This window comes from Arthrobacter sp. 05T423, from assembly GCF_056396245.1.
The window spans coordinates 1-40,874 of record NZ_JBFTLC010000041.1 but is presented as its reverse complement, the minus strand read 5'-3'; the positions used below and the strand labels follow the sequence as shown (position 1 = coordinate 40,874).

The following is a 40,874-nucleotide window of genomic DNA, read 5'->3' as shown; positions in this document are numbered from 1 at the left end:
AGGAATCCGATGATGATGTCGAAGTCCTCGCCGGACCGTACGCGCTTGGGCGCGATGGGTGCCGGCTTCCTGCCCTGTGGTGCTGCTCCTTCCGTCACTTGACTGCACCTGCCGTCAGGCCGGCCACAATCTTGCGCTGGAACACCAGCACCAGGATGACCAGTGGAATGGTGACGATGGTGCCGGCAGCCATGATGGCCGTGTAYGGAACCTGGTTKGGCTGGGCTCCGGCGAAGTTGGCGATGGCCACCGTCACCGGCTGGGTCGCATCGCTGGASAGCTGGCTGGCGATCAGGAATTCATTCCACGAGGAGATGAACGCCAGGATCGCCGTGGTGAAGATCGCCGGCGCGGCCAGGGGCATGATGACCTTGCGGAAGGCCTGCCCCTGCGTGCAGCCGTCCACCCGGGCCGACTCCTCMAGCTCCCATGGCATCTCCCGGAAGAAGGAGGTCATGGTGTAGACCGTCAGCGGCAGGACGAATGAAATGTTCGGGATGATCAGCGCCTGGTAGGTACCCATCCAGCCGATGTTGGTGAACAGCTGGAACARCGGGGTGATCAGGGCAACGCCCGGGAACATGGATGCTCCCAGGATGAAGCCGAGCACCAGGTACTTGAACCGGAAGTTCAGCCGTGCAAGCGCGTACGCCGCGAAAACACCAATGATCAGCGACACGACCGTGACGACGCCGCCGATGAAGACACTGTTCAGCAGGGCCTGGCCGAACCGGTTGCCGAASGAGGTGTCGAACGCGGTGTTGAAATTGTCCAGCGTGATATGGCTGGGCAGGAGCGAGGTGTCGTAGGTGAAGCCCACGTCGCGGAACGCCGTCACCACCATCCARTACGCSGGTGCCAGGCACCAGATCAGGACGACGGCGGCGCTGATGTAGGTCCGGCCCTGCGCCCACTTCTCCTTGTTCTGGGCCTTGCGGCGGCCTCGGTCCTGCTCCGCGCGCAGGGTYGTGGCGGTGGATGTCGCGGCGGTCATTTCTTCCCCTTACCGGTGGCGCCGCTCTGTTCAACAACATTTGCGCCGAGGAACCGGACAAAGATGAACGCGACAAGAAAGATGATGATGAASGTGATYGTCGACAACGCCGCGGCGACATTGAACCCTTGCCTGATCTGGTTGATCACCAGGATGGACAGSGTGGTGGTGTTGTTCGCGCCGCCCGTCAGGATGTACGGGAGGTCGAACATGCGCAGCGCGTCCAGGGTGCGGAACAGGATGGCCACCATCAGGGCSGGCTTCACCAGCGGCAGCGTAATCAGCCGGAAGCGCTGCCAGGCGGTGGCGCCRTCGACCTTGGCGGCCTCRTAAACCTCGGCCGGGATCATCTGGAGSCCGGCGAGGATCAGCAAAGCCATGAACGGGGTGGTCTTCCAGACGTCTGCAATGACCACTGCCCACTTCGCCGGCCATTCGCTGCCGGTCCACAGGATGGAGGTGTTGAATAGCTTGTTGGCGATGCCTTCGAAGGCGAAGATGAAGAACCAGAGCTTCGCGGTGACGGCGGTGGGGATGGCCCACGGCACCAGCACGGCAGCACGGACCAGGCTCCGGCCCCTGAARGTGCGGGCCATGATCATCGCCATCCAGAAACCCAGGACGGTCTCGAAGGCKACGGTAACCACCGTGAAGAAGAACGTCGTGGCCGTGGCCGACCAGAACTGCGCMCCAAGCGTGCCGGGCGGGCAGGCCACCGTGCCGCCMGACGGGGCGGCACACTGCTGGGCGATCCAGTTGACGTAATTCTGAACSCCGGCCGGYCCGCCCGCGGTAAAGAGGCCGGTCGCGGGATCCAGGCCRGCATCCTTCTGGAAGGACATCACGACAGCGCTGATGATCGGGTACACGATCACCACAGCAAGGGCGATGATGGTCGGGGCAAGGAGCCACGCGGCCCACCTGCCCTGACTGAGAATCTTGTTGTCCTCACCCACGCCTTTGGGGCCGTGGTGGACCGGGGTGCCGCCCGACGCCGGTGCCTTGACCGGCGTCGAGCCTACTTCGGTAGCCATGGCAGAACTACGATCCTGCACCGGCGGATTCGATGGACTTCTGCATGTCAGACAGTGCAGTGTCCACCGGCTTCTCGCCCTTGATGGCGGAGTACGCGTTTTCCTGGATCGCCTTGGTGACCGCCGGGTAGAACGGGCTGACCGGACGCGGCACGGCGTGCTCGATGGACGTCTTCAGCACGGGCAGGTACGGGAGCTTCTTCACCAGGGCAGCGTCAGTGTAGAGGCTGCCCAGCACGGGAGCCAGTGAACCCTGGGTGGCGTAGAACTTCTCAGTCTCTTCGGATGTCATGAACTTCAGGAAGTCCAGGGCAGTCGCCTTGTTCTTGGAGTAGACGCTGACAGCAAGGTTGTGCCCGCCCAGCGAGGATGCGCCGGGGCCGTTCACGCCCGGAATCGGTGCAATGCCGAGCTTGTCCTTCACAGCCGASGAKCCTTCAGTGGTGGCMAGGTTGTAGACGTAGGGCCAGTTGCGCAGGAAGAGAAGCTTTCCGCTCTGGAAGGCCTGSCGGCTCTGYTCCTCCTGGAAGGTGATGGCTTCCTTCGGGATGTTCCCGTCGGCGTAGGCCTTGGCCAGGTTCGCCAGGCCGGCCTTGGCCTGGTCGGTAGTCAGGCTCGGCTTGCCGTCCTTGTCGAGGACGGAGCCGCCGGCAGAGTTGATGGCCTCGGACGCGTTGACGGTCAGGCCCTCRTACTTGCTGAACTGGCCGGCGTAGCAGCCGATGTTGTTCTGCTTGGCAATGGAGCACATGCCCATCATCTCGTCCCACGTCTTSGGCGGCGTGGGGACAAGGTCCTTGCGGTAGTACAGCAGGGCGCCGTCGGAAGTCTGCGGTGCCGCGTACAGGGTGTCTTTGTAGGTTGCGCTCTTGACCGTCGGCGGCAGCATGGCGCCGGTATCCAGGGCCATCTTGTCCTTCAGCGGCTGGAGCCACCCCTTGGCCGCGAACTCCGCAGTCCACACAACGTCAACGTCAACGACGTCGTAGCTGGCGTCCTTGGCCTGGAAGTGCTGCACGATGTCATCGTGCTGCTGGTCCGCCTGGTCCGTCTGCTCCTTGAAGGTCACCTTCTCGTTCGGGTGGGCGGCGTTCCACTTCGCGATCAAGGGGCGGACGACGTTGCTGTTGTCCTTGCCCTGGACATAGGTAATGGGACCGCGGCCGTCCAGGTTGTTGGCGGCGTCGCCTCCCCCGGCACCGCCGCCCGTGGTGCTGCCCCCGCCGCCGCCGCAGGCAGACAGGGTTAGGGCGAGCACACCGGCAGCGGCAACCGGGAGTAAGAACTTAGGGGTTTTCATTGGCTGGAGACTCCTCGCTGAGTGACATGAAAATCATTCGTGCGGTTGATGTGGTGACTGTCACACTAGTAACGTTGCCCGAAGATATGCAAGCGTTTACACCTAATTGTTACCCGAGAGGCAACTATGACCCACAGCCCGATCAGCCTGCCGGCTTCCGAGACAGCAGCGTGGTGGGCCCACGCGGTTGTCTACCAGATTTATCCACGTTCTTTTTCTGATGGGAACGGTGACGGCATGGGTGACCTGCCCGGCGTCACGGCACGCCTGCCCTACCTGCAGCAGCTCGGCGTCGACGCCGTCTGGCTCTCGCCGTTCTACCGGTCCCCGCAGGCCGACGGCGGCTATGACGTCGCCGATTACCGGCAGGTGGACCCGGCGTTCGGTGCACTGGCCGACTTCGACGCCATGCTTGACGAGGCCCACAGCCGCGGGCTGAAGGTGATCGTCGACCTGGTTCCCAATCACACGTCCGATGAGCATGTGTGGTTCCAGGAGGCCCTCGCAGCAGAACCGGGCTCGGCCGCCAGGGAGCGCTACATGTTCCGGCCGGGGAAGGACGAGGTTGCCGGCTCAGGCGACGGAAACGCTGCGCCGAACAACTGGAAATCCATTTTCGGCGGACCGGCCTGGACGCGGACCACCAATACGGACGGCTCCCCCGGGGGCTGGTACCTGCACCTCTTCGACACGAAGCAGCCGGATCTCAACTGGGAAAACCCCGAGGTCTGGGAGGAGATGCGTTCTGTGCTCCGCTTCTGGCTGGACCGCGGCGTGGACGGCTTCCGGGTGGACGTGGCCCACGGCATGGTCAAGGAGGCCGGCCTTCCGGACTGGGATGGCATGGCTGCCATGGTGGAAGGATCCGCAGAAGTAGGCCGCGTCACGGATCCACCGGGCGCCCGCCTGGAGGCGGTTGAGCCGCATACGGCACACGCGTCCCCGGCTGACGCAGTCGCCGGGGAGCTTTCTTCGGCTGACGCCGACGCCGTGGACGCAGCCGCCGGCGGGGAACACGAGCCCGTATCGCCGCTGTATCCGCCGTCGCCGTTCTTTGACCAGGACGGCGTTCATGACATCTACCGCGACTGGAACCGGGTCCTGGCGGAGTACGACGGCGACCGTATGCTGGTGGCCGAAGCATGGGTTGAACCGGCGGAGCGACTGGCGCGGTACATCCGCCCGGACGAGATGCAGCAGGCCTTCAACTTCGATTTCCTGCTCGCCGGCTGGGATGCCCAGCGGATGGCCGTGGCCATCGAGGACTCCCTCAAGGCGGCCGCGTCCGTGGGGGCGCCGTCCACGTGGGTGCTGAGCAACCACGACACAGTGCGCCATCCGAGCCGCTTCGGCCTGCAGGACCCCACTACCTTCCCGAAGGGCATTGCCGCGGAGGACGAGCAGCCCGATGCCGCGCTGGGACTGGCCCGCGCCAGGGCAGCCACGCTGGTGTCCCTGGCGCTCCCCGGCTCCGCGTACATTTACCAGGGCGAGGAGCTTGGCCTCCCCGAGCACACCGCCCTGCCCGCCGAGGCTCGGCAGGACCCGACGTTTTTCCGGACCAACGGCGTCGAGCGCGGCCGCGACGGCTGCCGGGTGCCGCTGCCTTGGAAATCCGAAGCGCCCGGGTACGGCTTCGCCGAGGCATCCACGGCGACTGCACCTGCGGCGCCCTGGCTGCCGCAACCCGAGGCCTTCGGGGATCTTGCCGCGGATCGGCAGGACGGCGTCAAAGGCTCGACGCTGGAGCTGTACCGCTCTGCGCTCGCGGCGCGCCGGAGCCACGGATTGGGCTCTGGAACATTCTGCTGGGCGGACAACCACGACCCCGAACTGGGTGTCCTGGCCTTCCAGAACCGTGACGTGCTGGTGGTCGCCAACACCGGGACGGAGTCCACGCCGGTCCCCGACGGTTACCGGCTGGCATTATCTAGCGCAGAAGAATCAGGGACCGATGAAGCCGTCATTACGCCCAACAGCGCGGCCTATCTGGTGGCCGGATAGGCGGCCCGGCAGTCCTGGTAGCGGGCTCCGGGCTAAGGGAATTCTCGGCAAACGGAGTTAGCGGACCCGCTCAGCGCGGCTGAAGCGGGTCCGCGCGCCCGCCGCTATGTGCACCAGGACCGGCGTCCGCTGGCCAACCACGGCGCTCAGGGCGTCAACGAGGTCTGCCGCTTCGGCCGCGACAGCCTGCGGCGGCACACCCGGCCGTGGGTGCAGCCGGAGCTTCAATGCCGGCTGGCCCTTGACGTCGTAGATCGAGACTGTAGCTCCGGCGAGGTCAGGACGGTCGGCCAGGGCGTTCTTCAGCGCCTGCTCGGCCACTCCCCCGCCGATTCGGACGTCGCCGGGAACGCCGCCCGGGTCCTCCGCTGCCAGCAGGAGGTCGGTGCGGCCTTTGCCCTGCTGGGCGATCCACGCAACCATGAGGCCGATCAGCAGCACCACTGCAAGGGCCAGGACAATCCACAGCCAGCTCCCCTGCCGGCCGGGGAACTGGGTCCCCTCGAAGACCGCGGTGGCGTTGTCCGACACGCTCCTCGACCAGGAGTGCCACCACGCGGCGACGGCGGGGACCGCCGCCAGGAGTACCAGCAGCACGCCAATCACCAGTAGCTTGAACCCAAGGATGCCGAGCAGGATCCGGTTGAGAAGCCTGGGTGTGCTGTTCATGCGCCCACCACCCCGGAGGTCGACAAATTGACGGTCACCTGGGGCATGGGAGACGGCCCCATCGCCTGAAGCTCGTCCTCCACCGCCTGCAGGATGGCGTTTTCGCTGATCGGCACACCGGACGTGGGGCGCACGTTAACCACCACCTGGCGCTGGGAAACCACCACCATGACCTGTTCCTGCGTGATGTTGGCCGCCAGGCGCGCGCTCCGGGCGAGTGCCGCCGCGATGACCTCATCATCAACCACCACGGCGACCCTCCGGTCAGCAAGCAGATGCCTGGCCCGGCGACCGGGCAGGACCGCGCTCAGGAAAAAGAAGAGGCCTACCCCCGCGGTGACGGCGCCGGCAGCACCCAGCAGCAGCGGCGGCACACCCGAGGGGAGCGCCACGATCCGTTCGGCAGCCGTCTGCGGATCGATGAGCCACGGCGGCTGGCCAATGGCACGGACCACGGATTCCAGGAGGGCGTACAGACAGAAGATTATGACCAGGGATCCGGCGATGACTGCTATCACGGCCCGGGAGGAGTGGGTCTCGCGGTGCAGGACGCGCCGCATGTCGATGGCGGCGGCGTGCGCTGCCCCGGCGCCGCCCTGCGCCGGGTCCCCGCCGGCCTCATACTGCTGTTCGACGACGGAACTCACCGCACCCTGCCCTCTTCCGTGACGTGGGCACCGCTGATCCGGATGTCCACCCTGCTCAAACTCGCACCGCTGAGTTCGGTGACCTTGGTCAGAATGTCGGTCTTGGCATGCACGGTCCGGTCCCAGATGGAACCGCCCAGGGCCTGGACGCGTCTCGGATCGCGGAGGACAGCGGTCAGGCTCGGAATCCTGATGGGGGCGACGAGCGACAAAGCCAGCAGGCCGTCGTCGTCCGACCAGTCAGCGCGCACGTCATGGGCGTGAATGCCCAAGGCTTCAGCGGCGGCAGCCTTGGCCAGGCTGGTCAGCGCCTGCGTGCTGATCCTGTTGTGGCCGCTGTACTGCCGGCCGGGCCTCGCTGCTTCGACTGCCTGGTTCATGTCGGCTGCCGGGTTCATGAGGATGCCCGGTTCATGAGGATGAGCGCCGGCCGCTGATGGCATCAATGACGCTGCGCAGGTCCAGTTTCCCTTCTGCGGCGCGGCCCAGGAGCGCACCGATGCCCATGAAAAGCAGGGAGATCAGGAAGCCCCAAAGTCCGAACTGTAGTGACATGAACGCCACGAAGGCGCCGACTGCGATTCCGACGACGGTGGGGCTCACAGGACGGCCTCCCTCTCAGCGACGGTGGGCGCGCCCGTCGGCTTCACCGGCGGTGCAATGTAGACGTCGTTAATCTCCACGTTCACCTCGATGACCTGCAGGCCCACCAGTTTCTCGACCGCCGAATAGACACTGGCCCGGACCTGGTTGGCCAGGGCATGCAACGGAGCGCCGTAGATCGCCACCAAGGTTATGTCGACTGCCACCTGGGTTTCGCCCACTTCGGCATGCACCCCTGCCGCGTGATCGGAGCTGCCCACGGCGTCCCTGATGGCTCCGAGCGCCCGGGAGGAGCCGGTTCCCAGGGAGTACACGCCGGGCACAGTCCGGGCAGCGATCCCTGCTACTTTGGCCACGGCGGTCTCGGAGATCACGGTCCGGCCGCCGGCCACGGCCGGCGTCAGGGCGGGGTCCGCTCGAACGGCGGCGGTTTGTGGATTCTGGTATTCCATCAGCACTCCCCTTCTGTTGAACACAACCCTATCCCCTAGGCAGGACAACGTCAGGGGCCGGTGCACCGCGTTCCTCCTCGGTGCCCGCCACCCCGTCGGGTTAGTGGCAGTTCGCGGACAGCCAGCTGGTCACGGGAGCCATGGCGGCCTCGAACTTGCCGTTGGAGTAGACGCCCTGGTCGGAGAGCCCCGCCAGGGCCACCTCGTTCAGCCGCGCGAAGTCCGCCTTCAGCGCTTTCGGCACCCGCTGGGCCGTCTCGGCAAGTTCCGCCTTCTTCTGCTCCAGCTCCGCCGTCTTGCCCTGGGCTGCGGAGAGCGGCAGCAGGGACGCCCCCGTGGCCTGCGTGGAAATGGCGGCACACGCCTCGGCTGCCGAGGCGTACCGGCCGTACGGACCGGACACCGCGCTGGCGGACGCGGTCGGCGCGGCGCTGCGGGCCGCCGTCGGGGACGTTTCAGACGCCGACGGCGCGCTGCCGGAGGCAGGCGCGGAGCAGCCGGTAAGTGCCACTACGGCAAGGAGGGCGACGGCGTACAGCGGACGGGCAAGATGTTTCACGATTTCCATTCCTGGAGTGGTTTTGCCGCCCTGGGCGGCCTGGCTGGGCAGCCGCAGACCGGCCGCCCTTCCCCCGGCGTGCGAGTCTAGCCCGGCCCGCGTGCCTCTTTCCAAGTTGACAGCCCGCGCCCACTTTTGCTGTCCCGTCCGCCAATGGCTCCTTATATATACAGCCAGAAGGCGCCCGGACCAGGTTCCGGGCGCCTTCTGGCTCAGTGATTCAGTCCGGCTTACTTGTAGAGGCCGTTGCCGCCAACGTGGACGTTGGTGGGGAGGTAACCGAACGGGCCGAGGCCGTTCTGGCCGAAGCTGCGGTCAACCTTGGACACGCCGTCCCGGAAGTTGATCTTCACGGTGGGCGACAGGGAGCCGCCGCGGACGCCGTTCACGTTGTCGATGAAGGACTGGACCAGGCCGCCGGGCTGCACGTAGTGCGAGTAGGCCTGGAACTGACGGCCGTTCTGGTTCGGCGTCGGGGCTTCCGGGGACTCGGACGGCAGGTTCAGGTCCGTCGGGGAGCCGAGGGCCAGGCCGCTGTTGTTCATCGGCTGGTAGTCGGAGCGGACGCCGTCGCCAACGAAGCCGTAGACGCCGTCGGGTCCGCGCATGCCTGCGGCGTAGGTGAACTGGTGGCTGATGGTGAACAGGTAGTACTTGTTCTTGCCGTTTTCATTCTGGATGAAGATCTGCGGACGCTCGGTCTGGTCGTTGACGCAGTTGGCGGACAGGAGCGGCGGCAGGAAGTGCCACTTGGTCAGGTCCTTGTTGTCTGCCACTGCCAGGCCCACGTTGGCGGTCTGGTAGTAGGCACCCGTGCTGTTGACCGCGTCGACGTTCTCGGCATTGGGGTCACCCTTGGCGTAGCCCAGGTCCTCGTTCTTGCAGCGGTAGTCGCCGCGTTTGCCGCCGGTGTTGCCTTCGAACACCATGAAGGTCTTGCCGGGGTGAGCCGGGTCAGCGAAGGTGTACGGGTCGCGGAACGCGAAACCGGGGTTCTGTGCCTTGTTCTGGTACAGCTTTCCGTCCGGTTCGAGCAGTTTGGTGTGCTGGAAGCCGTCGAAGGTCACGCCGTTCTTGTCGGCGTGGATCTTGCCGAGCGCCTTGGCGATGACGGCGTCGGGGGCAATGCCGCCGCCGCCGGCGTTGCGCTCCTTGATGTCGTAGAACGTGGTGGCCGTGTAGAACACGTTCACCTGGTCGCCCTTCATGAGGCGGGTGGAGCCGGACCACTCAGTGTTGCCGATCGAGGAACCGTCCACGAACAGGTGTCCGCCGTAGTTCCACTTGTCCTTGGCCGGGTTAGCGTTGGTCTTGCGGAAGAAGTATCCGATGCGGGCGTTCCAGTGGCGCTGGTCGAAGCCGTAGCCGGCGTGCCGGTCAGCGACCAGCGAGAAGATCACGTCGTAGCCCTTGTAGCTGATCTGGTTCGCATTTTCGTCGGTCAGCGACCAGGTGTCCCACACCCACACGTCATCGTTCATGGCCGGGAAGTCCTGGGGGATCTCCGGCATGGTGACGTCGGGGCTCATGGAGTTCTGGCCCGGCTTAACCTTGGAATCGCTCTGCGCCATGATCTGCTTGGCATCCGCACGGGTCCACTTGGAGGTGAAGTCAGCCGCGGGATCGTGCGCCGCCTGGGTGTGTGTCGTCGGGAGGGGGAAGCCCGGAGTGGGCGCCGGCATCTGGGTGCTCGACGGCGGATCCGACGGCTCGTTGGCCTGCGCCGAGGGCACGGCGAGGAATGCCGTGGCGGCGACAGTTGCCACCAGAGCTGCGGCGGCGGGGCGCCACCGCAGCATCCGGGGGGTGTTGGGGTGCTTGTGCATGTTTTGCTCTTCTCGCGGAGTTACGTTCGTGGAAGACGGGCAGCTGCCCTTGTCCCCGCACTCCGGAGACCCCGCTGACACGGCATGCGTCATCGAGGACGCCGTTGTGTCGGGGGAGAAAACGGGGTTTGGGTAGGACCCCGCCGTGGGCCGCGAAATGTCATACATTTCGCGGCCCACACTCAACGCTAGACAACGTTGTCAGCCGAGTTCAACACGGTTTTCGGACTCCACGCTGCGGCGCCCCATGGTGGTGCAAGCGCTTACATCTCGTCTGCGCGCGCGTGCCGTAATTCAGGAAGGTAAGCAAATGCGTCTTCACAATCGAGTCATCAATGGCGCTGATCACACCCTTGGCCCGTGACTCGACCGACCAAACTGAGGCACTTTGACCCGCGGCACGCCCCCCGCCGTCGGGATTTACGACGCCGAAGGCCCCCAAAGTGCCCCACGACGGTTCACCCTCTGGCCGCCTGGGGCTCCGGTGTCTTGGTTCCGGGGCCGGGGCTCGGGGGCGACCTGGGGGGTGCGCGGCCAAAACGTGGCACTTTGACCCGGCACGCCACCATCGCCGGGATTTTACGACGCCGAAGCCGCCAAAGTGCCCCACGATGGAGCCATCTGCGCGGCGACGGGGGGAAGCGGGACAGCGGAGCCAAAACAGGGAAGCAGGGGGCAGCGAAAATCCGGAGACGAAAAAACCCCGCTGTTCCTAGTGGAACAGCGGGGTTTTAGCTGGTGGCTCCGACCGGCGTCGATCCGGTGACCTTTCGATTTTCAGTCGAACGCTCTACCAACTGAGCTACAGAGCCTAGGTGACATGTCACCATGACAGCCGGAATTTCTCCCGGCAATCAAAGCGACCCTGACGGGACTTGAACCCGCGACCTCCGCCGTGACAGGGCGGCGCGCTAACCAACTGCGCTACAGGGCCTTGCTATTTTCTTGCCTTTGCAGTATCGCTACCGCGTTTTTTCAAGGACTCCAGCCTACCAGACTTTTTCGCCTGCTTTGACCACTTCCTTGCGTACCCCCAACGGGATTCGAACCCGTGCCGCCGCCGTGAAAGGGCGGTGTCCTAGGCCGCTAGACGATGGGGGCCTGGACTCAATCTGGCTGAACAAGGGCAAAAATAAAGGGCCGAAGCCTTTCGTTCTTATCCTTTGGCGTTCCTCCGAACTGGACCTGTAAAACTATAGAGCCTATCCCCGGATTATCCAAAATCGACTCTGCAGGCCCCCGAACGGCGGGCAAATCAGGCGCCGCCACAATGGCAGATTATTGGCTAGACATGGCCGATTTCCGCCAGCCACGGGACGGGTATCGGAACTAGATTGGCACCATGGCATCCACCGCGGGCACCAGCCCCATCCAGCCCCATTCCTCCGACGGACCCGAGTCCGATGGCCCTCCCTCTGGAGGAACAGTGCGAGAAGTCCCCGCTACCAAGAAACCCGCCACTTCCGTGCACAGGCTCGGCGTCGCCGCCGTCGTTGTGACGGTGGTGCTCTGGGCCTCCGCTTTCGTGGGCATCCGCGCTGTCGGCCCAAGCTTCTCCCCCGGCGCACTGACGCTGGGGCGGCTGGCAATTGCCGCCGTCGTGCTTGGCGCAGTGGTGCTTCCCAAACTGCGGGCGCTGCCGCGGGGCCGCGAGTGGTGGCCGATTCTCGCCTACGGCGTTATGTGGTTCGGCGGCTACAACGTGGCACTCAACGCCGCAGAGCACTCGCTTGACGCCGGAACCAGCGCCCTGCTCATCAACGTGAACCCGATCCTGGTGGCCGTGATGGCAGGCATCATCCTCAAGGAGGGCTTTCCGCGCTGGCTGATTATCGGCAGCCTGGTGGCGTTCAGCGGAGTGGCGGTCATCGCGCTGGGCTCCGGGACGCGTTCGACGGCGGACGTGGCAGGCGTGCTGCTTTGCCTCCTCGCTGCTGCACTCGCCGCGGTCAGCGTCATCATCCAGAAGCCAGTGCTGCGGAAGTTTCCGGCCGCGCAGGCCACATGGTTCGGAATCATGGTGGGCCTGGTCTGCTGCCTGCCCTTCGCCGGCCAGTTGGGGCAGGAACTGCAGGCGGCCCCGCTGCCCGCCACCCTTGGCCTGGTCTACCTGGGCATCTTCCCCACTGCCATCGCTTTCACCACGTGGGCGTACGCCCTTTCGCTGATCGATGCCGGCAAACTCGCTGCCACCACGTACCTGGTGCCGGGCACGACGGTGCTCATCTCATGGCTGGTGCTCAGCGAAATACCCACGGTCTGGGGGCTCGTGGGCGGCGCCATCTGCCTCCTCGGCGTCGGCCTGACCCGCCGGAGATCCCGCTAAAGTTTGGATATGCCCGCAAACCTTCCGCCCGGCCTCCCCATCGTGCCGGAGGGTGCCGGCGACCCCTCCGGTTTCGACATGTCCGACGCCGACTTCGAAGCCGCCGTCAGGGACGCGCTGGACCAGCTTCCCGCCGAGGTGGCGCGGGCCATGGACAACGTGGCCGTGTTCATCGACGACGACTACGTCCCGCAGCCCGGTGAGGACCCGGACACGGTACTGCTGGGACTGTACGAGGGCGTTCCGCTGACCGAGCGCGACTCGTGGTGGGACGCGGGATCGCTTCCCGACCGCATCACCATCTACCGCCAGCCCATCCTGGACATCTGCTCCTCGCGCGAGGACGTGGTGGAGGAAGTCGCGGTGACAGTGATCCACGAGATCGCCCATCACTTCGGAATTGACGACCAGCGGCTTCACGAACTGGGTTGGGACTAGCCTTGTAGGCATGGGACACGACCACGGCCACGGCCTCACAGCGACGGGACGGCACCGCGGCAGGCTGATTGCGGTTCTGGCCATCACCCTGTCAGTGATGCTCATCCAGGTGATCGGCTCCCTGCTCTCCGGCTCCCTTGCACTGCTGGCCGATGCGGGCCACATGCTCTCGGACGCCGCCGGGGTCTTCATCGCACTGATGGCCTCCTGGATCGCAGCGTTGCCGGCCAGCGATCTGCGGACCTACGGCTACCAGCGGGCGGAAGTCCTGGCCGCCCTCGCCAACGCCCTGATCCTGGTGGTCGTCTCGGCGGTCATCTTCACCGAGGCCATCCGCCGCATCGGCTCCGCGCCCGACGTGCACACCGACATCATGCTGTACGCCGCGATCCTGGGTGCAGCCGCGAACCTCGTCTCACTGCTGATCCTGCGCAAGGCCCAGCAGGAAAGCCTCAACGTCCGTGGCGCCTACCTGGAAGTGCTGGGCGACCTCCTCGGCTCGTTCGCCGTCATCGCCGCTGCCCTGGTCATCATGTTCACCGGCTACCTGGCGGCGGACACCATCGCGTCCGTGCTCATCGCGCTGATGATCCTGCCGCGGGCCTGGCACCTGCTCCGCGAGGTGGTCGATGTCCTGCTGGAGGCCTCCCCCAAAGGCGTGGAGGTCAGCATGATCCGCGAGCACATCCTGTCCGTGGCCGGCGTGGTTGCCGTCCACGACATCCACATCTGGACGATCACCTCAGGCGTGCCGGTGTTTTCCGCCCATGTGGTGGTGGAGGACCAGATGCTGAGCGCAAAGGGTGCGGACCAGGTCCTGGACAAACTCACCACCTGCCTGGGATCGCATTTCGACACCGAGCACTGCACCTTCCAGCTGGAGCCGGCCAGCCATTACGAGCACGAATCGCCTCAGCACGCCTGACGGCGCCTCCTGGTGTGGCACTCGGTCCCGTTGCCCGTTCCTTGTTTCGTTCCCCCGGCGGGTCCACGGTCCTGCGACACGCCCGCTGCATCTGCACCCGAATGACACTGGTGTTGTTTATGTTATTCATGTGACCAGTGTTGCCAAAGTGGCAATCTGGCCCCTAACCTCAGAGGGCTGGGCATCTTCAGAGGAGCACTTCCGTGCTGCCTCCCAACTCGTTCGCCCCGCCCTGACATGCGAGGTTATGAATGAGTTTGACCGGTCCCGGCCGCACAGCGGCAGTCCTGTGCACCGCCGTCGTCCTCTGTGGAACCCTCGCAGCCCCCGCGAACGCCGACCGGCCCCTTGCGGCAATGGCCCCCGCGACAAGCCTTCTCGCAGCGGCCCTGACGGTTCCGGCGTCGCCGGAAATCCCTTCCCCCGGGGACATCGCTGCCGCCAAGTCGAGTGAAAGCGCGACGGCGGCAAAGGTGGCCGACATTGAGGGCATCCTCGCCGACGCCGCCGACGCCCAGGAGGCCACGTTCGCGCGGACGCTCGAAGCCAACAACGCCTACAGCAACGCCCTGGTGGAGCTGCACACGAGGTCGGACGCGGCTGCGGTGGCCACGGCCAGGGCAGCTGCCGCGGACAAGGAACAGTCGAAGAGCCGCAAGGCCGTGGGGCAGTTGGCCGGGGACCTGTACCGGAACGGCGGCCTGAATCCGGAGCTGAGCGGCCTCGTTGCGGGTACGGGCGACGTCCTCGGCAAGGCCGCAACGCTGCAGGCCCTCACCGCTGGCCGCAGCAGGGCCTTCGCCGCCGCAGAAACCACCGCCGCGGCTGCGGAGTCACTCACTGCTGCTGCCGCCGACGCCCGCCGGGCGGCAGATGACGCCGCGAAAACGGCCGAGACGCTCAAGGCGCAGGCCGACCAGGCCAATGCGGCCCAGGTGAAGGCGGTGGCGGACGCCAAGGCGCAGCGCACCGTCCTCGTGGGGCAGCTTGCCTCGCTGCGGAACACGACGGCGGCACTCGAGTCAGCGCGGGTGGACGGCTTGGAGCGCCAGCGCCAGCAGGCCCGCCTCGCCGCCGTAACCGCTGCCGCAGAACGTGCGGCAGCAGCCCAGGCGGAAACAGACAAGGCGGCGGCAGCTAATGCTCAGGCTGCCGACGGCGGGAATGCGGCCCCGGCGGCCGGAACCAGGAGCGGAGCTCCGGCGGAACAGACCGCTTCAACGCCGGCCCGGACACCTGCCCGGGCCGCACCGGCGGCTCCTGCGGCTCCGGCAGCCCCCGCTCCGGCTCCGGCAGCTCCCGCTCCGGCCCGCCCGGCACCGGCGCCCGTTCGGCCGGCGCCAGCGCCCGCGCCAGCGCCCGCACCGGTTCAGCCGGCGCCAGCGCCCGTCCCGGTCCCCGTCCAGCCTGCCCCGTCTACGGGCGGTTCCAACCAGGGGGCTATTTCCGTGGCCATGGGCAAGGTGGGGTCCCCGTTCTTCTACCAATATGGCGGCACCGGCGCGTACGGCTTTGACTGCTCGGGCCTGGTCCAGAACGCGTTCGCAGCCATCGGGAAGCCACTTCCGCGCACGGCCGCCGAGCAGTTCGCCCAGGCGCCCGTCCACGTGCCCCTGTCCCAGGCCCAGCCCGGCGATCTCCTGGTCTGGGGATCGGCCCCGGATTTCTACCATGTGGCCATCTACCTGGGCGGCGGCAGGGTGGTCCAGGCGCTGAACCCGTCGGCGGGCATCACCGTGACGGACCTGAGCATGATGGCCGGCATGCAGCTCTACCCGGTCGCGGCGCGCTACTGACGCAGGGCCTGCTGGCAGGGATCCCTAGGACAGCACGTCCTTGCTCACGAACCTGCCGTAGGCCAGCGCGCCGAACACCGCGATGTAGCCCGCTTGCAGCAGGGCGTTGTCACCGAATGAGTCCCAGCCGATGGGCTGGCGGAGCAGGTCTGCGAAGCCGAACCAGTAATGCGTGAACAGCCACGGGTGCAGCCACTCCAGCTGTGGCAACTGGTCGAGCACCTGTGACGCGACGGACAGGATGATGGTGGCGGCCATGGCGCCTACCGGCACATCGGTCAGCGTGGACAGAAACAGCCCGATGGCCGACAAGCCCAGCAGCGACAAGGCCTGATAGGCGGCGATCAGCAGCATCCTGACCAGCGCCTCGTCCGGTTCCACCAGGTCGCCCGAGAGGAGGGCCACCGGTCCCACCGGGAAGAGGGCCCAGCCGATGCCTGCTCCGGCGAGCGCCACTGCCAGCGGGGCGGAAATACAAAACACAGCCGCCCCGGCATACTTCACCAGCAGCAGGCGCACCCTGCCGGCCGGAGCCACCAGCAGGTACCGCAACGTGCCCAGCCCCGCTTCCCCGGCAATGGTGTCCCCCGCGACCACGCCGATGGTCAGGGGAAGGAACAGCGGAACCGAAACAAGCATGGCGGTGACGGCCACGAACAGCCCGTTCTGGCTGATCCGGTCCAGAAAAGCAGGCCCCCTCCCCGGCGGAACGGCAGAGGAAACGCGGACGACGACGGCAATCACCACCGGGATAGCGGCCAGCGCCAGCAGCATCGCCTGGGTCCTGCGGCGCCGGAAAAGCTGCTTCATTTCGGAGGCGAGCAGCGAGCCGCTCGACGGCCGGCGCGTGATGCCCGGCGCCGCGCCTTGCTGAACGGACAGCCGCTCCGCCGCGGGCTCGTGTCCATCCGGTTCCGGCGCTCCCGGTTCCTGCAATCCGGGTTCCTGCAATCCGGGTTCCTGCAATCCGAGCTCCTGCGCTCCCGGTCCTTGTGATTCCGGTTCCTGCATGGCTGATCCATGCACCGCCGGCTGGTCACTGTGCGACATCGAAGCCCTCCCCCGTCAAAGCCACAAAACGGTCCTCGAGGCTGCCACGCTCCACCGTGAACCCGCGGACACGCACCCCGTCCGCCACCAGGGCAGCGACGATAGTTTCCGGGGCCACGCCTCCGTTTGCGGCCGGGGCACCCGCCCCAGCCGAGAGCCCCGCCCCGCCTGAAAGCCGTGCAATACCCGAAAGTCCTGCTGTGCCGTCAAATCCTGCACCAACGGCAAGGCTGGAGGTGATGACGGCGTCCGCGCCATCGGGATGCCCCACAACCGGGGAAAAACCGAACCGCGCCAAAACGCCCGAGGCGGTACCGGCGTCGGGCGTCACCAGGCGGAGCTGCGCGGTGCCCGCCTGGCGGAGTTCGGCCAGCGGTCCTTGGGCCACCAGCCGGCCGGCACTCATGATCGCCGCGTGCGTGCAGATTTGCTCCACTTCGGCGAGCAGGTGGCTGGACACGAACACGGTGGCGCCGTCGGCGGCGAGGGACCGCACCAGGTTGCGGACCTCCCGGGTTCCCTGGGGATCCAGCCCGTTGGTGGGTTCGTCCAGGACCAGCAGTTCGCGGCGTGCCAGCAGCGCGTTGGCGATCCCCAGCCGCTGCTTCATGCCGAGCGAGTAGGCCCGCACCTTCTTACGGGCGGCATGGGAAAGCCCCACGCGTTCCAGCGCTTCAGCCACCCGCGCGCGGCGGGTGGATGGCGCAGCGTGGCGGTCTGCCGCATCCAGGCGGTGCAGATTTGCCGTGCCGGAGAGGAACGGATAGAAGGCCGGTCCCTCCACCAGCGCGCCTACCCGGGGCAGGACCTCATCCAGCTCCCGCGGCATGTCCAGCCCGAGGACCCTGACCTCACCCGCCGTCGGGGCGGCCAGGCCCAGCATCATGCGGATGGTGGTGGTCTTGCCGGAACCGTTGGGCCCGAGGAAGCCGAAGACCGAGCCTCTGGGCACGGCGAGGTCGATGCTGTTGACCGCCAGCTGGTGGCCGAACCGCTTGCTCAGCCCATGGGTTTCTAGCGCTAGAGCGCGGCCAGCGGCTGTCACCTCGCGGCAGCGGCGGCCTGGAGCCGCTCCAAGGGTACGGCGCCAACAAACGTCCGGCCGTCGTCGGTCAGCAGGACATTGACCAGCGACGTGGAGATGGCGCGGCCACCCTGGACGGTGACGGTCGCCTGGCGAAGCAGGGGATCATTGAGCAGCCTGTCCGCCGATTGCTTTCCAGACTCGCGGGAAGCGGACGGGGTGGAGGCCGACGGGGCCGGGATGCCGACGATCCGCTCCCAGCCGGAGCCGGTGACGCTCGGGGCATGGGCGCGCAGATTCTTATCGGCGCGATCCTTGTCAGCCAAGTCTTTCGTATGCGCCTTTGCCGGCACCGCAACTTCCTTCACAGAGGCACCCGGCGGCGGCGAGAAGTTGAACAGGGCTGCGTCGGGAGCGCCCACCGTCAGGCTGGAGAATGCCGTCCGGAACGCAGGCTCCTGCTGACCGCGGGCCCGCACCTCCACGCTCAGCGGCATGCCGTTCTCACCATCCACGGCCATGGCCACGGACCCCACCAGGGTCACCTCCGACCGCGGTGTGAGGACCAGGTTGTAGGCCGCCCGGCCTGCCACCGTGGTGTCCCCGGCCACCGCGATGTCGGTGCTGCTGTCCAGATTGTCAAGTATCTTGGCGGCCAGGTCCTCCGGCGTTGCCACACCCGCCGGCATGTCCTGGCTGCGGGATTCCTTCGACGCCGATGTTGGAAGCGTGACGTGCGTGGCCGTGTTGTCCTTGGAGTTGTACAGCCACAGCTCATTGCCGTGCCGGACGGCGTCCCGCTCGGCCATCCGGTCCATCACCTGGATGCGGGCCTTGGTTGATCCATCGGCGTAGACGCGGGCGCTGTGCGGCCCTGTGAGCAGCTCTGCAAGGGAGCCCGTGCCGGCGCCTGAAGTGGGCCCCACCTGGGGAACGTCCGGCAGTCCGAGTTCGGAGGACTGCTCCACCGTGCCGGAGAAGGACTTGGTCTGGTGTTGCCCGATCATCGCCAGCACCTGGGCCGGCGTCTTCTCAGGCAGAGGATTCCGGGCGCTCGCGGGCAAGGACCCCGCCAGGACTCCGGCCGCTATAACAGCAGGTACGGCCACGGCAGGTGTCCACCGCAACCAGATGGCAGTCATGTCAACTCCGCTCCGACGTCGCAGCTCATATCCTCAGAGTACGCCTCGGCACCGCATGTGGCAGCCCCCGGCGGGCCGCCCGCTTTCGCAGTACCGGCTGGTGGGCCAGACAGGACGCTGGGGGCCTATCTGGGCGCCATGGCGCTGTAGTTCCTGGGCGCGAAGGTGGGGCTGGAGCGTTCGATCCGCTGGCTGTACAGGCTGCCGCTGATGGACCGGGAGGACTTCGAGCGCACGGAGAGCCGGTGCCGGCGCGGGAAGCCTGCAAACGACCGCCCCTAAGCCAGCGGCACCACGGTGCCCGCTCCGCCGTCGACCGTCACTTCCTGGCCCGTCTTGAGCGCTGAAGTGGCGTCAGCAACGCCGACAACGGCCGGGATGCCGTATTCCCGGGCCACCACCGCGCCGTGGGAGTTGGGGCCGCCCATCTCCATGACCAGGCCGCCCGCAGTGAGGAACAGCGGGGTCCAGCCCGGATCGGTGGACGGCGCCACGAGGATCTCCCCCGGCTCCAGGTGCGCGCCCACAGGGTCGAGGATGACGCGGGCAGGCGCCGTCACCGTCCCCGCCGACGCCGGGCTCCCGGTCAGTGCCCCGGCTGCGGTTCCGGCGGCGGTCAGCAGCGTCTCCGGCTCCGTTCCGTCGGAGAGCAGCATCCGCGGAATGTGCCGCCGCTCCAGTTCCACGTAATAGGCCCCCTGCCGCTGCGCCACGAGATCCTGCATGTCGGCACCATCCAGCGCCTGGTTCGCTTCAGCAAAGTCCAGGAAGAAGATGTCCTCTGCCCGCGCGATCCGTTTCTGTTCCGCCAGCACGGCGCCCACCTCGGCCAGTTGCTTCCGGACCTCGGCCAGCGCCAGGACGATCTGAAACTTGGGAAGTTCGCGCAACCCGGCGAAAAGCCTTGCCCGCCGCAGTGCCGCCCGGACGGCTACGGCACGGAGGCGGCCCCTGGAACGGGCCTCGGCAACGAGCCGCTCAATTTGTTCCTCCGCTTCGGCTGCTGCCTCGGCGAACTGGCGGTCGGGCGCGCGCTCAGGGTCCTCCAGCCGAAGATAATTGGCGAGGACGCCCAGGATGTGGGTGGGGTCGTCCCGCCACCGGGGCATGCCGACGTCGATCTCGGCGACGGCCCGGTGGCCGTAGCTCGCCAGGAATCCTGCCAGACCTGCCTGGGCCGCGACGGGCAGCTCGCCGGCGGCGAAGCGCTGCGCCAGCACGGCAGGAGGATGGCAGGTGAGCACGTCCAGCGATTCGGCGTCGGCCCTGATCCTGGTGGCGACCCGCCACAGCTCGAGGTCCATCTCGGTTGTCACGTTGTTGGGCAGTCCGCGGAGCACGGGCTGGAGGTCGACGTTTTTGCTTCGCCCGGCGCCGGCCCCGCCGCTTGCGGTTCCGTCCTCCCCGGCGCCAAAGAGTTTTCCGGCGCCAAGGAGTTTTCCGGCAAAGCCGAGCATGGCGAAGGCCAGGCCCGCCAGCGGGAGCACGGCCGGAAGGTTCGGGAAGAGCCGCCCCAGTATCCCCTCGGCGTGGTTTAGCCGCGCGCGCGGGGAAGCACCCTGCGGCAGTTCCAGCGTCGCGTTGAACTCCGTGGTGAAGCGGGTCAGGCGTTTGAGTGCCGCCTCCGGACGGACCAGAGCCCGGATCGCTGCTTCCGGCACTCGGGCGCGGGCAGCGATGGGGACCACATGCTTGAGGAGGTCCCACGGCGTGCGCCGGGTGATGGAGAGTCGCGGGTCGTCGAACACGCTGCGCAGGACTTTCGCGGAGCGGGCCTCCATGACGTCGAAGACGTTCGGGATAATCCGGCGGCCCACAGTGCTACGTGCGGCCGCGGTCAGGTCGATGAAGATGCGCTGTCCGGCTTCGACGTACGGCGGCGGCCCGGTGCGGGGATCCGGAACGTCAAAACCCGCAGCGACAGCAACCGAAGATCCTATTTGCCGGAGCGCGGCAAGTCCCATCGGGGTCAGCGGCCGGGTGAGGCCCTGGGCGAGGCTGAAGCACAGGTAGACCCGAACACCCCCGTCCCGGCTCCGGGCTTCCAGGTCGCTCTCCGGGAGAGGGTCATTCTCCGGTAGGGGGTAGAGCGTGGTGATGGGCCGGGACTGGGTCAGCCAGACTTTCCCGGCGCCGTCGAGCGCCCACTCCGTATCCTGCGGGGCGCCGTAGTGGGCCTCGGCCCTGCTCCCCAGCGCCGCCAGTTCCCGGATCTGCGCGTCGGTCAGGCAGGGCTGGTTCGCCGCACTTTGATCGACATATTCGGTGCCCCCGCCGGGCAGCGGCCGGACAGCCGTCCGCTTGTCCCCCGGCCGGCGCTCCAGGATGGTACCGGAGGCGGTGTCCACCACAAAGTGGTCGGGATTGACGGCACCTGACACCACGGCCTCGCCGAGCCCGGGGCTCGCGTCGATCACAGCTTCCCGGCGCCTGCCGGTGACCGGGTTGGCGGTGAACATGACCCCCGCTGCCTCGGCGTCCACCATGCGCTGGACGACGACGGCGAGGGCCACCGTTGCGGGGTCGATGTTGCGGCTGGCTCGGTACGCCACCGCCCGGTCGGTCCAGAGCGACGCCCAGCACTTCCGGACGGCGTCCAGCAGTGCCACGGCGTCGATGATGTTCAGGTAGGTGTCCTGCTGGCCGGCAAAGCTGGCGAAGGGAAGGTCCTCGGCCGTGGCCGAGGACCTCACTGCGACCGGAACGCCGTCCAGCGTCCGGTAGGCCGTGAGCACGTCCCCGGCAATCGCCGTCGGGAGTTCTGCCGCGGAGATCAGGCTGCGGGCCCTGGCAGCCAGGCCGGCGAGCGTCTCGAGGTCAGCGGCCGGGGTGTCCTGGAGGGCACGGTGCACCTCGGCGAGCCCCAGCGGTTCCACAGCCTGGACGTAGGCCTCGGTGGTCAGGCAAAACCCGTCGGGCACGGGGAGGCCGGCCCCAATCAGCTCGCCGAGGTTGGCTGCTTTTCCGCCAACCTGCGGCAACATGGAGGCGCTGAGGTCCCCGAGGCCGAGCACCAGCCCGCTCATGCGCTACGAGGCGCCGAGCATCGGTCCGAAGCTGGCACGGTCCGCGAGCCGGTGGTCGTCCCGGTCCGGAACCACCATCACGGGGCTCTTGGCGTGGTGCAGGACGCCGTCCGACGTCGACCCCAGGAGCATGCCGGTAAAGCCGCCGCGGCCGCGGGTTCCCACGACTACCAGTTCAACGTGCCGGCTGGCCTCCACCAGCACATCCACGGGCGAACCGTCCAGCAGCCGGGTCTCAATGGCCAGCCGCGGGAAGTGGCTCTGGAGCCAGGCCACACCGGCCTTGAGCTGGACCTGGATATCGGCGAACAGCGCTTCCCGGTCCAGGGGGGCCGGAACCCAGGCAAGGGATCCGCTGTACTGCGGTACGGCGCAGATCACGCGCAGCGGCGCACCCAGGCGCTCGGCCTGCTCTGCTGCTTCCAGGACGGCAACGCGGGCCTGCTCCGACCCGTCGACGCCCACCGCCACTACCTTTTCCACGGGGCCGTGCCCGGCCTTGGCCTGCTCGGCCCGGATGTGTTTGTCCTGGGTGGTCTCGCCCAGACGGTCGGAGCAGATCAGCGGAACCGTCACCGTGGGGCACTTGGCGTGGGCCGGAAGCGCGCTACTCACGGAACCGAGGAGCCGCCCTACAAAGCCACCCCGCCCCCGCGTCCCGAACACCAGCAGCTCTGCGGTTTCAGACAGGTCGAGCAATACGCCCGACGCGTCCCCGTTCTCGACCGATGCGCTCACGTTGATGTTGTAGCCGGCCACCTTGTCCACGGCGTGCTGCAGGATGGCTTCGGCGCCTTCCCGGATCACCGAGTCGTCCACGGTGGCATAACCGCCATCGAGGCCGGAGGCGGCAAAGATGGGCACCGAGTAGGCGGTGACTATATGGAGGGGACGACGGCGGCGTTCGGCTTCACGGGCAGCCCACACGAGGGCGCACTGGCCGTGGTCCGAACCGTCGACGCCGACCGCGATTCCTTCGGGTCTCACGCGCCGGGCACCGCCATCCCGTGCCGGGTCGGGATGCAATTCGTGTGCGTCCATTCGGTCCGCCTCCTCGCGATACTGCCTGATGATGCGGCTATTCTGCCAGAAGCAGCGTCTCTAGCCGGCACCGGCAGGCCGTCCGGTTCCCGGTTATGCACAGCCTGCGCTTAAGACCAACTATTCTCGGTCGTCAACGTCTTAGCAAGCGGCCCCCGAGGGGCGCCACTGCCCTATCCGAAGCCTGTTTCCTGCCACTTCCCGGCACCCTGCGGGCACTGCTTTGGCTGCCTTGCCGGCACTCCCCGAGGCGGCCCGGTGACGCCGCGCAGAGCCCTGCAAACCAATGTTTCGGCAGGGGTATCCAGCAACCAAAAAATTCTGTAATGTCGAGGCACCATCGGTCCGGATTGTGCTTCACCGCACGTCCGGAGATGTCTTGTGTCTGCTTGCTGGGGCAGTGGACGGCGCACGGGCAATGATGCCCTGCGCTTCGAAAATCTCGAGGAGGAAGTTGTAGTGTCACGCATGCCTGGTCTCAGCGGCGCAGAACGGACCACCACCGTGGTCATCGGCACCGGACTTCCCGGTTTGGCCATCGCCACCGAACTCCGACGCCGGGGCGTTGATTCAATCATCGTCAGCCGGCTTGACTCCCCTGGCAGCGGGTTCCAAAAGCCCGCGCCGCAGCGGTGCGACGACGCCGAGGCGGCGTCCCACCAGGAGCGGAACGAAATCCTCCGGCACCTGCGCAACTACGCGTCGAGCCACCAGTTGGACATCCGCAGCGACACCTCTGCGGTGTCGCTGGACAAGATGGGACCCCCGGCGGCGGAGGCTTACCTGCACCGCTGGGCCGTGCATACCCCGGACGGTGTGCTGCTGGCTGACCACATCGTCCTCACGCGCTGCGCCCACAGCCAGTTGCGGCGCATGCTCACGGACCTCGGCATCGCCGTTGGTGCAAACCTTGTCGCGGCCATGCGCGCCATCGGCATATACCTGGTCGGGGTGGGCGAGCTCATCACGCCTACGCCGAAGGAAGTGCTGCGCCAGGCCAAGATGGTGGGCCAGGCCATCTCGGCGAAGGTCTACCCGGACAGCGTGCCGTCGGTGCTGACCGGAAGCTTCCCGGCACTTCCAGCCGCGGCTCTCTGAGGGGGGCGCTAGCTCCCGGCGCCCTCATCTTCAGGCTCGTCGCCGTCACTGATGCCGAGCCTCCGGCGAGCCAGCACGCCGAGGGTGATGAGCAGACCGAGAGCCACGGCCGCAAACACCACGATGCTCCACGGGAACGGCTCTGAGGAATCCCGGACTGTCCCCGCCGCCTGGGTCTCCCCGGGCTGGGGCGTACCCAGCGTCTGGACCGGCGCCGCCGTCGACCCCGCAGCAGCGGCCGTGGCGGTGAAGGCGAACGTGCCCTCGATCGGATGGGAATCCGAGCTCACCACGCGCCACACCACCGTGTACTTCCCCGCAGGCGCACCTTCCCGCAACTTCTGCGTGGCCACGTTGTCCACGATCTCCACCTTGCCGTCGGTCCAGTCGGTTCCGGCCGCGTCCGTCACCTTGACCTCGGAGCCGAGCCCCAGCGGAGTGTTGTTAAAGGTGATCGAGACCTTGGCCGGAGCCGTTGCCACGGTGGCACCGTCCGTCGGGCTGCTGGACTCGGCGACATCGTGCGCAGAAGCAGGCCCGGCAGTAAGGACCAGGGCGACGAGTGCAAGCGCGCCAACGAGGGCGGACAGCAGCTGGCGGGTGAGACGCATGGGCGGACTACTCCTTGTGTTGACTTCCTTACAGACTAGGCGAATTTGCCTGAACGGAACCTTGCAACCTACTAGGATTCAAGTAATCCCCACACTCTCACCGGAGGACTAATGTTAAAGCAGGGCTCTGCACTGGACCGGTACTTCAAAATTTCCGAACGGGGGTCGAACCTCTCCCGCGAGATCCGTGGCGGTTTTGCCACGTTCTTCGCCATGAGCTACATCGTGGTGCTGAACCCCCTGATCCTGTCCGCTGCGGATTCCTCCGGCGCCACACTGGGTTTCCAGGCAGTTGCTGCCGTCACCGCCTTTGTTGCCGGCATCCTGACCATCCTCATGGGCGCGTGGGCCAAACACCCCTTCGCGATGGCCACCGGCCTGGGAGTCAACGCGTTCGTGGCCGTGACTGTGGCCACCAACCCCGGCCTGACCTGGCCGGACATGATGGGGCTGGTGGTCCTCTCCGGCGTCACCATGATGATCCTGGTCCTGACCGGGTTCCGGACAGCCGTGTTCCGGGCCGTTCCGGACGGGCTCAAGACCGCAATCGTGGTGGGAATCGGCCTGTTCATCGCCCTCATCGGCCTGGTCAACGCCGGCTTTGTGCGGCGCGTTCCGGACGCAGCCGGGACCACCGTTCCGGTGGGCCTCGGCTTCGACGGCAAGCTCCTGGGATGGCCGACGCTGGTGTTCGTGTTCGGCCTGATCCTGACCATCGCCCTGCTGGTGCGCAACATCAAGGGCGCCATCCTGATCGGCATCGTCGCCTCCACCATCCTGGCCGTCATCCTCGAGTTCACGCTGCACATCGGACCCAGCTTCGACGGCAAGAACTTCAACCCGCAGGGCTGGTCCCTGGTGGCCCCCAAGTTCACCGAATGGTCGGCTCCCGATCTCTCCCTGATTGGCAAGGCCAACCCGATCGGCGCCTTCGGCCATCTGGGCGTAGTGGCCGCGGCGCTGCTGGCGTTCGTGATCCTGCTCAGCATCTTCTTCGACGCGATGGGAACCATGGTGGGCCTGGCCAACGAGGCCGGAACCGTGGACAAGGACGGCAACATCCCCAACGTTGACCGCGTGCTGCAGGTGGACGCCCTCGGTGCCATCGTGGGCGGCGGCGCCTCCGTGTCCTCCAACCAGATCTTTGTCGAATCCGGCGCCGGCATCGGCGAGGGCGCGCGGACGGGCCTGGCCTCGATCGTGACCGGACTGCTGTTCCTGGTGGCCATGTTCTTCACCCCGCTGATCAACCTCGTGCCGTTCGAGGCCGTGGCCCCCGCCCTGGTGGTGGTCGGCTTCATGATGGTGGCCCAGATCAGCAAGATCCACTGGCAGGACTGGGGCATCGCCCTGCCCGCCTTCCTCACGTTCACGCTGATGCCCTTCACGTATTCGATCGCCAACGGCCTGGGCGCGGGCTTCATCTCCTACGTCCTGATCCGCACCTTCCAGGGCCGTGCCCGAGAAGTGCACCCGCTGATGTGGGCGGTCGCGGCCGCCTTCGTCCTGTTCTTCGGCATCGGCCCGATCGAGCAGTCGCTGGGCATGTAGGAGCCCGGGACGTCCCGAATACCGGGTTTCCGGTATTTCAGACATCACGACGGCGGCGCTGCTGGCTTTCGCTGAATCCGTGCGGTGAGCTTGAAGCATGCAATTTCCCGCGCTTTCGGTCGACGTTCACCCCAGCCCCTGGACAGGCCGTTACGACGGCGACGGCGACGCCCACCGCCGGTGGTGGCAGGCCGTAACCCCGGCCACCGATAACACCCCCGCCGCCCCGAACACCCCGGTGCCCAGCCAGCTCCCCGCGGTGATCCTGGGTTTCTGCAGCGATGAGGGTGTACGCCGGAACAAGGGCAGGACCGGAGCCGCGGCCGCCCCCGCCGCCATCCGGAGCGCGCTGGGCCCCCTCGCCTGCCACTCGGAGCGGCCGGTCGCCGATGCCGGCGATGTGGTGGTCCGCGACGGCGAACTGGAAGCCGGCCAGGCCCGCGCGGGCCTCACCGTGGCAGCGCTGCTCGACGCCGGCCGCCTCACCGTGCTGCTGGGTGGCGGCCACGAGACCGCGTATGCCAGCTACCTCGGCGTGGCAGGGTCCCGGGCGGTCCGCGACGGCCAGCGGCTGGGCGTCCTCAACCTCGATGCCCACTTCGACCTCAGGGATGAGGCCGCCCCCAGTTCCGGGACCCCGTTCCTCCAGATGGCCCGTGCGGAAGCGGCCGCTGGGCGCGAACTGAAGTACGCCGTCGTCGGAATTTCCGAACCCAACAACACCCGGGCGCTGTTCACCACCGCCGACGAGCTGGGCGTGAAATACCTGCTGGACGAGGACTGCACAGCCGGCGCAGCCGAGGCCTTTGTGGCGGATTTCCTCGGCGGGATCGACGTCCTCTACCTCACCATCGACCTGGACGTGCTGCCGGCCGCCGTGGCCCCGGGGGTCAGCGCCCCCGCGGCGTACGGGGTTCCGCTGCCGGTGATCAGTGCCGTCTGCCGCCAGGTGGTGGCCAGCGGCAAGCTACTGCACGCAGACGTGGCCGAACTGAACCCGGCCTTCGACATCGACAACCGGACCGCCCGGGTGGCGGCGCGGCTGCTCAGCATCCTGCTGGGCTAAGAGTCGCCCGTGCCGCCTAACCCTTGGGCTTGGGCTTGGGCTTGGGTTTGGGTTTCGGGGTATGCCGGGCGGGCGCTTTGGGCTTCGCCGCCGGCTTGCTGACGATCGACTCCGGCGGCTTGGGGAAGGCCGCGGCGGGATACAGCCGCGCCACTTGGAGCATGTAGTTCGCCCACTGCGGGCCCGCGATCATGTAGCCGTCAATGCGGTCGTAGAACTTGCCGTTGATGGTCAGGTTCCGTCCCGGACGCTGCTGGCCCTCGAGGGCGTCCCCGAAGAACGAGGCCGTGGCCAGGCCGGTGGTGTAGCCCAGAACCCAGGTGGCGCCGTTGCTGTTGTTGGTGCCCGTTTTGGCCGCCACCGGCACAGTCTTCTGCACCTTGGGATTGATGTAGATGCCGGAGCCCTTGTTGAGCATGTCCTGGAGTGCTTTGTTCACGCCGCGGACCACGTTCTTCTCCACCGTCTCGCTGCACTCCTGGGCCTGCGCCGGAAGCTTCTTGCCCGCCATGTCCGCCACCCCCGCCAGGGCCACCGGCACGCAGTACCGTCCGTCTGCCGCGAACGTGGCAAATGCATTGGCCATGGTCAGCGGAGCCACCCCGGTGCCGCCCAAGAGGTTGCCCAGCTGGTGCATGTTGACCGGCGTTCCATCCAGCCCGCTGCGCAGCCCCACGGCGTTGACCATGTTCTGGATCCCGCAGAAGTCCAGCTGCGCGGCCTCGGCAAAGGTTGCCGTGTTGATGGAGTTGTAGAGCCCGTAATCGGCCGGCATCTTCCGGTAGTAGCCCTCCGAGGCGTTCTGCAGGTCGTCAGCCGTTTCCATGCCTGCCCTGCGCTGCTTGGTGCTGTAGCCGCCGGCCACCTTGCCACACGAGGACCGCCAGTGGAAGCCCAGCGGATACTCGCGCTTCGAGGCGTCCACCACCGTACTCATGGTTTTGCCCTGGTGCAGCCACTCGGCGAAGGTAAAGGGCTTCATGGTGGAGCCCGGCTGGAACCCGCCGGCGCCGTTGAGGTCGTTGCCTGTGGCATCCTTGGCGTCCACGTTGAAGTTCAGCTGGGTATCGAACTTTCCGGGCTGGGGCAGGTACACCGTGTTCTGCGCCATCGCCAGGACCTTGCCGGTGCCCGGCTGCACGGTGACCAGCGACGCGCCCCACTTGTCCGGATTGGCGCCGGCGGTGGCGTTGACCCGTGCCTGCGCCTTGGCCTGCAGCCGGCTGTCCAGCGTGGTGGTGATGGTCAGCCCGCCGCGGAAGAGCCGTTTTTCCCGGGCCTCGGTGTCTGCGCCGTAAGCCGGGTTGTTGAGGAAGAGATGGGTCACGTAGTCACAGAAGTACGGGGCCATGGTGGCCGCGGCGCACCCCTGCCGGGAGGGCTTGACCTTCACGCCGACGCCGGACGCCGCCGCGGCGTCATGCTGCTTCTTGGTGATCATCTTCTGCTTGAGCATTTCGCCGAGCACCTGGTTGCGGCGCACCAATGAGTTCTTGGGGTTGGCCACCGGATCGTAGAAGCTGGGGCTGTTCACCAGTCCGGCCAGCAGCGCCGACTGGGGCAGTGTCAGCTTGCTGGCCGGAACACTGAAGAAATACTGGGAAGCCGCCTCAATACCGTAGGCGCTGCGGTTGAAGAAGACGATGTTAAGGTAGCCCTCGAGGATCTGGTCCTTGGTGAATTTCTTCTCCAGTGCCATTGCGAGCCGCATCTCCCGCAGCTTGTCCCCCATGGTCTTCTGCCCGCTGAGCACCACCTGGTCCTCACGGCCCTCGGCAATCAGGGACTCGTTCACGATATTGGTGACGTACTGCTGGGTGAGGGTGGAGGCGCCCTGCCGGTCACCGCGGGTCAGGTTGCTGGTCAGTGCGCGCAGGACGCCCTGCGTGTCCACGCCGCCGTGCTCATAGAAGCGGCTGTCCTCGATGGCGACGACGGCCTTCCGGATGAACGGGGACATCTGCTTCAGGGGCACACGAACCCGGTTCTCTGAGTAGAACGTGGCGATGAGCTTGCCGTCCGCGGTCAGCATGCGGGTGGTCTGCGACGGGGCGGGCACCGCCAGCTCGGTAGGCAGGCTGTTGAAGTAGGAAATCGACTTGCTGACCGAGGTGCCGGCGAGGGCGGCCCCCGGCACCAGGAAGCTGGCCGCGAGGACGCCGCAGAGGCAGCTGACAAGCACGAACCCCAGCAACTTTGCCAACGCAAGAGCCGTACGGGTTATCAATCTTTTGCCTGCCATGATCCAAGCTCACCACACGATCGGACGGAAAGCAGAATGCTGGCCGCTCCCGGCACGATTCACCCCGCATACGGTCAGACCGGCGTCTGCGGCGCCTTGCCCTCGTCGCCGAACTTCTCGGCAGCCCTGCGTTCGCGGAGCCGGTCGAGGCGCTTCATGACCGGCGCCGTGGTGGCACCGTGCAGCACCACGGACATCGCCACGACGAGGCCGATGATGCTCCACAGCCGCTCCGCCTGGTCCCCGAAGCCGCCCTGGCCGAGCGCGTAGGCAAGGTAATAGAGGGACCCGATGCCCCGGATGCCGAAGAAGGAAATGGCGATCCGTTCCCGGGGACCGGTCTTGCCGCGGGCCAGTGCCAGCCAGCCGGACAGCGGACGGACCAGGACCAGGAAGGCCAGCGCCACGCCCACCTCGGCCCAGCCGACGTCCGCCAGCAGGCCCCGCGCAATCGCCCCTCCCAAGAGGACCAGGATGACCACTGTCAGGAGCCGCTCGAGCTGTTCCACGTAGGAGTGAAGAATGCGGTGGTAGCCGTGAGTGCGCTCCGCCGCCCTGATGGTCACGGCGCAGACGAACACCGCGATGAAGCCGTAGCCCTCGATCATCTGGGTCACGCCATAAGCCAGAAAAGTGGCGGCCAGCGCAACGAAGCCCTCGGAGTGGTTGGACAGCCGGATGCTGTCGTGCCTGGCGGAGAAGAACAGCCGGGCCAGCACCTTGCCCGTTCCGTAGCCCAGGAGCACGCCCATTCCGATGCGCCACAGGACGTCCACGCCGAACCATTCCGGAAACCATGCCGACGGCGCCGTCCCCACGAGGCTCATGGCGATGGCCAGGTACACAAAGGGAAAGGCCAGCCCATCGTTAAGCCCCGCCTCCGAGGTGAGGGCGAACCTCACTTCGTCCTCCTGGTCGGTGCCTTCTTCCTCGTCGGCCGGCTCTCCCACTTGGACCTCGGAGGCGAGGACCGGATCGGTGGGGGCCAGGGCGGCGGCCACAAGCAGCGCGGCGGCCAGCCCGAGGCCCAGCAGCCAAAGTCCCAGGAGCGTCAGGCCGAGCATGCACAGCGGCATCGCAATTCCGAGCATGCGCCAGGTGGTGGCCCAGTTCCGCCGCCCGACCGAACGGTCCAGGGCCAGCCCTGCTCCCATCAGCGAGATGATCACGCAGACCTCGGTCAGGTGCAGCGTCAGGTCCGGATACCGGAGGGGGCTCGGATCCGGGAGGTTCTTCAGCAGGCCGAAGGCCGCAACCCCGGCGCCCAGGAAGACCATCGGCATGGAAATGGGGGCATTGCGCAGCGCCTTGGGCAGGATGGCGGCAACGAAGACGGCTACGCCCGCCGCGGCGAACATGATGCTGGCACCTTCAAACACGGTCGCCTCCTGCGCCGTCGGTTTCAGACCTGACCAACACTAGCGTGGGGAGCAGGAGAGGGGCGTCTCCGGGCGCTGCTCCTGATGGCTTCTACAGGGCTCGGGACGGCAGAATGGTTTATGAGACAACTAACGTCAACATCGTTGTCAAATGACAGTCATCTTACCTTTGGGCCGTCAACCGGTAGAATGGTCTACTGCCCCCCGGCGAAAATCATAGAAAGTCAGTACATGAGCACAGCAACTATGGAGCGCCCAACCGCTCCTACGAGCGACTCACGCTCCGCGGATGCCCGGTCCATCCACCTGGCCTTCACCAGTGCCGACCAGGTCCACGACGGCCTGGAAAGCGCGGTGGGGACGCTGATCGAAGCGGCTGCCCGCGAAGGCACCTGCGGCATCAAGGTCACGCGCCTTGAGCCAGGCCGTTACACGGTGGCGCTGGACGAGTCTGTTCCCTTCGGTGAAACACACGAGGACATCGCCGCGTAACACGCGAAAAAGCCCCCGATCCTGGACTCATTCCGGCCAAACTGCCGAATGATCCAAGGTCGGGGGCTTTTTTGATTTCCGGTTCGCGTCCTGCGGCGCGGCTTCAGCCCGCCAATTACATCCGGCGCACCTGCACGCCGTCGGACTTCAGGAAGAGCTGGGATTCCGCCGCTCCGCCGCAGATAAGCCACAACACGTTTCCGCTCCGTGAGACTTCTTCCACCTCGCCCGCCGCAATAACGTGCGCATGCTTGATGATCTCAACCCGCTCGCCCACGTGCAGCGATCCCCAGTCGGAAACCGTAGCTGCGTGTGCAATGCGTCTGGACAGGACTGCCCCGCGTGCTTTCATTTGAACTTCTACCCCTTTGTGGATGTTCTACTTCCGCCACAGCCTCTTTGATGTGACTTTCACTACACCTTTAGTTCTACTACACTCTTCGGCCTGCGTGTGGCGCGTTGCAGAGTATTTCGGCACCGCCGGCAAATGATTGCCGGCGGTGCACTTTGTTCACCGTCAGGCGAGGTTGCCGACGGCGGATTCGGCTGCCGTCCGCACCGCACCGGAGGCGACCAGCCGGTCGGCCGCCTCAAGTTCGGGTGAGAGGAACCTGTCCGTGCCGGGACCGCCAACGACGGCCCGCAGCGTTTCCAGGACGGCCGCCCCTGCGGGGCCAGGCGTGAGCTGGCCGCCGGAGAGCTGCGTGCGCATGTCGATCGCCCGTGCGGACGTCACGAGTTCGATGGCCAGCACGCGGCGGAGGTTCTCCACGGCTTTCCTGAGCTTGCGGGCAGCGTGCCAGCCCATGGACACATGGTCCTCCTGCATCGCAGAGCTGGGGATGGAGTCGACGGAGGCGGGCACCGCAAGCCGCTTGTTGTCCGAGACCAGCCCGGCCTGCGTGTACTGGGCGATCATCAGGCCGGAGTCCACGCCCGGATCGGCAGCCAGGAACGCCGGCAGTCCGTGCGAGCGGGCCGGGTCCAGCATGCGGTCCGTCCGCCGTTCGGCAATGGAGCTGAGGTCCGCGACGGCGATGGCCAGGAAGTCGAGCACATACGCCACCGGGGCGCCGTGGAAGTTGCCGTTGGAGCTGACCCGGCCGTCAGGCAGAACCACAGGGTTGTCGATCGCTGCCGCGAGTTCGCGGGAGGCCACCAGTTCGGCATGGTCGACGGTGTCCCGGACGGCGCCGGCAACCTGGGGTGCGCAGCGCAGTGAGTACGCGTCCTGGACCCTGGAATCGCCCACACGGTGCGAAGCCACGATCGCCGAGTCGGACAGCACGCGGAGCATGTTCTCGGCGCTGGCCGCCTGGCCCGGGTGCGGCCGCAGGGCCGCGTGCAGCTCGGGCAGGAACACCTGATCAGTGCCGAGCAGCGCCTCGACGCTGAGCGCGGCGGTGACGTCCGCCGTCGTCAGCAACATGCGCAGGTCAGCGATGGCCATCAGGAGCATGCCCAGCATGCCCTCTGTGCCGTTCACCAGCGCCAGGCCCTCCTTCTCTGCCAGGGTCACCGGCTCGATGCCGTGTTCGGCGAGCAGCTCGGCAACCGTCCCCTGGCCTGCGCCGCCGTACAGTCCGCCGTCGGGCCCTGTTGCTTCGCCTTCGCCCATGAGGACCAGCGCGCAGTGGGACAGCGGTGCGAGGTCGCCGGAGCAGCCCAGCGAGCCGAACTCGCGGACCACCGGGGTGATGCCGGCGTTGAGCACATCCACCATGGTCTGCAGGACCACGGGCCGGACACCGGTGCGGCCCGATGCCAGCGTCTTGGCACGCAGGAACATGATCCCGCGGACCACTTCGCGTTCCACCGCCGGGCCCATGCCGGCGGCGTGGCTGCGGATCAGCGACTTCTGCAGCTGGGTGCGCAGCTCGCCGGGAATGTGGCGGTTGGCCAGCGCCCCGAAGCCCGTGGAGATGCCGTATGCGGGCACGTCGCTGTGGGCCAGTTCGTCGATGTGGGCGCGGACTTTGGCAACGGTGTCCAGGGCGTCCTGGGAGATGGTCACCCTGGCGTTGTGGCGTGCGACGGCGACGACGTCCTCGGGCGTGACACCGCTGGCGCCGAGGGTGACGGTGAGCGGTTCGTGGGTGAGTACAGACATGATGTTCCTACTTCTCTGCTTCTGCGGAGTCTGCCGACTCTGCCATGGGGATCCGGACACCGCGCTCCTTGGCGACGTCGACGGCGCGGTCATAGCCGGCGTCGACATGCCGGATGACGCCCATGCCGGGGTCGTTGGTGAGGAGCCGCTCAAGCTTCTGCGCGGCGAGGTCGGTGCCGTCGGCGACGGAGACCTGGCCTGCGTGGATGGAGCGGCCGATGCCCACTCCCCCGCCGTGGTGGATGGAAACCCAGGTGGCGCCGGAGGACGTGTTGAGCAGGGCGTTGAGCAGCGGCCAGTCGGCGATGGCGTCCGAGCCGTCTGCCATGGCTTCCGTTTCCCGGTACGGGGAGGCGACGGAGCCGGAGTCCAGGTGGTCGCGGCCGATCACGATGGGGGCCTTGACCTTGCCTTCCTTCACCAGCTGGTTGAACAGCAGGCCGGCCTTGGCGCGTTCGCCGTAGCCCAGCCAGCAGATGCGCGCCGGCAGGCCTTCGAATTCGACGCGCTCGCCGGCGGCGTCGATCCAGCGGTGCAGATGCTGGTTGTCCGGGAACAGCTCCTTGATGGCCTTGTCCGTGACGGCGATGTCCTCGGGGTCGCCGGAGAGTGCGACCCACCGGAACGGGCCCAGGCCCTCGCAGAACAGCGGGCGGATGTAGGCCGGGACGAAGCCGGGGAATTCGAATGCCCGGCTGTAGCCGCCTTTGCGGGCTTCGTCGCGGATCGAGTTTCCGTAGTCGAAGACCTCGGCGCCGGCATCCTGGAACTCGACCATGGCCTGGACGTGCTTGGCCATCGAGGCCTGGGCCTTCTTGGTGAAGCCCTCCGCGTCGGCCTCGGCCTCGCGGTGCCATTCGTCCACGGAGATGCCCTCCGGCAGGTAGCTCAGGGGGTCGTGGGCGGACGTCTGGTCAGTGACGATGTCGATGGTCAGCTCGCCGGCTTTGTGGCGGCGGAGCAGTTCCGGGAAGACCTCGGCGGCGTTGCCCACGTAGCCCACGGACCAGCCGCGGCGCTCTTCCTTGGCCTTGAGAACCTTGGCGATGGCGGCGTCGAGGTCGGTCTCCACCTCGTCGAGGTAGCGCTTGCCGGCACGCCGGCGGAGGCGGGTCTCGTCGACGTCGATAATCAGGCAGGCGCCCTCGTTCAGGGTGACGGCGAGAGGCTGGGCGCCGCCCATGCCGCCGCAGCCGCCGGTCAGGGTCAGCGTGCCGGCGAGTGTGCCGTTGCTGTCGCCGGTGAGCTTGCGGGCGATCGCGGCGAAGGTCTCGAAGGTGCCCTGCAGGATGCCCTGGGTGCCGATGTAGATCCAGGAGCCGGCCGTCATCTGCCCGTACATCATCAGGCCCTCGGCCTCGAGCCGGCGGAACTCGGGCCACGTGGCCCAGTCGCCGACGAGGTTGGAGTTGGCGAGCAGCACGCGCGGTGCCCATTCGTTGGTGCGGAAGACGCCCACCGGCTTGCCGGACTGGACCAGCAGTGTCTCGTCATTGTCCATGGTTTCCAGGGTGCGGGTGATGGCATCGAACGCGGCCCAGGAGCGCACGGCCCGGCCTGTACCGCCGTAGACCACCAGGTCATCGGGGCGTTCTGCCACCTCGGGGTCGAGGTTGTTCATGAGCATGCGCAGCGGTGCCTCGGTCTGCCAGGACTTGGCGGTGAGCTGGGTGCCGCGGGCTGCTTTGACCGGGCGGGCACCGGTGGTGAAATCGGCGGGTGCCATGGTGGCTCCTTTGTGTCGCGGGATTGTGGTGTAGGGGAAATGTTGCGTGTTGCGGAATTCTTGGTTTGAGCGAAAGTGCTTCTGTATCAACTAAAGCCCCTCCGGACCGGCTCAAACAGGGGTTTCCACCGGGTGCTGTCCGGTATTCCAGACCCAACTCGGTAGCAGGTCCGGGCGTTCTCGCGGCCCAGAACGCCCTGTGCTGCGACCTACTTGGGGTCCTATTTCGCCGGGCGGCCGTGGATGCGCACCGAGAGCTCGTCGGCGACCTTTTGCACGCGGGCGGCGAGCACCGGCCACTGGTCCTCCGGCAGCTTGTCCTCGAGGAACGTAACGGCGACTGCCGCCGTCGGCCATCCCAGGTGATCCGTGACAGCGGCGGCGATGGAGCCGAAGCCCGGTGTCACCTCCCCGTGTTCCGTGGCGTAGCCGCGCTGCCGCACCTGGTCAAGGTGCGAGGACAGGGCCGAGTACTTCATGATGGCGCCCTCCACCTCATGCCGCGCGCTGAAGGCGGCGGCGTTCGGATAGAGCGCGCGGACCTGCGACTTCGGCAGCGCGGCAAGGATGGCCCGGCCGCTGGCGGTGAGGTGGCTCGGCAGCCGGACGCCGACGTCGGTCACGAGGGACGGCCGGTTCTTGGCGCGCTCCTCGACGATGTAAAGCACATCCCGGCCGTGCAGGACCGCCAGGTGTGCGCTTTCGCCGATGACATCAACGAGGGATGCCAGCATCGGCCGCCCCAGACGGGACAGCGGTTCCTGCCGCGAGAAGGCGGAGCTCAGTTCGAAGGCGCTGATGCCGAGGCCGTAACGCTGCTCCTCATGCAGGTGCAGGACGAAGCCGTTGGCCTCCATGACGCCGAGGAGGTGGTAGACGCTCGAGCGCGGCAGCCCCAATGCGGTGGCAATGTTCGATGCCGCCATCGGCCCGCGCTTGGAAGCCAACAATTTGAGAATCCGCAGGGTGTTTTCCGCGGCGGGAACTTTCGCTTTTGCGGCTGCTTCCGGCCGCTTAGCCGCCGTCGCGGTCATCGTGCCTGCCATGTGTCCTCCAAGCCTCGTCATTTGGCTGTGTTTTCGGGATACCCCCCAAAGGTGTCCGGTATCCCGTACTTAAGCTTGCGCCTTCTCCGCACCCCTCGGATCTATTCAGGAGGCGCAGTGTCTGGCATACCGGACATTGTCCAACCTGCCTGCGAGAACCACAGCCCCCAGGCTGCGCCCACAGTCTGATATCGAAGACACCAAGAGCCCGTGAGCCTCATCACAGCTCCTCCGGGCATGGTCTGCTGGATAGCGATCCCCCTCCCAATGACGAGAAGGTATTGGCATGCAACAAGCCCAAACAACAGCCGAAACGGTGGCGCCTGACGGCATCACCACCGAAAATACGGCCGCCGTCGCAGCCGCGCGCACCGCCGTCGGAACCGCCGTCGGAACTGCCGTCGAAACCGTCCTGAATCGCGGCCTCAGCGTTCGCCACATCCGCTTCATGGCGCTGGGCTCCGCCATCGGCACCGGCCTGTTCTACGGTTCAGCCTCGGCAATCCAAAAAGCCGGCCCCGCCGTGCTGTTCGCCTACATGATCGGCGGCGCCGCCGTGTTCATGGTGATGCGCGCCCTGGGCGAGATGGCCGTGCGGCACCCGGTCTCGGGATCCTTCGGACAGTACGCCAGCCGCTACCTCGGCCCGCTGGCAGGCTTCGTGACCGGCTGGACGTACGTCTTCGAAATGGCGATCGTGGCCATCGCCGATGTCACCGCCTTCAGCATTTACATGGGTTTCTGGTTCCCGGACGTGGAGCGGTGGGTCTGGATTCTGGCCATCATCTTCCTCCTCGCGGCGCTGAACCTGCTGAGCGTGAAGGTCTTCGGCGAGCTTGAGTTCTGGTTCACGCTGGTCAAGGTCGCAGCCATTATTGCGATGATCGCGGGCGGCGCGGCCATCCTGGTGTTCGGCTTCCAGAACGGCGACGCCTCGGCCGCCCCGGGCCTGGGCAACCTGGTGGCGCACGGCGGCCTGTTCCCGAACGGCTTCGAGGGGCTCCTTGCCTCGTTCGCCGTCGTCATGTTCGCGTTCGGCGGGATTGAGACAATCGGCATCACCGCCGGCGAGGCCGCCGACCCCAAGAAGGTGATTCCGAAGGCCGTCAACACAGTGCCGGTCCGCGTCCTGCTGTTCTACGTGCTCACCCTCGGCGTGCTCATGAGCCTCTTTCCGTGGAACGAGATCGGCAGCAGCGGCAGCCCCTTCGTCCAGATCTTCAGCGGCCTGGGCATTCCCGCCGCTCCCCACATCCTCAATGCCGTGGTGATTACCGCCGCGCTGTCCGCCATCAACAGCGACATCTTCGGCGCCGGCCGGATCCTCTTCGGCCTGGCAAAACAGGGCCACGCCCCGCAGAGCTTCGGCCGGGTTTCGCGGCACGGCGTGCCGTGGATGACCGTCGTGATGATGACGGGAATCCTGCTGGTGGGAGTCGTGCTGAACGCCGTCATCCCCGAGGATGTGTTCCTGCTCATCGCCTCCATCGCCACCTTCGCCACGGTCTGGGTGTGGGTGATGATCCTCGCCTCCCATGTGGCGATGAAACGCGAGATCGCCCGGAAGGGCCTGCCGGCGTCGGACTTCCCCTCCCCGTGGTGGCCGGCGGCCTCGGTCCTCACCATCGGCTTCATGGGCGTGGTGATCGCGGTGCTTGGTCTCTTCGAGGACACGCGCGTGGCGCTGTATGTGGGAGCGGTGTGGCTGGGACTGCTGGTGGTCGCGTACCGGCTCTGGGTCAAAGGCAACGGACGACGGCGGGCCCACCTTGAGGATGAGACCTCACCCCTGCCGGTGGTCGCCGAAATGAGTAGCATCTCCACGAATACGGCGCGCCCGGCTGGAATGGAGCAAAACAAGTAGTAAAAATGGGCAAAGACAGGTAATTCTCGGCTGTTACACGAGTGCTTAGTGTGATAAATGAGGTAGATGTTACTCGTGTGACGCATGTGATTTCTCCATAGAGTGGATATACACGGTGCCAGCCGGCTGGGGCACAGCCCCCGGATGATGACCCGGACCCGCGCCGCCAGTGATTCGACGACTGGTCACACTGCGAAGGAGTGGTCTTCATGCTGGAAATCCATGCCGGAGCGCCGGCAGAAAATATTCAATCGGGGCGGTCACCGGGCTTCCTGGCCCAGACTCTGCAGCGGGCACTCGCAGCCGCCGTTCCCTACAAGGTTGGCGACGTCCTGGTGGGCGACGATCCATTCAGCGGCAGGCGCGAAGGCACCGTTGTGGTCAAGAACGGCCGCTCGATCGGGATCCGGTCCTCGGACCGGGTGTACTTCTACGACTACCGGCAACTGAGGCGGCCGGACTAGGCGGGTCATCCCGCCAGTCCAGCCGACGAGCACCAGGAGCCCATCCCATGTCCATCGCCAACCTGCCCACCGCGTACCTCACCATTGCGGAGGTCGCCGAAGCCCTGCGGCTTTCCAAAATGACCGTCTACCGGATGGTCCGGGCCGGAACCCTTGCCGCGGACCGGTTCGGCAAGTCCTACCGCGTGCCGGAATCGGCTGTGGAGGAGTACATCCGGGCCTCAGGCAATCCGGCTGCGGAGAACCCACAGGGTCCACGCGGTTAGTGCAGGCGAGTGCTCCAGCCTGCCAGCGGTTTGCCGCGCATCGGTGCTGGCTGGTTGCCTGCAGACGGCGTTACGATCAGGCATGCTTCCGCTCCAGAATCTCCTGGCCTTTGCCGTGGTCTCCGCGCTGCTGATCGCCGTCCCGGGTCCAAGCGTCCTGTTCGTCATTGGACGGTCGTTGGCCCTGGGGCGGCGGGGCGGCCTACTGAGCGTCCTGGGCAATGCGGCAGGGGAACTGCTGCAAATCGCAGGAGTGGCCCTGGGGCTCGGCGTGGTGCTGGCTGAGTCGGTACTGCTCTGGTGAAGTTTGCCGGTGCGGCCTACCTCATCTATCTGGGAATCCAGGCGGTGCTGCACCGCAGGGGCGGCCCCGCGAGCCCGGATCCGTCCAAGCCGGCGACCACCCGCCGGATTCTGCGCGAAGGCTTCATCGTCGGGGCCACGAATCCGAAGTCCGTGGTGTTCTTCGTGGCGGTCCTCCCCCAGTTCGTGGACCATTCAGCCGGCACCATTCCCGCCCAGCTTGCCCTGCTCGGTGCCACGTTCCTGGCCATCGCGCTGGTCTCGGACACCTCGGCTTTTCATGAGGCGGCGTTTCTGGGTGCGTGTTTAAACAGGGGAAGGGTGCTCTGAGCTGGGAAAATAGTGGTTGTCGAGACCGTTATTCTGCCGAGCGAAGGAGCACCCTTCCGGTGTCTAATCGTAGCCGTGTTTTCCCGTCCCTTCCGGTCTCATTCACCGGCCAGTCGCTCGTCTCCCACTCCGGGGTGAAGGTCCTTACCGGCTTCATGGACGCTCTGGGTTTCGGCAGGCTGTGCGACGACCGGCTGGGCCAGTTCGTTCCTCCCGGCGCGACGCACCGTTGCGGCAAGATCCTCGGTTCCCTGACAGCGATGCTCGCCGCCGGAGGCGAACACGCCTCGGACCTGGACATCCTCAGGTCATCACCCGGGCTCTTCGGTCAGCTGCCCTCGAACGCGACCGTGTCCCGGTTCTTCGAACGCACGGTGACCAATCCGGAGCTCTTCAGCTACGGCTTTGAGACCCTCACCCGGGAACTGCGCACSCGGGCCTGGGAGGCCGCCGGGAACCGGAACCCGGCCCTGTCCGCGACCGCCGCGGACCCGCTYRTCATCGATATCGACGCGACCCTGGTGACCTCGCACTCCGATAAGGAAAACGTCGCCGGAACCTACAAAGGCGGCTACGGGTTTGCCCCGTTCATCGCGTCCTGCGATTACGGTGCCGGYAACGGCTCCGGGGAGRTCCTYGCCTGCGTGCTRCGGCCRGGCAACGCCGGAGCGAACAGYGCCGAGGACCACATCCGGGTCTTCCACACCGCCGTGGCCCAACTGCCCGAGAGCTTCTTCGACAACACCGGGGCGCTGGCCGGAGAGAAGGTCCTGGTCCGCACGGACAGCGCCGGCGCCTCACGGAAGTTCCTCTGGCACCTGCACAGCCTCGGCGTGCARTTCTCCACCAGCTACACCCTCCCGTTCGGCAAGGCCCACATGATCGACTGGATCACCAACAAGGAGTACTGGCAGCCSGCCCTGGACCARCACGGGAACGAMCGCACCGACGCGTGGGTCATCAACGCCACCGACATCATCCCGCTCATCGACTACCCGCCGGGCACCAAACTGTTCCTCCGGGCCGAGCCGTTGCACCCCGGMGCGCARCCAACCCTGGTCGATGTCGACGGGCACCGGATCACCGCACTGTTGACCAACTCACCGCGCTGGCACGGCCCGTTCCTGGATGCCAGACACCGTGCCCGGGGCCGGTGTGAGAACCGGATCAAAACCCTGAAAAACACCGGGCTGGGAAAACTGCCGTTCTTCGATTTCGCAGCGAACCAGGCCTGGGCGAACCTCGCCGCCCTCGCCTTCAATCTGGTCTCCTGGGTCCAGCTCGCTACCCTCCCGGACGGCCATCACGCCAAGGCCTGGGACATCAAACGCTGGCGCTACCGGGTGTTCTCCATTGCCGGGAAAATCATCACCCGCGCCCGCCGGAACCAACTGTTGCTGCCGGAATCAGCCCCAGAAAGGGACCTTCTGAAACTGCTGCTGGAGAACACCGGCCGCCTCAAACAACTCC

General features: G+C 66.6%; 35 protein-coding genes, 3 tRNA genes and 2 pseudogenes. 15 read left to right on the top strand and 25 right to left on the bottom strand.

What is annotated here, in order from left to right; all coding sequences use genetic code 11:
* Nucleotides 1-94 precede the first annotated feature (94 nt).
* Genes AC1DFE_RS21675 through AC1DFE_RS21665 form a run of 3 tightly spaced genes read right to left on the bottom strand, consistent with a single transcriptional unit; the run spans nt 95 to nt 3,328 of the window.
* Entirely contained in the window at nt 95-994 is a 900-nt protein-coding gene (locus AC1DFE_RS21675) for a carbohydrate ABC transporter permease (protein ID WP_476907913.1), read from the bottom strand.
* Complete coding sequence (locus tag AC1DFE_RS21670) at nt 991-2,028, bottom strand: carbohydrate ABC transporter permease (protein ID WP_476907912.1); 1,038 nt, start codon at nt 2,026-2,028, stop codon at nt 991-993. The genes AC1DFE_RS21675 and AC1DFE_RS21670 overlap by 4 nt, the downstream gene beginning before the upstream one ends.
* Nucleotides 2,029-2,035: 7 nt before the next feature.
* Nucleotides 2,036-3,328: an ABC transporter substrate-binding protein gene (locus tag AC1DFE_RS21665; RefSeq protein ID WP_476907911.1), complete on the bottom strand. Its 1,293-nt coding sequence runs from the start codon at nt 3,326-3,328 to the stop codon at nt 2,036-2,038.
* A gap of 126 nt (nt 3,329-3,454) precedes the next feature.
* Here AC1DFE_RS21665 and AC1DFE_RS21660 point away from each other — a divergent pair, with 126 nt between their 5' ends.
* Nucleotides 3,455-5,332 carry a glycoside hydrolase family 13 protein gene (locus AC1DFE_RS21660; protein ID WP_476907910.1) on the top strand — a complete coding sequence of 626 codons (1,878 nt, stop codon included), beginning with the start codon at nt 3,455-3,457 and terminating at the stop codon, nt 5,330-5,332.
* 57 nt (nt 5,333-5,389) lie between these two features.
* On the opposite strand, the gene AC1DFE_RS21655 is transcribed toward AC1DFE_RS21660, so the two are convergent.
* The 10 genes from AC1DFE_RS21655 to AC1DFE_RS21610 all read right to left on the bottom strand — a co-directional run bounded on the left by AC1DFE_RS21655 (nt 5,390) and on the right by AC1DFE_RS21610 (nt 11,189).
* Nucleotides 5,390-6,001 carry a hypothetical protein gene (locus AC1DFE_RS21655; RefSeq protein WP_476907909.1) on the bottom strand — a complete coding sequence of 204 codons (612 nt, stop codon included), beginning with the start codon at nt 5,999-6,001 and terminating at the stop codon, nt 5,390-5,392.
* The gene (locus AC1DFE_RS21650) at nt 5,998-6,648 is read right to left on the bottom strand and encodes a hypothetical protein (RefSeq protein WP_476907908.1); all 651 of its coding nucleotides are present in this window, start codon (nt 6,646-6,648) and stop codon (nt 5,998-6,000) included. Before AC1DFE_RS21650 ends, AC1DFE_RS21655 begins: the two co-directional genes overlap by 4 nt.
* Nucleotides 6,645-7,028 (bottom strand): hypothetical protein, encoded by a 384-nt coding sequence (locus AC1DFE_RS21645; protein WP_476907916.1) that lies wholly within the window; start codon nt 7,026-7,028, stop codon nt 6,645-6,647. The genes AC1DFE_RS21650 and AC1DFE_RS21645 overlap by 4 nt, the downstream gene beginning before the upstream one ends.
* Nucleotides 7,029-7,059: 31 nt before the next feature.
* Nucleotides 7,060-7,251, bottom strand: a complete 192-nt coding sequence (locus tag AC1DFE_RS21640; RefSeq protein ID WP_003799126.1) for a DUF2273 domain-containing protein — start codon at nt 7,249-7,251, stop codon at nt 7,060-7,062.
* A complete protein-coding gene (locus AC1DFE_RS21635; RefSeq protein ID WP_476907907.1) occupies nt 7,248-7,703 on the bottom strand; it encodes an Asp23/Gls24 family envelope stress response protein in 456 nt (151 codons plus the stop codon). The genes AC1DFE_RS21640 and AC1DFE_RS21635 overlap by 4 nt, the downstream gene beginning before the upstream one ends.
* 100 nt (nt 7,704-7,803) lie before the next feature.
* Entirely contained in the window at nt 7,804-8,271 is a 468-nt protein-coding gene (locus AC1DFE_RS21630; RefSeq protein ID WP_476907906.1) for a hypothetical protein, read from the bottom strand.
* A gap of 221 nt (nt 8,272-8,492) precedes the next feature.
* Nucleotides 8,493-10,088, bottom strand: coding sequence for a glycoside hydrolase family 68 protein (locus tag AC1DFE_RS21625; protein ID WP_476907905.1), 1,596 nt, complete (start codon nt 10,086-10,088; stop codon nt 8,493-8,495).
* A gap of 736 nt (nt 10,089-10,824) precedes the next feature.
* Nucleotides 10,825-10,900: transfer RNA gene (locus tag AC1DFE_RS21620), tRNA-Phe, on the bottom strand.
* A 48-nt stretch (nt 10,901-10,948) separates the two neighbouring features.
* Nucleotides 10,949-11,022, bottom strand: a tRNA-Asp gene (locus tag AC1DFE_RS21615).
* 94 nt (nt 11,023-11,116) lie between these two features.
* A tRNA-Glu gene (locus AC1DFE_RS21610) sits at nt 11,117-11,189 on the bottom strand.
* Between the two features lie 241 nt (nt 11,190-11,430).
* On the opposite strand from AC1DFE_RS21610, the gene AC1DFE_RS21605 reads away from it, so the two are divergent.
* From AC1DFE_RS21605 to AC1DFE_RS21590, 4 genes are all read left to right on the top strand, one after another.
* Nucleotides 11,431-12,414, top strand: a complete 984-nt coding sequence (locus AC1DFE_RS21605; protein WP_476907904.1) for a DMT family transporter — start codon at nt 11,431-11,433, stop codon at nt 12,412-12,414.
* Nucleotides 12,415-12,423: 9 nt separating this feature from the next.
* On the top strand, nt 12,424-12,852 hold the full coding sequence (locus tag AC1DFE_RS21600; protein ID WP_476907903.1) for a metallopeptidase family protein: 429 nt from the start codon (nt 12,424-12,426) through the stop codon (nt 12,850-12,852).
* A 10-nt stretch (nt 12,853-12,862) separates the two neighbouring features.
* Entirely contained in the window at nt 12,863-13,777 is a 915-nt protein-coding gene (locus AC1DFE_RS21595) for a cation diffusion facilitator family transporter (protein ID WP_476907902.1), read from the top strand.
* A 251-nt stretch (nt 13,778-14,028) separates the two neighbouring features.
* Nucleotides 14,029-15,573, top strand: coding sequence for a C40 family peptidase (locus AC1DFE_RS21590; RefSeq protein ID WP_476907901.1), 1,545 nt, complete (start codon nt 14,029-14,031; stop codon nt 15,571-15,573).
* A 24-nt stretch (nt 15,574-15,597) separates the two neighbouring features.
* On the opposite strand, the gene AC1DFE_RS21585 is transcribed toward AC1DFE_RS21590, so the two are convergent.
* The 3 genes from AC1DFE_RS21585 to AC1DFE_RS21575 form a co-directional block, all read right to left on the bottom strand.
* Entirely contained in the window at nt 15,598-16,383 is a 786-nt protein-coding gene (locus tag AC1DFE_RS21585; protein WP_476907915.1) for an ABC transporter permease, read from the bottom strand.
* Between the two features lie 226 nt (nt 16,384-16,609).
* Nucleotides 16,610-17,668: an ABC transporter ATP-binding protein gene (locus AC1DFE_RS21580; protein ID WP_476907900.1), complete on the bottom strand. Its 1,059-nt coding sequence runs from the start codon at nt 17,666-17,668 to the stop codon at nt 16,610-16,612.
* Complete coding sequence (locus tag AC1DFE_RS21575) at nt 17,665-18,789, bottom strand: LolA family protein (protein ID WP_476907899.1); 1,125 nt, start codon at nt 18,787-18,789, stop codon at nt 17,665-17,667. The genes AC1DFE_RS21580 and AC1DFE_RS21575 overlap by 4 nt, the downstream gene beginning before the upstream one ends.
* 114 nt (nt 18,790-18,903) lie before the next feature.
* On the opposite strand from AC1DFE_RS21575, the pseudogene AC1DFE_RS21570 reads away from it, so the two are divergent.
* Nucleotides 18,904-19,044, top strand: a pseudogene (locus AC1DFE_RS21570) (DedA family protein); the annotation flags it as partial.
* A gap of 23 nt (nt 19,045-19,067) precedes the next feature.
* Here the strand turns inward: AC1DFE_RS21570 and AC1DFE_RS21565 are convergent.
* Nucleotides 19,068-21,815: a PEP/pyruvate-binding domain-containing protein gene (locus tag AC1DFE_RS21565; RefSeq protein WP_476907898.1), complete on the bottom strand. Its 2,748-nt coding sequence runs from the start codon at nt 21,813-21,815 to the stop codon at nt 19,068-19,070.
* Nucleotides 21,816-21,818: 3 nt separating this feature from the next.
* Nucleotides 21,819-22,856 (bottom strand): universal stress protein, encoded by a 1,038-nt coding sequence (locus AC1DFE_RS21560; protein WP_476907897.1) that lies wholly within the window; start codon nt 22,854-22,856, stop codon nt 21,819-21,821.
* A 468-nt stretch (nt 22,857-23,324) separates the two neighbouring features.
* Here AC1DFE_RS21560 and AC1DFE_RS21555 point away from each other — a divergent pair, with 468 nt between their 5' ends.
* Nucleotides 23,325-23,954: an FAD-dependent monooxygenase gene (locus tag AC1DFE_RS21555; protein ID WP_476907914.1), complete on the top strand. Its 630-nt coding sequence runs from the start codon at nt 23,325-23,327 to the stop codon at nt 23,952-23,954.
* Between the two features lie 8 nt (nt 23,955-23,962).
* On the opposite strand, the gene AC1DFE_RS21550 is transcribed toward AC1DFE_RS21555, so the two are convergent.
* Entirely contained in the window at nt 23,963-24,565 is a 603-nt protein-coding gene (locus tag AC1DFE_RS21550) for a copper resistance CopC family protein (RefSeq protein ID WP_476907896.1), read from the bottom strand.
* A 111-nt stretch (nt 24,566-24,676) separates the two neighbouring features.
* Here AC1DFE_RS21550 and AC1DFE_RS21545 point away from each other — a divergent pair, with 111 nt between their 5' ends.
* Together AC1DFE_RS21545 and hutG are read left to right on the top strand one after the other, a co-directional pair.
* Nucleotides 24,677-26,116 (top strand): NCS2 family permease, encoded by a 1,440-nt coding sequence (locus tag AC1DFE_RS21545; protein ID WP_476907895.1) that lies wholly within the window; start codon nt 24,677-24,679, stop codon nt 26,114-26,116.
* Between the two features lie 97 nt (nt 26,117-26,213).
* Nucleotides 26,214-27,182: a formimidoylglutamase gene (gene hutG / locus AC1DFE_RS21540; protein WP_476907894.1), complete on the top strand. Its 969-nt coding sequence runs from the start codon at nt 26,214-26,216 to the stop codon at nt 27,180-27,182.
* A 16-nt stretch (nt 27,183-27,198) separates the two neighbouring features.
* Here the strand turns inward: hutG and AC1DFE_RS21535 are convergent, their stop codons facing one another.
* The gene (locus AC1DFE_RS21535) at nt 27,199-29,424 is read right to left on the bottom strand and encodes a transglycosylase domain-containing protein (protein WP_476907893.1); all 2,226 of its coding nucleotides are present in this window, start codon (nt 29,422-29,424) and stop codon (nt 27,199-27,201) included.
* Nucleotides 29,425-29,498: 74 nt separating this feature from the next.
* Nucleotides 29,499-30,803: a cation:proton antiporter gene (locus AC1DFE_RS21530; protein WP_476907892.1), complete on the bottom strand. Its 1,305-nt coding sequence runs from the start codon at nt 30,801-30,803 to the stop codon at nt 29,499-29,501.
* 231 nt (nt 30,804-31,034) lie between these two features.
* Between AC1DFE_RS21530 and AC1DFE_RS21525 the strand changes: the two genes are divergently transcribed.
* Nucleotides 31,035-31,295 (top strand): hypothetical protein, encoded by a 261-nt coding sequence (locus tag AC1DFE_RS21525; RefSeq protein WP_476907891.1) that lies wholly within the window; start codon nt 31,035-31,037, stop codon nt 31,293-31,295.
* 115 nt (nt 31,296-31,410) lie between these two features.
* Here the strand turns inward: AC1DFE_RS21525 and AC1DFE_RS21520 are convergent, their stop codons facing one another.
* The 4 genes from AC1DFE_RS21520 to AC1DFE_RS21505 all read right to left on the bottom strand — a co-directional run bounded on the left by AC1DFE_RS21520 (nt 31,411) and on the right by AC1DFE_RS21505 (nt 36,177).
* Entirely contained in the window at nt 31,411-31,647 is a 237-nt protein-coding gene (locus AC1DFE_RS21520) for a hypothetical protein (RefSeq protein WP_476907890.1), read from the bottom strand.
* A 165-nt stretch (nt 31,648-31,812) separates the two neighbouring features.
* Entirely contained in the window at nt 31,813-33,405 is a 1,593-nt protein-coding gene (hutH, locus tag AC1DFE_RS21515) for a histidine ammonia-lyase (protein WP_476907889.1), read from the bottom strand.
* 7 nt (nt 33,406-33,412) lie between these two features.
* Complete coding sequence (gene hutU, locus AC1DFE_RS21510; RefSeq protein WP_476907888.1) at nt 33,413-35,131, bottom strand: urocanate hydratase; 1,719 nt, start codon at nt 35,129-35,131, stop codon at nt 33,413-33,415.
* Between the two features lie 221 nt (nt 35,132-35,352).
* A complete protein-coding gene (locus AC1DFE_RS21505; protein WP_476907887.1) occupies nt 35,353-36,177 on the bottom strand; it encodes an IclR family transcriptional regulator in 825 nt (274 codons plus the stop codon).
* A 286-nt stretch (nt 36,178-36,463) separates the two neighbouring features.
* On the opposite strand from AC1DFE_RS21505, the gene AC1DFE_RS21500 reads away from it, so the two are divergent.
* The 5 genes and pseudogenes from AC1DFE_RS21500 to AC1DFE_RS21480 all read left to right on the top strand — a co-directional run.
* Complete coding sequence (locus tag AC1DFE_RS21500) at nt 36,464-38,041, top strand: amino acid permease (protein WP_476907886.1); 1,578 nt, start codon at nt 36,464-36,466, stop codon at nt 38,039-38,041.
* Between the two features lie 209 nt (nt 38,042-38,250).
* Complete coding sequence (locus tag AC1DFE_RS21495) at nt 38,251-38,505, top strand: hypothetical protein (RefSeq protein ID WP_476907885.1); 255 nt, start codon at nt 38,251-38,253, stop codon at nt 38,503-38,505.
* A gap of 47 nt (nt 38,506-38,552) precedes the next feature.
* The gene (locus AC1DFE_RS21490; RefSeq protein WP_476907884.1) at nt 38,553-38,771 is read left to right on the top strand and encodes a helix-turn-helix domain-containing protein; all 219 of its coding nucleotides are present in this window, start codon (nt 38,553-38,555) and stop codon (nt 38,769-38,771) included.
* Between the two features lie 82 nt (nt 38,772-38,853).
* A pseudogene (locus AC1DFE_RS21485) lies at nt 38,854-39,344 on the top strand (LysE family translocator); the annotation flags it as partial.
* Between the two features lie 119 nt (nt 39,345-39,463).
* Nucleotides 39,464-40,874: IS1380 family transposase (locus AC1DFE_RS21480; RefSeq protein WP_476907883.1), on the top strand; the 1,411-nt coding region annotated here is incomplete at its 3' end.

Coding starts and splice junctions, on each gene's coding strand:
- AC1DFE_RS21590 (WP_476907901.1), top strand. CDS start 14,029: ATGAGTTTGACCGGTCCCGGCCGCACAGCGGCAGTCCTGTGCACCGCC.
- AC1DFE_RS21535 (WP_476907893.1), bottom strand. CDS start 29,424: ATGGCAGGCAAAAGATTGATAACCCGTACGGCTCTTGCGTTGGCAAAG.
- AC1DFE_RS21550 (WP_476907896.1), bottom strand. CDS start 24,565: ATGCGTCTCACCCGCCAGCTGCTGTCCGCCCTCGTTGGCGCGCTTGCA.
- AC1DFE_RS21600 (WP_476907903.1), top strand. CDS start 12,424: ATGCCCGCAAACCTTCCGCCCGGCCTCCCCATCGTGCCGGAGGGTGCC.
- AC1DFE_RS21645 (WP_476907916.1), bottom strand. CDS start 7,028: ATGAACCAGGCAGTCGAAGCAGCGAGGCCCGGCCGGCAGTACAGCGGC.
- hutG (WP_476907894.1), top strand. CDS start 26,214: ATGCAATTTCCCGCGCTTTCGGTCGACGTTCACCCCAGCCCCTGGACA.
- AC1DFE_RS21585 (WP_476907915.1), bottom strand. CDS start 16,383: ATGAAGCAGCTTTTCCGGCGCCGCAGGACCCAGGCGATGCTGCTGGCG.
- AC1DFE_RS21500 (WP_476907886.1), top strand. CDS start 36,464: ATGCAACAAGCCCAAACAACAGCCGAAACGGTGGCGCCTGACGGCATC.
- AC1DFE_RS21595 (WP_476907902.1), top strand. CDS start 12,863: ATGGGACACGACCACGGCCACGGCCTCACAGCGACGGGACGGCACCGC.
- AC1DFE_RS21545 (WP_476907895.1), top strand. CDS start 24,677: ATGTTAAAGCAGGGCTCTGCACTGGACCGGTACTTCAAAATTTCCGAA.
- hutH (WP_476907889.1), bottom strand. CDS start 33,405: ATGTCTGTACTCACCCACGAACCGCTCACCGTCACCCTCGGCGCCAGC.
- AC1DFE_RS21520 (WP_476907890.1), bottom strand. CDS start 31,647: ATGAAAGCACGCGGGGCAGTCCTGTCCAGACGCATTGCACACGCAGCT.
- AC1DFE_RS21505 (WP_476907887.1), bottom strand. CDS start 36,177: ATGGCAGGCACGATGACCGCGACGGCGGCTAAGCGGCCGGAAGCAGCC.
- AC1DFE_RS21625 (WP_476907905.1), bottom strand. CDS start 10,088: ATGCACAAGCACCCCAACACCCCCCGGATGCTGCGGTGGCGCCCCGCC.
- AC1DFE_RS21630 (WP_476907906.1), bottom strand. CDS start 8,271: ATGGAAATCGTGAAACATCTTGCCCGTCCGCTGTACGCCGTCGCCCTC.
- AC1DFE_RS21560 (WP_476907897.1), bottom strand. CDS start 22,856: ATGGACGCACACGAATTGCATCCCGACCCGGCACGGGATGGCGGTGCC.
- hutU (WP_476907888.1), bottom strand. CDS start 35,131: ATGGCACCCGCCGATTTCACCACCGGTGCCCGCCCGGTCAAAGCAGCC.
- AC1DFE_RS21490 (WP_476907884.1), top strand. CDS start 38,553: ATGTCCATCGCCAACCTGCCCACCGCGTACCTCACCATTGCGGAGGTC.
- AC1DFE_RS21555 (WP_476907914.1), top strand. CDS start 23,325: ATGCCTGGTCTCAGCGGCGCAGAACGGACCACCACCGTGGTCATCGGC.
- AC1DFE_RS21525 (WP_476907891.1), top strand. CDS start 31,035: ATGAGCACAGCAACTATGGAGCGCCCAACCGCTCCTACGAGCGACTCA.
- AC1DFE_RS21635 (WP_476907907.1), bottom strand. CDS start 7,703: ATGGAATACCAGAATCCACAAACCGCCGCCGTTCGAGCGGACCCCGCC.
- AC1DFE_RS21495 (WP_476907885.1), top strand. CDS start 38,251: ATGCTGGAAATCCATGCCGGAGCGCCGGCAGAAAATATTCAATCGGGG.
- AC1DFE_RS21565 (WP_476907898.1), bottom strand. CDS start 21,815: ATGAGCGGGCTGGTGCTCGGCCTCGGGGACCTCAGCGCCTCCATGTTG.
- AC1DFE_RS21605 (WP_476907904.1), top strand. CDS start 11,431: ATGGCATCCACCGCGGGCACCAGCCCCATCCAGCCCCATTCCTCCGAC.
- AC1DFE_RS21655 (WP_476907909.1), bottom strand. CDS start 6,001: ATGAACAGCACACCCAGGCTTCTCAACCGGATCCTGCTCGGCATCCTT.
- AC1DFE_RS21575 (WP_476907899.1), bottom strand. CDS start 18,789: ATGACTGCCATCTGGTTGCGGTGGACACCTGCCGTGGCCGTACCTGCT.
- AC1DFE_RS21660 (WP_476907910.1), top strand. CDS start 3,455: ATGACCCACAGCCCGATCAGCCTGCCGGCTTCCGAGACAGCAGCGTGG.